This is a genomic window from Curtobacterium sp. HSID17257 (assembly GCF_003989515.1).
GTDB lineage: Bacteria > Actinomycetota > Actinomycetes > Actinomycetales > Microbacteriaceae > Curtobacterium.
Window position 1 is genome coordinate 1 of record NZ_RBLU01000019.1, and the last position, 44,238, is coordinate 44,238.

Sequence of the window (44,238 nt, forward strand, 5' to 3'; positions counted from 1 at the left end):
TCGCGACCGTTGTCGGTGCCGCCGCCCCGGTCGCGGCGACGGTCGGCGGCGCAGCACTCCGCGTCCCGGCGGACGGTGACGGCCACGACGGCCTCCCGTCCGGCCCGGGTGTCTCGGGCACCACCGGCGGTGCCTCCTCCGGGTCCGCGGGCGCTGCGCCCGTCGCACTCGACGGCACGTCCGGCGTCCGGTTCTCCCTCGCCGCGGGGTCGTGCGGCAACCTCGCCGACGACGTGGTCCCCGCGTCCGTCGTCGGCGACCACGACGTCGCTCCTGACTGAGATCGGTGCGCCTGTCCGGCACGGCAGGCAGGCACCACCCGGCCGCCATCGCGGTCGGACGACAGATCGCCGGGCCGTCCGCCGGGCCGAGCCCGCGTCAGGCCTTCCGCATGTACGCGCGGACCGTCAGCGGGGCGAACACCACGACGACCACGGCCGCACCGAGCAGGCTGAGCCAGAGGTCACCGCCGACGACGCCGTGGTTCACCAGGTCGCGGACGGCGGTGATGAGGTGCGAGACCGGGTTGACCTCGGTGAACCAGCGCAGCCAGGCGGGCAGGGTGTCGGTCGGGACGAACGCGTTCGACAGGAACGTCAGCGGGAACAGCACGAGGTTCGCGATGCCGGACACGCTCGACGCGGTCCGGGCGATCACCCCGAAGTAGGCGAAGACCCAGCTGATCGCCCACGCCACCACGATGACGAGGAGCGCCGCGAGCAGCACGGCGCCGAGGCCTCCGGCGGGACGCAGACCCATGACGATGCCCACGACGAACGTGATCGTCGTCGCGATGGCGTACCGGACGGTGTCGGCGAGCAGCGCGCCGGCGAGCGGGGCGATCCGGGCGATCGGGAGCGACCGGAAGCGGTCGAACACGCCCTTGTCCATGTCCTCGCGGAGCTGCACCCCGGTGACGACCGACGACGTGATCGCCGTCTGCACGAGGATGCCGGGGATGATCACCGGCAGGTAGCTCCCGACGTCGCCGGAGATCGCGCCGCCGAAGATGTACGTGAACATCACCGTGAAGACGATCGGCATGAGCGTCACGTCGAACAGTTGCTCCGGCGTCCGGCGGATCTTCACGAGCCCGCGGTACGCCATCGTGAACGACTGGCGGACGGTGGCGGCGAGGCCGGAGCCGCCGACCCCGGGGCGTGGGGTGACGCGCGGCGCCGAGGACGGCGTGGTGGTCGGGGTGAGGGTGGTGGCGGTCATGCGAGGCTCCCTTCGAGCGCGCGGTCGGTCGTGGTGGTGTCGGCGTCGGCCGGTGCGCCGGTGATGGTGAGGAAGACCTCGTCGAGGGTCGGCTTCTGCACGCTCATCTCGGCGAGCGAGATCCCCGCGTCGCGAAACGAGACGAGCAGGTCGGTGACGCGGTCGGGGGCGGTCATCGGGGCGGTCAGCCGAGCGCCCTCCGGGCTGACGACCGCCGGGGTGCCGAGCACGCGTTCGACGAGCGCGGCCGCGGTCGCGAGGGCGTCCGGCTCCGCGTCCGCCAGGCGGAGCTGCAGCGAGGCGGTGCCCACCGAGGACTTCAGGTCGTCGGCGGTGCCCTCGGCGACCACCCGGCCGTGGTCGATGACGGCGATGCGGTCGGCGAGCTGGTCGGCCTCGTCGAGGTACTGCGTCGTGAGCAGGACGGTCGACCCGGTCGCGACGAGCTCGCGGATCGTGTCCCACATCTGCGCACGGGTCCGCGGGTCGAGCCCCGTGGTCGGCTCGTCGAGGAAGATCAGCGGCGGCTGCGCGATGAGGCTCGCCGCCAGGTCCAGCCGACGCCGCATGCCGCCGGAGAACGCCTTGAGCGGGCGCGACGCGGCCTCGGTCAGCCCGAAGCGCTCGAGCAGCTCGCGTGCCTTGCGCTTCGCGTCGCCGCGGGACAGCCCGAGCAGTCGCGCGAAGATGACGAGGTTCTCGGTGGCGCTCAGGGTCTCGTCGACGCTCGCGTACTGCCCGGTCACCCCGATCAGGGAGCGGACGGTCTGCGGCTCGCGGCGGACGTCGTGCCCGAAGACGCGGGCCTCGCCGCCGTCCGGCCGGAGCAGGGTCGCGAGCATCGAGATGGTGGTCGTCTTGCCGGCGCCGTTCGGGCCGAGCACGCCGTAGACCGTGCCGGCCTCGACGCGGAGGTCGACACCGTCCACGGCCCGGTTGCTGCCGAACGTCTTCACGAGGCCGGTCGCCTCGACGGCGAGTGGTGTGGTGGTCATCGCACAGGTCCTTTCGTCGATGTCGGGACGATCGTGCCGCCGGCCGCTCACGCGGCACTGACGTGGCGCTGACACGGTCGGGCGCTCGCCGTCAGCGGGGCGGGCGCGGTCGCCGTCAGCGTGGTCGGACGGGAGGCCCACCCCGGCCCCGGTACGCTCGCTCCCGTGGCAGGGACGGACGACTCGGACCCCGGCGGCGGCGCTGGCGTGCGCCTGCGGTTGGACGTCGCGTACGACGGCACCGCCTTCTCCGGCTGGGCCCGGCAGCCCGGCCTGCGGACGGTGCAGGGTGCGCTCGAGTCCGCGCTCGCCACGGTCTTCACCCGGTGGGGCGAGCCGCCGCAGCTGACGGTCGCCGGTCGGACCGACGCCGGGGTGCACGCCACCGGGCAGGTCGCCCACCTCGACCTGACCGCGGAGCAGTGGGGTGCGCTCACCCGGCCGCGGCGGTCGTCGCCGGACGGACCGCCGCGGACCTCGCTCGACGGGCTCGTCAAGCGCGTGAACGGGCTCGCCGGGGCGACGGGAGACGTCGTCGTCACGCGGGCGTCGATCGCGCCGGACGGGTTCGACGCCCGGTTCTCCCCGCTCTGGCGGCGGTACGAGTACCGGGTGGCGGACGCCGACGCCCCGCGCGACCCGCGTCGTCGGGGGCACACGCTCTGGCACCCGACGCGCCTGGACCCGGCGGCGATGGAGCGCGGTGCGCTGACGTTGCTCGGGCTGCACGACTTCGCGACCTTCTGCAAGCCGCGCGAGGGCGCGACCACGATCCGGACGCTGCAGGAGTTCCGCTGGGACCGCGAGCCGGACGGCGTGCTGGTGGCGCGCCTCCAGGCCGACGCGTTCTGCCACTCCATGGTGCGCGCGATGGTCGGGGCGACCATCGCCGTCGGCGAGGGCCGCTTCGGCCCGGACCGCCTCGAGGAACTGCGGGTCGCGCAGCAGCGCACGAGCGCGTTCAAGGTCGCACCCGCGGCCGGTCTGACCCTCACCGAGGTCGGCTACCCGGGGGACGACGAGCTCGCGGCCCGGGCGGCGCAGACCCGTGCGCGCCGGTCGGACGACGAGCCGGACGCCGGTACCGTCGGGGGATGAGCTCCCGCAGGCCCCGGTCCGTCGTCTCCGTCGCACCCGGGGTGGTGTTCGTCGAGGGGCCGGTGTCGAACTGGGTCGTGCTCGCGGAGGAGGACGGCGTCGCGCTGATCGACGCCGGCTACCCGGCGGACAGCGACCTCGTCCTCGACACCGTGCGCTGGGCCGGCCACGATCCGGAGGACCTGCGCCGCGTCTACGTCACGCACGGGCACGTCGACCACGTCGGCGGCATCCCCGGGATCCTCGAGCGGTACCCGCACGTGCAGGTCCTGGCCCACGCCGACGAGCTCGACAACGTGCGCGGACCGCACCGGCAGCAGGTCCGACCGGCGGAGATCGGCGGGCGCCTGGCCGCACCGCGGACCCTCCGTTGGTTGGCCCGGGCGCTCGGCTCCGACGCCCTGCGACCGGTGACCGTCCCGACCGCCCGGGCATTCACCGCACACGACTTCGAGGGGCACGCGATGACACCGTTCCCCGCCGTCGGGCACACGGCGGGGTCGACGGCCTACCTGCTGCCGGCGGCGAACGCGATCGTCACCGGCGACGCGGTGGTGTCGCACCACGACACGCTCCCCGGGTCGTGGCAGCCGCGGCCGCGCATGATCACGTCGTTCTTCACCGCGGACCAGACGACGGCGCTCGAGTCGGCTCGGGCGCTGCCGATCCCGGAGATCGTGCTCCCCGGGCACGGGCCCGCCGTGCACCGCGTCGGCAGCGGGTGGTTCCCGGTCGCCGACTGAGTGACCCCTGCTCTGGGGTGGACCGGATCGTTCACCTGACCGAAACCTGAGCGACCGATCAGGTGTCTAGCGTGGTGCAGTCCCCCTCCTCCTGCCGAAGGTCAGCATGCCCAACCTCCTGCGGCGCACCGTGTTGTGCGCCACGGTCGCAGCGACGATCGTCGCCGCCCCACTCGTCTCCGTCACCACCGCCGTCGCGAACCCCGCGGGTACCGGTCTCGTCATCTCCGAGGCCTACCTGAAGGGCGGCAGCGCGAACCAGCCCTTCACGAACAAGTTCGTCGAGCTCGAGAACCCCACGGACGCGCCGGTGTCGCTCTCCGGCTGGACGCTCCAGTACCGGTCCGCGACCGGCGCCGCGAGCTTCGCGACGGGCGCCCTCTCGGGCACGGTCCCCGCGAAGGGGTCGTTCCTCGTGCAGATGGGGTCGAACGGCAAGGTCGGTGCAGCGCTGCCCACCCCGGACGCCGTCACCGGGCTGAACCCCTCGGGGACGACCGGCACACTCGTGCTCTCGGACCAGGCGAGTGCGCTCGCGCTGCCCGCCGGCGCCGTCGCGACGGGGACGCCAGGGGTCGTGGACCTGCTCGGCTACGGCACGTCGAACACCTTCGAGACCGCCGTCGCGACCGCCGGTTCGGGCAACACCGTCCCTGACGCGCTCGCTCGCACGGGCGCGGCGGACTCGGACTCGAACGCGGCGGACTTCCGCGTCACCACGTCGATCACGCCGGAGAACGCGGCCGGTCAGACCGGCGGCGGCACCACCGATCCCGGGCCCACCGACCCCGGCACGCCGGCCGGTCCCGCCGAGGCCGTCACCATCGCGCAGCTGCAGGGCACCGGCACCGCGTCGCCGTACGTCGGCAAGCGCGTCGTCACCGACGGCGTCGTGACCGCCGTCTACGCGACGGGTGGTCTGAACGGCTACACGGTCCAGACCGCCGGCACCGGCGGCGCGGTCGACCTCGCCACGCACACCGCGTCGGACGCCGTGTTCGTGTTCTCCGCCGCGACCGCGGGCAGCGTCACCATCGGCGACGCCGTGCGCCTCACGGGCACGGTCGCCGAGTACGACGGTCTCACCGAGCTCGAGGTCGCCTCGACCGCCGACGTCGAGAAGCTCCCCGCCGCGAGCGTCGTGCAGCCGGTCCCCGCCACACTGACGCTGCCGCGCACCGATGCGCAGCGCGAGTCGCTCGAGAGCATGCTCGTCGCACCGCAGGGCGACTACACGGTCGCCGACAACTACACGACGAACCAGTACGGCGAGATCGCGCTCGCCGCGGGGACGGAGCGCCTGATCCAGCCGACCGAGGTCGCCCGCCCGGGCAGCGCCGAGTACGCCGCGGTCGTCGCCGACAACGCCGCGCGCAAGATCGTCCTCGACGACGGTGCGAGCACGAACTTCCTGCCGCGTGACGACCAGAGCCAGGCTGCGCGTGAGATCCCCGTGTCCTGGCTCACCCAGGGCCCGGTCACGGTCGGCGCCGCAGCGACCTTCTCGAAGCCGGTCGTCCTCGACCACCGGAACGACGCGTGGAAGTTCCAGCCGACCACGCCGATCACCGGCGCGACCCCGGCGGCCGACCTGCCCGCGTCGTTCTCGGACGTCCGCACCGCGGCGCCGGAGGACGTCGGTGGCGACCTCCGGCTCGCCGGCTTCAACGTGCTGAACTACTTCCCGACCACGGGTGACCAGCTCACGGGGTGCAAGTACTACGTGGACCGCGCGGGCAACCCGCTCACGGTCAACTCCGGCTGCAACGCCCGCGGTGCCGCGAACGCCGACGACCTCGAGCGGCAGCAGGTGAAGATCGTGAAGGCGATCAACGCCCTCGGTGCCGACGTCGTCTCGCTCGAGGAGATCGAGAACTCCGCCGCCTTCGGCCAGGACCGCGACGCGGCCGTGGCGACCCTCGTGGCGGCGCTCAACCGGGCCACCGGGCAGGACACCTGGGCCTACGCGAAGTCCCCGGCGAAGCTCGCCGCGAACGAGGACGTCATCCGCCTCGCGCTCATCTACAAGAAGGACCGGGTCGCGCCCACCGGCGAGTCCACGATCCTGACGGACTCCGACGTCTTCCAGCGGCAGCCCGTCGCCGACGCCTTCCGCCCGGTCGGCGGGACCGCCGCCGACGACTTCCTCGTGATCGCCAACCACTTCAAGTCCAAGGGCTCGGGCATCGGCGAGAACGCCGACCAGGGAGACGGACAGGGAGCATCGAACGCCGACCGCGTCCGGCAGGCGAAGGCACTCGCGACGTTCTCGACGTCGATGCAGCAGCAGTACGGCACCGACCGCGTGTTCTTGATCGGCGACTTCAACGCCTACAGCGAGGAGGACCCGATGGTCGTCCTGCGCGACGCCGGGTACACCGACCTGGCGCCGGCCGAGGACTCCTCGGAGTACTCCTACGTCTTCAGCGGCCTGAGCGGCTCCCTCGACCACGTGCTCGCGTCCCCGGCTGCGCTCGCCGCCGTCACGGGCGTGGACATCTGGAACATCAACTCGACCGAGTCGGTGGGCCTCGAGTACAGCCGCCACAACGTGAACGTTTCCGACCTGTACCGCGACGACGTGTACCGGGCGAGCGACCACGACCCGATCCTGGTCGGCTTCGACCTGGCGGCCGACGAGACCCCGACCCCGGGTGACGGCGAGACCCCGACCCCGGGTGGCGGCGGGACGCCGGCCCCCGGCACCGGCACCGGCACCGCTCCGGGCACCGGCTCGGGTTCGACCCCGACCGCGGGTGGCACGACGTCGGGTGACGACGGCGTGGGTTCCGGGACGCAGGTCGCCCCGGTCGTGTCCGTCCCGGTCACGATCGGTGGGAACGGCATCGGCATCGTCGGTGACGGCACCAGCACGACGACCCCGGGCACGGGTTCGGGCACGACCCCGACCGCGGGTGGCACGACCTCCGGTGACGGCGGCCTGCTCGGTGGGACGCAGGTCGTCCCGGTGATCAGCGTGCCGATCACGATCGGTGGGAACGGCATCGGCATCGTCGGTGACGGCACCAGCACCACGACCCCGGGCACTGACCCGGGTACCGACCCCGGCACGAACCCGGGTACGGACCCGGGTACCGACCCCGGCACGAACCCGGGTACGGACCCGGGTACCGACCCCGGCACGGACCCGGGAACGAACCCGGGCACGGACCCCGGAACTGACCCGGGCACCGACCCCGGCACGACCGTGCCCGGCGGCACCACTCCCGGCACCTCCCTGCCGGGCGTGACCACCGTCCCGGTCGCGACCACGGACGTCACCGCGGCCGGCGCGGTCATGGCGACCGGTGCCTCCCGGCCGACCGTGTCGGCATCGGCGGGTACGGCGACCGCTCCTGCGGCGGCTGCGCAGCCCGAGCTCGCGTACACCGGGGCCGGCTCGCAGACGGTCCCCGCGGGTATCGCGTTCCTGCTCCTGCTCCTCGGAGCCGGCATGCTCCTGCTCCGCAAGCGCACCGCCTGACACCAGGGGATCGGAGGGGCGTCGTCCGCGGCGCCCCTCCGATCCGTGTCCACCGACCGGGTGCCACTGTGGAGCGACTGGAGCGTCCCTGGGAGTGATCAGTGCCCAACCTGTGTGCAGTGGAAGCGCTTCCGAGGCTGTGCGGCAGCGGTGCGGGGCCACGATGAACCCGTGCTCCACGAACTCCTCCGCGTCCCGATCACCGGCAGCAGCCTGCTCGTCCCGGTGTACGTCATCGCAGCCCTCCTCGCCGGATGGGTGCTGATCGGTCCGCGGCGGGAGCGACACCGACTCCGCCGTGCAGCGGTGCGCATCGGGGGAGCCGCGGTCGGAGCCGCCGTGGGCCTCGCCGCGGTGTGGTGGACCGGCGACGTGCAGGACGACTTCGGCGTGCAGTTCACCCCCGTCACCCGGATGTGGATCGCCTTCGCGTTCGCCGGTGTGGTGCTGCTGCTCGTGGTGGCGGTCCAGGGCGGCTGGCTCGCGCGGGTCCTCGCCGTCGCCGCCGCCGGTGCACTCGTGCTGTCGGCGGGCCTCGGCGTCAACGTGGACTTCGGGTTCTACAAGAACATCGAGCAGGCCGTCGCCACCAACCCCTACCCGACACGGGACCTGCGGACGATGGCGGGTACCGGCTCGCACCTCGAGGTCGACGCAGCGGACTGGCACGCCCCGGCCGGCATGCCGTCGACGGGCGAGACGATCAGCGTGAAGATCCCCGGCACGGTGTCGCACTTCCGGGCACGCAAGGCGGTGGTCTGGCTCCCGCCGGCCGCACAGGTGGCCGACCCGCCACGGCTGCCCGTCATCGTCGCGCTCTCCGGGCAGCCCGGGCAGCCGGCCGACATGTTCCAGACCGGCGACCTCGGGAGCTTCCTCGGCCGCTACGCCGCCGCGCACCACGGCCTCGCACCGATCGTCGTCTCGCCGGACCAGCTGGCGGCGCCGAACCGCAACCCGATGTGCGTCGACTCCCGACGCCTCGGCCGGAGCGCGACCTACGTGATGACCGACACGGTGCACTGGATCGAGCACCACCTGCCGGTCGCCACCGGCCCCGGAGCCTGGGGCGTCCTCGGGTTCTCCCAGGGTGCGACCTGCACGATGCAGTTCTCCACCGAGCACCCCGACGTGTTCGGTTCCGCCCTGGCCATCTCGAGCGAGCTCGCTCCGGTGACGGGCAACGCGCACACGAGCACCGAGCTGGCCTTCGGCGGGTCGACGGCGGCGTACCGCGCCGCGGCACCGGTCGCGATCATGGCGGCACACGGGCAGTACCACGACCACCTCACCGTCTTCGGTTACGGTTCCATGGACGCCCCCTACCGGGCGTCGACCGAGACCCTGCACGCAGCAGCGGTCCGTGCGGGCATGCAGACGCAGGTCATCGTGTCGCCGGGATCGGCCCACGACTGGAACACCGTCCGGTACGTGCTCGCGCACGGACTGCCGGTCGTCCTGGCACACCTCGGTCTCCCGCAACAGGACGGTGCGCTGTGAGCAGGATCGGATCAGGGGCGGCCGCCGTGTGGTCGCGTGTCGTGCGGTCGGTCCGGCGGTACCCGGTCACCGCCGTCGTCTTCGTCCTCGTGCTCCTCACCTCGGTCGCGGGTCTCGTCGTCCGCGTCGTCGGGCGCACCGGGACCCTCGACGCGGTGCCCTTCTGGCCCTTCCGGGTCTTCGCCGTCACCACCGGGGTGCTGGCACTCGTGCTCACCCTCGCCGGGGTCGTCGTGCTCGTCGGGGCGTCGGAGCGACTCATGGGCGGCCGGAGGACGGCGCTCGCGTTCGTCGTGACGACCGTCGTCGGCACGGGCCTCGGCGCCCTGACCGCACTCGTCGACCAGGACGGTCGCCAGGTCGGGAGCCTGCTGCTCGGACGCGCCACGAGCTTCGATCCCTGGACCGCGCTGGTCGGGACGATCGTCACCGCGAGCGCCTTCGCCGGTCCGCTCTGGCGCCGACGGATCCGCGTCAACGCCGTGGCCGTCGTCGCCGCCCTGCTGCTCTACGCCGGACACGCCTCCGACCTCTACGCCGCACTCGCGACCGCGGCGGGCTGGCTGCTCGGTGACCTGCTCCGTCGCGGCCCCGCCCGGCTCGGGTGGACCCGGAGCTCGCACCGCGAGACGCGCGTCCTGCTCGGCACCGTGGTCCTGGTGTCCGCGGTCGGACCGGTCATCGCGCTCGTCTCCCGCGCCCGGGTCGGGCTCCTCGCCCCGCTCGCGGCCGTCGTCGGCACCGGGCCGGTCACCCCGGTCCACGGCTGCCACGCGGACAGTGCGTCGGGCGAGTGCCTCCGGGGACTCCTGGCGTACCGGGCCACCGACCCGTGGACGCTCGTGCTCGCGGTCGCGCCGCTCCTCGTGCTCCTCGTCGCCGGACTCGGGCTGTTCCGGGGGAGCCGGTTCGCGGTCTGGCTCGCGGTGGTCGTCGACGTGGTGCTCGCCGTCGCGGCCGCGGTGACGTACGGGCTCCTGCCCGCCGGGGCCGCGAAGCTGCACGGCGCCGAGAACCGCTTCGTGGTCACCGTCTCCGTGATCGCGTCGGTCGTCGTCCCGCTCGCGACCGCACTCGTGCTCGTGCTGCTCCGCCGGTCCTTCACGGTCCTGCCGGCACGCCGACGCGTCGTGACCTTCGCCGTCGTCGTCCTCGGCGCGCTCGTCGTCGTGACGACCGTCGTGCTCGTCACCGCGGCCTCGACCCGCGAGACGGTCGCGGACCCGCTGCGGCTCGTCGTCGCGGCGCTCGGCCCGCTGTCACCCGTCGTGTTCTGGGACCGGCTGGCCACCCTCGACCCCGCACTGCGCTTCGTGCTCGGGGCCGCGGGACCGGTGCTCTGGCTGGTCGTCGCCGGCGCCGCCGTCCGGCCGACCGGCGCCGTGGAACCCGACGCGGACGCCGACGGGCTGCGCGAGAGCCGGCTCCGCGCCCGGACGCTGCTCGAGGCAGCCGGCGGTGACACCTTCGGGTGGATGACGACCTGGCAGGGCAACGCGTACTGGTTCAGCGACGACGGCCGCGCCGGCGTGGCCTTCCGCCGCAACGGTCGGGTCGCGGTGACGGTCGGTGGTCCGTTCGGGTGGCCGGACGCGCGCGACGCGGCGATGGTCGACTTCGCCCGGTGGTGCGACGACAACGGCTGGACGGCCGTGTTCTACGGGATCGGCGCCGAGGCAGCCGGCACGCTCACGGCGCAGGGCTGGGAGACGCTGCCGGTCGCGGAGGACGCCGACCTCGACCCCCGCACCTGGACCACGAGCGGCAAGAAGAAGCAGGACGTCCGCACCGCTGTGAACAAGGCGGACCGCGAGGGCATCACCGCACTGTGGTCCTCGTGGCAGGACCTGCCGCCGGCGACGGTGCGGCAGATCGAGGCGATCTCCGAGGAGTGGGTCTCCGAGCGGGAGCTGCCCGAGATGGGCTTCACGCTCGGCGGGGTCGACGAGATGCGGGACCCCGCCGTCCGGACGCTCGTCGCACTCGACCCCGAGGGCACCGTCCTCGCCGTCACGAGCTGGCTGCCGAGTCACCGCGCCGGCAGGGTCGTCGGGTGGACGCTCGACGTCATGCGCCGCACGGCCGCCGCGCCGAACGGCACGATGGAGTTCCTCGTCGCCAGCGCCGCTCAGCGCATGCGGGAGGACGGTGTCGAACGGCTCAGCCTGTCGGCGGCACCGCTCGCGCAGTCCGCCGAGGGTGCCCCCGCCGGCGAGGGCGTGCAGGACCTGCTCGACCTGGTCGGCGGCGTGCTCGAGCCGGTCTACGGCTTCCGCTCGCTGCTGCGCTTCAAGGCGAAGTTCGGGCCCGAGCTGCACCCGCTCGTGCTCGCCTACCCGGACCCGGTGGCGCTCCCGGCGATCGGGGTCGCGGTCGTGCGGGCCTACCTGCCGGACCTGTCGCTGCGGCAGGCGGTGGCGCTGGTGCGCGGCCGGAGCTGACGCCCGACATGGTCGAGACGCCAGCGTCCCACGTCGCAGCGCGGGGCGGACGGGAGGCTCGACGCGCCACCGCCACCGCCACCGCCACTCGCCTCCCGTCCGGCCTGTGGTCCGCACCGGGGCCGCACCTCCGTCACCGGGCGCAACGCCCCGGACGGACGTCCGGGGTGTGGGGTATCATTTCAGTCACGCAAGCGCTCCGGGGTCGGTGCAAGTCCGAACCGGTGGTGACAGTCCACGAGCTGACGCAGGGTGCGAACCCCGCCGATGTTGACCCGGCGGAACTCCGGGACCGACGGTGAGAGTCCGGACGGGAGGAAGCGCTGGCGGACAGGACGTGCCCTCGTACGCGGGGTGCCACGGCCCGTCCGTCCATGCCGACGACCGTCGAGCACCCCCGGAGTCCCGTTGAGAGGACACCAGTGTTCACCGGCATCATCGAGGAACTCGGCACCGTCACCGCCGTCGAGCAGCACGGCGACTCCGTCGCGCTCACCGTCCGCGGCCCGAAGGTCGTCGCCGACGCGCGGCACGGCGACTCCATCGCCACGAGCGGCGTGTGCCTGACCGTGGTCGAGCAGACCGACGAGACCTTCACCGCCTTCGTCATGAAGCAGACCCTCGACATGAGCGCGCACGGAGCGCTCGCCGTGGGGGACCGGCTCAACCTGGAGCGCGCAGCCTCGGTCGGCGACCGACTCGGCGGCCACATCGTGCAGGGGCACGTCGACGGCACCGCCACCGTGCTCGAGACCGCCGACGGTGACGGCTGGCGGCGTGTCCGGTTCTCGCTCGCCCCCGACCTCAGCCCGCTCGTCGTCGACAAGGGGTCCGTCGCGATCGACGGCGTCTCGCTCACGGTCAGTGCGGTCTCCGCCGAGGACACCCCGCCCTCCGACGCCTGGTTCGAGGTCAGTCTCATCCCGGAGACGCTCGAGGCCACCACGCTCGGCTCCCGTGTGCCCGGCGACCGGGTCAACATCGAGACCGACGTCCTCGCACGGCACGTCCGCCGGATGCTCCGCCTCGACGCAGCCACCGCGCCCGTCCTGGAGGCCCGGTGAGCGCCGTCGACGTCCCGCACGCCGAGCAGGCGGCCGGGCCGAGCCTGTCGAGCATCGACGACGCGGTCGCGGCGATCGCCGCGGGTCGCCCGGTGATCGTCGCCGACGACGAGCACCGCGAGAACGAGGGCGACGTGATCCTGGCCGCCGAGACGGCCAGCCCGGAGTGGGTCGCGTGGACGGTCGCGCACTCGTCCGGGTTCATCTGCGCCCCGGTCAGCGCCGAGATCGCCGACGCGCTCGACCTCCCACCGATGGTCGCCCACAACGAGGACGTCCGCGGGACCGCCTACACCGTGACCGTCGACGCCGCCGTCGGGATCACGACCGGTATCAGCGCACACGACCGGGCACGCACGCTGCGGGTGCTCGCCGACCCGACCTCGGTCCGTGACGACCTGCACCGCCCGGGACACGTCGTCCCGCTGCGGGCCCGACCCGGCGGCGTCCGTGAACGTGCCGGGCACACCGAAGCCGCGATCGAACTGGTCACCGCAGCCGGGCTCCGGCCCGCGGCGGCGATCTGCGAGATCGTCGGCGAGGACGGCGAGATGATGCGTCTGCCGGGTCTCGTCGAACTCGGGGCGCGCGAGGGCGTGCCCGTCATCACCATCGCCGCACTCGTCGAGTGGCTCGACGCGGCAGACCGGGCGGCGGCGGAGTCCGCACCCCAGGAGGGAACGACACGATGAGCGGAGCAGGAGCCGCCGAGCGCGACCACGTCGACGGATCGGGGGTCCGGGTGGCGATCGTGACCGGGCAGTGGCACGAGACGATCGCCGGGGGTCTCCTTGCCGGAGCCCAGCGCGAGGTGCAGCGCCTCGGTGCCACCGCGCAGGTCGTCCCCGTGCCGGGGAGCTTCGAGCTGCCGGTCGTCGCCAAGGCCGCGCTCGAGAGCGGGTTCGACGCGGTCGTCGCCCTCGGGGTGATCATCCGCGGGGGCACCCCGCACTTCGAGTACGTCTCGAGCGCTGCGACGAACGGCCTGACGACCGTCGCACTCGAGACCGGCAAGCCCGTCGGGTTCGGCGTGCTGACCCTGGACGACGAGCAGCAGGGCATCGACCGCGCCGGTCTGCCCGGCTCGAAGGAGGACAAGGGCGCCGAGGCCGCGCACGCCGCGATCGCCACCGCCGTGTCGATCCGGAGCCTGCGCCAGATGGCCTGACCCGCGACGAATCACGAATCCGACATCGAACCAGCCGAAGCGCGTGGTTCGATGTCGGATTCGTGGTTCGACACAGTTCGACGGAGACACCCCCACGGTGGCGCCCGCACGGACGACGACGGCCCCGCACCTCGTCGTGAGGTGCGGGGCCGTCGTGGTACGGCTGGTGTTACTTCTTGCCGAAGACGTGGATCGGCAGGAAGAACGAGAGGCTCATGAGGACGAGGCCGCCCATGAAGACGAACGCCTGGCCCGACTGCACCTGGAACGCGAACCCGAACAGGTACATCGACACCAGCAGCAGCAGGATCGAGAAGAAAGCGGCGATGACGCGGCCCACGGTGGTACCTCCGGTTCGAGCGGGTGGATCGTGACCAGTCTATCCCCAGGAAGGAGCAGACCGGTTCACGGACGGCCGGGAGACGCCGAGGTCAGGCAGCGGGCCGCGTCGCGATGAGCCGGTCGACGACCGCGAGCAGGGCGTCCATGTCGACGGTGCCGCGGTTCGGGCGGACGTCGGTCGCGATCGCGGCACCGAGGGACGCCTGGTGGTAGAGCCCGTCGCCGAGCAGCTTGACCGCCTGTGCCGTGGGGACGTCGCGGAGGGCGTCGACCAGGGTCTCCAGCCACGCGTTCTCGGTCTCGTCCAGGGTGCGACCGGCCTCCTCGTACCCGGCCTGCTGCAGCCGGCTGGCCGCGAGGAGGGCGAGGTCGAGCTCGCTGCCGACGTAGAGGCAGTTGCGCACGAAGTACCGCGCGGCACCGTCCTCGGCGTCGCGCATGCGGTCCACGTCGATGGCGGACAGGTCGGACAGCCGCTCGCAGAGTCCCTCGACCAGGGCGGCCTTCGACCCGAAGTGGTAGAGCAGTCCGCCCTTCGAGACACCGGCCCGCGCGGCGACGGCGTCGAGGGTCGCCGGACGCTCGCCCTCCTCGCACACGATGGCGACGAAGCTGTCCAGGACACGGTCTCGGGCACTTGCCATGCGGACGAGTCTAGGGAACCGTCCGGACCGTGACGACCGCGGTGTTTCGTGAACGTTCACGAACGGCTTGTCCGGCAGCATCCGCGCGGCTAGCGTCGCCGTGACCGTGAAGGTTCACGACACGAACAGGATCCGCATGTCAGCGCAGACCGCGACCCCCGCCAGCACGCCCGACGACCGCACCGGGACGGACGGCTCGACGACCTCGGCCCCGACCGCAGCGGGTTGGGCCGTCCTCGGCCCGGGCGGCATCGCCCGCCGCTTCCTCTCCCAGCTGCCCGCGAGCACCGGCACCCTCGTGGCCGCCGGGAGCTCGTCGACCGACCGGGCGCAGGCGTTCGCCGACGAGGCCGTCGACCACGGCTTCGCCGACGTCCGTGCAGGGGAGTACGACGCCGTGCTCGCCGACGCCGCCGTCGACGCGGTGTACGTGTCGACCGTGCACACCGGCCACGCCGACCTGGTGCTCCGCGCCCTCGACGCCGGCAAGGCCGTGCTCTGCGAGAAGCCCCTCGCGCCGAACCACGGCACCGCGATGGCCCTGGTCGACTCGGCACGCCAGGCCGGACTGCCGCTGGTCGAGGCGTACATGTACCGCTTCCACCCGCAGACCGCGGCCCTGCTCGACCTCGTGCGCGAGGGCGTCGTGGGTGACGTCGTGCACGTCGACGCGTCCTTCGCGTTCCGCAGCGGGGAGCGCAGCGGTCGGCTGTTCGACGTCGCCACCGCCGGCGGTGGGATCCTCGACGTCGGCGGGTACCCGGTGACCATGGCCGCCGCGGTCGTGCAGGCCGCCACGGGCGTCGCCGTCGCCGAGCCCGTCGAGCTCACCGCCACCGGCACCCTCGGGCCGACCGGCGTCGACGAGTGGACGGTCGCGCACCTGACGTACCGCGACGGCACCACCGCGAGCGTCCGTACCGGCGTCCGCGTGCAGGACGAGAACACCGTCACCGTGCACGGCACCCGCGGGCGCATCGTGCTGACCGACCCGTGGACGCTGTCGGCCGACCCGAGCATCACCGTGCACACCGTCGACGAGGACCCCCGCACGCTGTCCTTCGCCGGCGCGCAGCCCTACGCCCTCGAGGCCGACGCGACCACGGCGGCGCTGGCGTCGGGCGCGGTCGAGGCTGCGCAGATGACCCTCGACGAGACCCTCGCCACCGCCCGCACCCTCGACCGCTGGCGCGCCGCGATCGGCCTGCGCTACCCGTTCGAGGCCGAGACCGCCGACGTCCCGACGGTGAGCGGGCGACCCCTGCGCGTCCGCGACGACGCCCCGATGCGCTACGGCGAGGTCCCCGGCGTCGGCAAGCGCATGTCCCGCCTGGTGATGGGCGTCGACAACCAGCCCGACCTCGCCCACGCGAGCGCGATCTTCGACATGTTCGTCGAGCAGGGCGGCAACGTCTTCGACACCGGGTACATCTACGGCGGCGGGGTGCTCGAGGGGCGGCTCGGCCGGTGGATCCAGAACCGCGGCATCCGCGACGACGTGGTCGTCATCACGAAGGGTGCCCACACCCCGTACTGCGACCCGGAGTCGTTGACCCGGCAGCTGCTGGAGAGCCTGGAGCGCCAGGGCACCGACCACGCGGACATCTACATGATGCACCGCGACAACCCGGACGTCCCCGTCGGGGAGTTCGTCGACGTCGTCGACGAACACCGCCGTGCCGGCCGGATCCGCGTCTTCGGCGGATCGAACTGGACCCCGGCGCGCTTCGACGAGGCGAACGCCTACGCGGCGGCGAACGGCAAGCACGGCTTCGAGGTCCTCAGCAACCACTTCGGCCTGGCCGAGGCGTACGACGTGCCGTGGGACGGCTGCGAGCACGCGACCGACCCGGCGTCGAAGCGCTGGCTCGAGGAGCGCCAGGTCCCGCTGCTGCCGTGGTCGTCGCAGGCCCGCGGGTTCTTCACGGGCCGCGCCGCCCCGGACGACACGAGCGACGCCGAACTCGTGCGCTGCTACTACTCGGACGACAACTTCGAGCGCCTCCGTCGCGCCCGGGAGCTCGGCGAGCAGTACGGCGTCCCGGCGACGGCGATCGCCCTGGCGTACGTGCTGCACCAGCCGTTCCCGACCTTCCCGCTGTTCGGACCGCGCACGATCGCCGAGGCACGGTCCTCGATGACGGGGCTGTCCGTCGAGCTCAGCCCGGAGCAGGTGGCGTGGCTGGACCTGCGCGCCTGAGCCGCACCGTCGGCCCGACCCCGGCCCGCGCCACGATCCACGACGTCGCGGCCGCAGCCGGGGTGTCCCGCCAGACGGTCACCCGGGCCGTGAACGGCCTGTACGGCATCAGCCCGGCGACGAAGGAGCGCGTGCTCGCGGCGGCCGCGGCGCTCGACTACCGTCCGTCGCGCTTCGGCCGGGGTCTCGTCACGGGCGGGGACCGGCAGCTCGGGCTCGTCGTCGACGACCTGCGGAACCCCTACTCGCCGGAGCTCGCGGCCGCGGTGCTCCGGCTCGCCGCCGGGCGCGGGTGGGACGTCATGCTCGCCGACGCCGGGCTCGCCGGCGACTCGGACCGCGCGGTCCGGGCGCTCGGGGTGCAGACGGACGTGGTGATCGGCTACCTCGGTGCCCGGGCGCCCGAGCTCGTCGAGCACCTGGGGTCCGTCCCCGTGGTGGAGCTCGACCCCGCGGGCGAGGTGCTCCGCGGGGCCGTCCGGATCGACCCGACCCAGGCCGTCGAGGACCTCGCCGACCACCTGGTGGAGACGGGGGTCCGGCACCCGGTGATCGTCGACGCGTCGGACACCGGACGACCGAGCGGTCGTGGTCGGCTCATGCTCGAGGCCCTCCGGCGGCGCGGGTACCTGCCCGAGATCGCGATCGCCGAGGCCCCGACCTCGGAGCTCGGCGCGGCGATGACGACGAGGGCGCTCGAGCGGTTCCGTCGCGTCGACGCGGTGCTCGCCTTCAACGACCTCATGGCACTCGGGGTCCTGGGCGCCTGCCGACGCGCCGGGGCCGACGTGCCGGGGGACGTGCGCGTCGTCGGTGTCGACGGCCTCGCGCTCGGCACGCTGGTCGCCCCGACCCTCACGACCCTCGCGGTGGACCTCGACGCCGTCGCGCGCGAGGCCCTCGACCTGGCCACCGGCATGCTCGCCGGCGACCTGCCGCGCTCCGGCCCGGCCGTGCAGCGCACGGTGCGCCACCGGTTGCTGGTGCGCGAGTCCGCCTGAGCGACCCCGGCCCGTCGAGGGGAGCGCAGCCGGACGGGAGGCCCGTGGCGATGCCGCCACGGGCCTCCCGTCCGGCCGTTGGTTGCACTTGCAACCACAACCGTCCAGACGGTACACTCACGGAGTCCTGACGGGGCGCGTGACCACTTCCGCGTCCCGTCTCGTCTGCCCCACCGAAAGTGTCCGCCGTCGACCTGGTCCGGCTCGTTCCCCAGGGAGTCACCGTGTCCGCTCTGCTCACCAGCCCCGTCGCCACCGCCGTCACCGGCAGCCGCGCCCGACGGTTCGCGGCACTCGCCGTGCTGATGCTCCCGGTGCTGCTCATCTCCGTCGACAACACCGTGCTGAGCTTCGCGCTGCCGACCATCGCGCGCGCCCTCGACCCGAGCGCGACGACCCAGCTCTGGATCGTCGACGCCTACCCGCTGGTGCTCGCCGGTCTGCTCGTCGTGATGGGCAGCATCGGCGACCGCATCGGGCGTCGCCGCATCCTCGTCGTCGGTGCGACCGGCTTCGCGCTGCTCTCCGTCGCCGCGGCCTTCGCGACCGAGGCCTGGATGCTCGTGGCCGCCCGCGCCGTGATGGGCGTCTTCGGGGCGATGCTCATGCCCGCCACGCTGTCGATCATCCGGAACGTCTTCGTCGACGCGGGGGAGCGGCGGATGGCGCTCGCCGTGTGGTCGACGATGTTCGCGGCCGGCAACGCCCTCGGTCCGCTCGTCGGCGGCGTGCTGCTCGCGCACTTCCACTGGGGTGCGGTGTTCCTCGTCGCGGTGCCGATCCTCGTCGTCATGCTCGTCGCCGTGCCGTTCACCGTGCCGGAGTCGCGCGACCCGCAGCCCGGCCCGGTGGACGTCCCGAGCATGCTCCTGTCGCTCGGCACCCTCGCTCCGACCGCCTGGGCGATCAAGTCGGTCGTGCACCCGGAGGAACGCGGCTTCGCGATCGCGGCCCTCGCGGTCGGCGTGCTCTGCGGCATCGCCTTCATCCGCCGGCAGCTCCGCTCCCGCACCCCGATGCTCGACCTCCGGCTCTTCCGGAGCACCGCGTTCACGGGCAGCGTGCTCATGAACATGGCGGCGATGTTCTCGCTCACCGGGTTCCTGTTCTTCATCGCGCAGCACCTGCAGCTGGTCGCCGGGCTCGACCCGTTCACGTCCGGCCTGGTGCTCGTGCCCGGATCGGTGCTCACCATCGTCGCCGGACTCGTCGTCGTGCCGATCGTCGCCCGGGTCGCCCCGCGGTGGGTCGTCGCCGTCTCCCTGACGTTCTCGGCCGCCGCGTACGCGATGGTCTCGGTCCTGGGGCACCACGCGTCGATCGTCGCGCTGGCGTTCGCGTTCGTGCTGCTCGGCATCGGCATCGGTGCGTCGGAGACCGTCACCAACGACCTCATCATCTCGACGGCGCCCGCGGACAAGGCCGGTGCGGCATCGGCCGTGTCCGAGACCGCGTACGAGATCGGTGCCGTGCTCGGCACCGCCGTGCTCGGCACGATCCTGGCGACCGCGTACCGGACGCACGTGGTGGTGCCGGACGCCCTCGCCGGCTCGGCGCGGACGGCTGCGCAGGAGACCCTCGGCGGCGCGGTGTCGGCGGCGGCGGACCTCGGTGGCACCGCCGGGCAGGCACTGCTCGACAGCGCCCGTGCCGCGTTCGACTCCGGCGTGACGATCACCGGCGCGGTGGCGGCGGCGCTCATGCTCGTCGCGGCGGCCGCCTCGGTCGTGATGCTCAAGCGCGACTGAGCCGGTCGTCCGGCGCGCCCGGGATCGGACGAACCTGGGAATCGCTGACCGGAACCCCGGTCGAGGTCCTACGTTGGGAGGTGGCCGCGCAGCCGCGGCCGGACCCACCCGGAGGAACACCACGACTGCCATGCCCGACGACACCCCGGCCACCATCGCCGACGCGTACAAGGCCGCCTTCCGCGGACACCCCGCCGGTGTCGCGGTCATCACCGCCGACGGGCCCGACGGTCCGACGGGCCTGACCGCCTCGAGCGTCGCGAGCGTCGCGGTCGACCCGCCCGTCCTCGTCTTCTCGCTCTCGACGAAGTCCGGCTCCGCCGGTGTCGTGCTCGGCGCCGACGTCTTCGTGGTGCACCTCGTCGACTCGCTCAGCGTCGGACTCGCCAAGCGGTTCGCCGCGACCGGCAGCCCCGCCGCCGACGACCCGATGTGGGGCACGCTGCCGACCGGCGAGCGCTACCTGCCCGCCGCCGCGACCGCACTGCGCTGCCGCCCCCGCTCGACGACCGAGATCGGCTCGTCGACGGTCGTCGTGGCCGAGGTGCTCGACATCGCCACCGGGACCGACCGCGGCGAGCCGCTGGTCTACCACAACCGGGAATTCCACTCCCTCTCCGACCGTTCCCGGCTCTCGTGAGCCGCGGAGCACCGTTCCGCCAACCACCGATCGAAAGGACCTCAGATGGCTGAGTACACCCTGCCGGAGCTGCCGTACGACTACGCAGCGCTCGAGCCGCACATCAGCGGCAAGATCATGCAGCTGCACCACGACAAGCACCACCAGACCTACGTCACGGGTGCGAACACCGCGCTCGAGCAGCTCGCCGAGGCCCGCGAGTCGGGCAACCTGGCGAACGTGAACAAGCTCGAGAAGGACCTCGCGTTCAACCTCGGTGGCCACGTCAACCACTCGATCTTCTGGACCAACCTCGGCCCGGACACGAAGGTCCCCGAGGGTGAGCTCGCCGCCGCCATCGACGAGTTCTTCGGCTCGTTCGAGAAGTTCCAGGCCCAGTTCACCGCCGTCGCCACGGGCATCCAGGGCTCCGGCTGGTCGGTGCTCGCGTGGGACCAGGTCGGCCAGAAGCTCACCACGTTCCAGCTCTTCGACCAGCAGGCCAACGTGCCGCTGGGCGTCGTGCCGATCTTCATGCTCGACATGTGGGAGCACGCGTTCTACCTCGACTACCTCAACGTCAAGGCGGACTACGTCAAGGCCGTGTGGAACATCGTCGACTGGGAGAACGTCGCGGCTCGCTTCGCGAACGCCAAGTCGCAGTCGTTCGTCACCCTGTGACGCGGCTGCCGGTCACGTGGTGACCGGCTGACGGACGGGAGGCGCGGTGCCGGCTGGCACCGCGCCTCCCGTCCGTCGTGGCGGGACCGCGGTCAGGCGGCGGCGAGGCGGACGGCCGACGCGAGGTCCTGCGCGACCGCGCGCAACGCGCCGTCGACGTCCGACCGGTCCGGGTCGACGAGGGCACTCCACTGGGCGCCGCGAGCCGCAGCCACCGCGGCGCGTGCGGTCCGGTCCGCGTCCGCCTCGCACCGACCGTGTGCGCGGCACCACGCCGCGAGCTCGTCGACCCGGCGACGGTGCAGCCGCAGCTGACGGTCGCGGCCGTCGAGCCCCTCGACGCACCCGAGCTCGAACGTCAGTCGGGCCGCGAGGCGCCGTTCCGGGGTGTCGAGTCCACCGAAGACGGCGAGCAGGTGCTCGGTGAGTCCGCACGGGTCGGTGGTCGGGTCGAGTGAGCGGTCGTGCGCGGCGGAGAGGTGGTCCACGACGGCGTCGATCAGCGCCTCGCGCGAGCCGAAGTGGTACACGATCGGGTACGCACTCGTGCCGAGCACGCGGCCGAGGCTCCGGACCGAGGCGTCCTCGAGCTTGGTGTCCTGCAGGTGCCGGGCGACCTTCGCGACGATCGCGGGCTTCAGGGTCGGGTCGGGTCTCCTGGGCATGGTGTCTCCGGCGGGGTCGAGTGATCGGTCGGCGACCGTGCGGACACGATCACCTGAAATGTTAGCGGATCACCCGCCTGCGCGCCCGAAGTCACTGCTCGGCGTGCTCCGGTGTGACCGTCAGGGTCTGCACACGGCCCGCCGCGAGCGGGGCGAGCCGGATCTCGACGCGCAGGCGTCCGGCGCTGCCCGGGACCCACCAGCGGAGGTGCGACGGCACCGCGGACAGCTCGTCCACCGGAGCGGCGGCGAGGTCGGCACCGACGGCCCGTGCTCCCTCGACCACAGCGCGGCGCCGGGCGACCCACGGCCGGTCGAGGGGGACGTTCGGCGTGCAGACGGCCGCGCCGAGGTCTGCTGCGGTGTCGTCGTCGACGGCCGGGTCCGCCCACGCCCGCAGCAGCGTGGTGACGGCCTGCCGCGCGGTGTGCGTGGCCGCCGTGGTCCGACGGAGGCCCGGTGCCGCTGCCGTCGCGCTCGTCGCGGTCGCGGTGGTGCTCGTGTCGGTCGCCGTCGCGCTCGTTGCGGTCGCCCGGGCATCGAGTGCCTCGCCGAGCAGCAGGTCGAGCGCCCGTTCGGCCGGCGCCGACACCTTCGCCTGCGTGGCGTTCTCGAACGCGACCACCCCGAGGCCGTGCTCCGTCGACCACCGGACGTGCGCGGAGAACCCCGGGTAGCCGCCGGAGTGCGAGACGATCTCGCCGGCGCGGTCGTCCTGTTCCACGAACAGCCCGAATCCGTACGCCGTCGGTCGCGTCGCCGTGGGCACCACCGCGGGCGGCACGATCCGCATCGCCTGCTGCATCGCGCGGCGGTCGGCGGGGGAGACCGGCCCGTCCTCGGGGGCGGTGGTGGACGCCGAGGCGAGGAACCGCGCCCAGCGCGCCAGGTCACGCACCGTCGAGAAGAGTCCGCCGATCGGCGAGAAGGCACCAGGCCCGGTCATCGGCTGCGGGGTCCACGCCCCGTCGTCGTCGCGCTGACCGGTGACGACGAAGCCGCGCGCCTCGGCGGCGCTGAACACGGTGTCCGTGAGCCCGAGCGGCCGGAGCACGCGGTCCGACACCGCCCGGGTGTACGGCGCGCCGGCGGCGTGTGCGATCGCGCGGCCGAGCAGTGCGTACCCGGTGTTCGAGTAGGCGAAGCGGGTGCCGGGCACGGAGTCGAACAGCAGTCCCGCTCGGAGCACGGCGTCGAACGCGTCGTCGTCGATCGACTCCTGCCGGTCCGCCCACGGGTCGTCGGTCGGCAGCCCGCCGGACATCGTCAGGAGCATCCGGAGGGTCGGCACCGGCGAGTCGGGCGACGGCAGGTCGACCTCGGCGAAGGCCGGGACGGACCTCGTGATCGGGTCGTCGAGGGCGACCCGACCGTCCGCAACCAGGGTCAGCAGCGTCGCGGCCGTCACGCTCTTCGTGCACGAGGCGATCCGGTACACCGTGTCGGCGTCGGGTGCGCGGCCGTCACCACGGTCGCCGTGCCCGCCGGTGGCGACCAGACCGTGCCGGTCGAACACGCCCCACACGCTGCTCGGGGCCACCCCGTCGGCGATGCGCGCGGCGAACAGGGCGTCGACCTCGGCGAGGACCTCGGTCGAGGGCGTCATGCCCGACGCATCCGGTCGTAGGCGTCCAGCGCGCGCTGCCGCGAGGCCTTGAGGTCGACCATCGGATCCGGACGCTCCTCGTCCGCGGGCACCCAGCGGCGCACGTACTCCTTGTGCGGGTCGAAGCGCTCCATCTGCCGGTCGGGGTTGAACACACGGAAGTACGGCGCGGCGTCGAAGCCGGAGCCCGCCACCCACTGCCAGTTGCCCGCGTTGTTCGCCGGGTCGGCGTCCACCAGGGTGTCCCAGAACCACTGCTCGCCGATGCGCCAGTCGACGAGCAGGTTCTTCACGAGGAAGCTCGCCGCCGCCAGCCGGACGCGGTTGTGCATCGCCCCCGAGTGCCAGAGCTCCCGCATGCCGGCGTCGACCAGGTCGAAGCCGGTCCGGCCGTGGCGCCAGCGGTCGAGCTCGTCCTCGTCGACGTCACGCCACGGGAACGCGTCGAACTCCCGACGCACGTTGACGGTGGCGATGTCGTCGCAGTGGAAGTACTCGTTCCAGTTGAACTCCCGCCACGCGAGCTGGCGGAGGAACGCCGGGGCCTGGCGGCGCTGCTCGGGTTCGAGCTCGCCGTGCAGGCGGTGCCACACCTGGTACGGGCTGACCTCACCCCATCGCAGGTGTGGGGACAGGTCACTGGTGGCCGCCATCGCGGGCTCGTCGCGCTGGTCGTAGTCCTCGAGCGCGTCGTGCACGAACTGCTCGAGCTTCCGGTGCGCACCCGCCTCGCCGGGCTCCCACGCGTCGCGGAGCCCACCGGCCCAGTCGGGCTTCGTCGGCAGCAGGGCCCAGTCGTCGAGGTCGTCGGAGTCGACGTCCGCCGGCGCGGGCAGGTCGCGCGGCTCCGGCAGCGGGTGCCGCGGCTCGGGCATCGCCTGCGCCGCACGCCAGAACGGGGTGAAGACCTTGAACGGCTCGCCCTGTCCGGTGAGGACCGTCCAGGGTTCCCAGAGCAGGTTCGCCGCGAAGCTGTGCGCCTCGGTGCCGTCGTCGGTCAGGGCGCTCTTGATGCCCGCGTCGAGGTCGCGCTCGACCCTGCCGTACCGCCGGTTCCAGTAGACCGCGTCGGCGTCGGCCTGCGCGACGAGCTCGGGGATGACCCGCGCAGCACCGCCGCGGCGCAGGACGAGCCGCGAGTCGCGGTCCCGCAGCTCGGCGTCGAGGGCGGCGAGCGAGTGGTGGAGCCACCAGCGGCTGGCGGCGCCGACGGGGCGGATGCCCGGTGACTCCTCGTCGAGCACGACGACGACCGTGACCGGTCCGCCGTGGTCGATCGCCGCACGCAGGGCGGGGTTGTCGGCGAGCCGGAGGTCCTCGCGCAGCCAGACCAGTGCGCCGCTCACGCGGACACCGCCTGGGTCGCGCGGGGACGACGGTCGGTCGCTGCGGCCCCGGCTGCGGTGCGCAGCTTCGTGCAGAGCTCCGTCAGGGTGCGGAGTTCGTCGTCGTCCAGCCCCGCACCGACCTGGTCGGCGATGGTCTGCGCGTGCTGCACGGCGACCGAGCGGTAGACGTCGAAGCCGTGCGCCGTGAGGGCGACGATCACGCCGCGCGCATCGGACGGGTCCGGCTGCTTCTCGACGATGCCCCGCGAGGCCAGGCGGTCGACCAGGCGGCTCACGCTCGGCTGCGTCAGGAGCAGGTGCCCGGTCAGGTCGCGCATGCGGCAGCGTCGTCCGGGCTGCGTCGAGAGGTTGAAGCAGACGTCGTACTCGTTGAAGGAGATCTCACCGCCCGGGAAGTCGGCGTTGAGTGCGCGCATCACGGTCACCTGCGCCCGGAACAGGGCCTCCCATGCCGCGACGGCGGTCGCCTTGTCGCTGCGGCGTGCGTCGTCCACGGTCGTCGTCCCTCCGGTCGTACGGTCAACCCACACTACCGACGGCGTGCGACGCCGGACTCGGGTCGGGGGACGAACGCGCTGCCGGGGGACGAAGGCACTGCCGGGACGTGACGAGGGCCGGTCGCCTTCTGAGCGACCGGCCCTCTCCCTTGCACCAAGAGTGTCCTGCAATCACATTCCGCAGACGGTGCCACAGCAAACACTGCCTGCACCAACGACTGTATAACGGCGAGGTAACGGCGCGCCAGCCTGTCCGGGGCTCGTTCGCTGCGAGTTCACCGAACGTCGCCGGAGTGGATCAGAAGAGGTCGGGGGACGGCGTCGAGGCGTAGCGCACCGCCACGTCGGCGTGCCGGTCGAAGCGGTAGCCGACACCGCGCACGGTCCGCACGATCTCCTCGAACGCGCCGAGCTTCGAGCGCAGCCGTCGCACGTGCACGTCGATGGTGCGCTCGTTCGGGGTCTCGTCCTCGTCGTCGGACCACAGGCCCTCGATGATCGCGGCACGGTCGACGGTCTGGCCCTCGCGCAGCACGAGGAACTGCAGGAGCTCGAACTCCTTGTACGTCAGGGGAGCGGCCTCGCCGTCGAGCGTCACGCGCTTCCGGGAGATGTCGATGACGACGCCGGTCTCCTCGGGCTCGGGCTTCTCGGCCTGCTTGCGGGCGGCCACCGCCGAGCGGTCCTGCAGCGCGAGCCGGACGACGTCGACGTCACGGCCACCGGAGCCCTCGGCGGCGACGGCGACGGCGGCGTAGGTCTCGGACGACGGCACGAGCTGGGCGGTGAGGGCCTTCAGCTGCTCGACCACGGCCGCGAGGGTCGTGCCGGCGGCAGCGGCGGCGGCCTCGTCGATGCCGACGTAGAGCGCGAAGCCGCGTGCCTCGGTGCCCTCCGGCAGCGCACGGTTCCGCTGCGGTGCGACGACCGGGCTGGTCGGGATCCCGCTCGGGACCGGCGGTGCGACGGGCGTGCGGCGCGGGCGGATCGGCGTGACCGTGCCGAGGTCGGTGGGCACGGTGGTGGCGGGGCGGAGGGCGGTTCGGGGCTGGGGGATCGTGAGCGACATGGCGGTTCTCCGGGCGGGGCTGCGGTGCGGTGCACCGTGCGGTGTCGAGTGCGTCGGTCCGGGTACGGCTGATCGCCGTGTCGCCCAGCGGTCCTGCGGTGGACCGGGGCCTCCCGGGAGGTACGGGTGACGGGCGGTTCGACGGAGCCTGCTGCTGCGGCGTCGTCGACGTGCTGTCACCCGGGGATCACACGCGCGCGACCGGGGTGGTGTCGCGGGGGATCCGGCTGGAACGGGTACCGATCAGGCACACATTCGACAACGCATGACCGCCGACGCCGGCAGCATGATGCCGGCGTTCTCCTGGGCCTCGGAGAGGACTCGGGAGGACACGGTTGCAGTCATGGGACGAGTATCGGCGGTATACCAAGGCGCTGTCAACCGTCCGCGCGGACGGTGACGGGAGCGGACAGGCGGTCCTCCGGCGCGACCGGCTGCCGGACGGGAGGCGCGCTGCGGGCCCGCCACGCGCCTCCCGTCCGTCGGCACGTGGACCGGGCGCGGTGCGCGGGACGCCGCTGTGCGCGCGAGACGCCGGCGTGCGCGCCGGACGCCGCATCCCACGCGAGACGCCGTCCGAATCTGCGGCGCCTCGTCGAGTCGGCGGCGTCTCGCGACGACGCCACCGTCTCGTCGCCGCCGCCTTGTCGGTGACGCCGCGGACGCGAGACGCCCCCGTCGGCACGGCCGGAGCCGTGTCGACGGGGGCGTCGTGTCGACGGGGGCGTCGGGGGAACGGGTGCTACTCGGCCAGGCCGTAGAGGCGGTCGCCGGCGTCGCCGAGGCCCGGGACGATGTAGCCGTTCTCGTCGAGCTTCTCGTCGAGCGCGCCGAGGACGATGCTGACGTTGCGGTCGCCGACGGCCCGCTCGACGGCGGCCAGGCCCTCGGGTGCACCGAGGATGCAGACGCACGTGACCTCTTCCGCACCGCGGTCGAACAGGAAGTCGATCGCGGCGGCCAGCGTGCCACCGGTCGCGAGCATCGGGTCGAGCACGAAGCACTGCCGGCCGGACAGGTCGTCGGGCAGACGCTCCGCGTAGGTCTGCGGCTCGAGCGTGTCCTCGTTGCGGGCCATGCCGAGGAAGCCGACCTCGGCGGTGGGGACGAGCTTGACCATGCCCTCGAGCATGCCGAGCCCGGCGCGCAGGATCGGTACGACGAGCGGACGGGGCTTCGCGATGGCGACACCCATCGTGTGCGCCACGGGCGTGTCGATCGGCGTGGCCGTGACCCGGACGTTCCGCGTGGCCTCGTACGCGAGGAGCGTGACGAGCTCCTCGGTCAGCGCGCGGAAGGTCGGGGAGGGTGTGGTCCGGTCGCGGAGCACCGAGAGCTTGTGGGTGATGAGCGGGTGGTCGGCGACGTGGACTCGCATGGTGTCGAGCGTACCGTGCCGATGGGGCAGGATCGACGCGTGGAGCACCCAGCCGGACGACCGTTCACCGCGGCGATGGACCGCGCGCTCGACGAAGCGCGTGCCTGTCTGTCGACGGGGGACGTGCCGGTCGGGGCCGTCGTCCTGGACGCAGCGGGCGAGGTCGTCGCGGTCGGCCGGAACGAGCGCGAGGCCCGGCAGGACCCCACGGCGCACGCCGAGGTGCTCGCGCTGCGGGCGGCGGCCGAGGTGACGGGGGACTGGCACCTGGCCGGGCACACCCTGGTCGTCACGCTCGAGCCGTGCCCGATGTGCGCGGGAGCCGCACTCGCCGCACGGGTGCCGCGGATCGTGTTCGGGGCCTGGGACCCGAAGGCCGGGGCGAGCGGCAGCGTCTACGACATCGCGCGGGACCGGCGGTTGCCGCACCGTGCCGAGGTCGTCGCGGGTGTGCGTGAGCAGGCCTGCGCCGACCTGCTCGACGCGTTCTTCCACGAGCGCCGCTGACGCGGCTGCGCTGACACGGCCGCGCTGACACGGCACCGCAGACGAGCCGGCGCTCAGTCGGCGGCGCGGATGACGATCGCCTCGGTGGGAGGCCGCGGACCGGTCCGGAGGACGTCCGGCTCGACGTAGATGACCCGCGCGATCGGGACCGCGTCGCGGATCCGCTGCTCGACCGTGTCGATGCCGGCGGCGACGTCGCCGAGGCGTCGGTCGCCGTCGACCGCGACCTTCATGCCGACCATGAGCTCGTCCGGCCCGAGGTACAGCGTCTTGAGGTGCACGATCGAGTCGACCTCGGGGCCGTCGAGCACGGCCGCGGTGATGCGCTCGACGTCGGCGGCGCTCGCACCCTCGCCGACGAGCAGGCTCTTCGTCTCGATGCCGAGCACGACCGCGACCGCGATGAGCAGCAGGGCGATGAGGATGGTGCCGATCGCGTCGAACACCCCGTTGCCGGTGACCACGGTGAGCCCGACGCCGAACAGCGCGAACACGAGGCCGGTCAGAGCCGCGGTGTCCTCGAGCATGACGACGGGGAGCTCCGGCGCCTTCGCCCGGCGCACGAACTGCACCCACGACTGCGAGCCCTTGTGCGGACGGGCCTCCCGCAGGGCGGTGCGGAGCGAGAAGCCCTCGAGCCCGATCGCGACGACGAGCACGGCGACGGGGAGCCACCAGTTCGCGATCGGGTGCGGGTCGGCGAGCTTCTCGATGCCCTCGTACAGCGAGAACACGCCGCCGATGGTGAAGAGGATGATCGAGACGACGAACGCGTACACGTACCGCTCGCGGCCGTGGCCGAACGGGTGCTCCTGGTCGGCTGCGCGGCGGGCACGGCGTCCGCCGAGCAGGAGCAGGAGCTGGTTCGCCGAGTCGGCGAGGGAGTGCACGCCCTCCGCGAGCATGGCGGCCGACCCGCTGATCGCGGCCGCGACGAACTTCACGATCGCGATGCCGACGTTGGCGGCCAGCGCGGCGACGATGGCCCTCGTGCCTCCCGAAGCGCTCACGGACGTCCCTTCTCCCTGCGGTGCACCGGGCCCGCACCCCGGGCGGCCCCTGACGGACCGATCCTAGGCGCGGGCGCTGGGTAGGGTCGGGACCATGACGATCGAACTGCCCCGTACCGCCATGCTCGGCGTCGGCTCCATGTCCGGCAGCGTCCTCGAGGGCCTGCTCGCCGCGGGACTCGACCCGACGACCGTCACCCTCACGACGCGGTCCGAGGAGTCGGCGGCGGCGTGGCGGGAGCGGGGCCTCGACGCCACGGCGACCGAGACCGACCCGGACGCGAACCGCGCGGCGGTCCGCGGCGCCGGACTGGTCGTGCTCGGGGTGAAGCCGTACCTGGTCGGCGAGGTCCTCGACGAGGTCGCCGCGTCCCTGCACCCCGGTGCGGTGGTCGTGAGCGTCGCCGTCGGCACCACGCTCGCGTCGATGGAGGCCCGGGTGCCCGCCGGGGTCCGTGTCGTGCGGGCGCTGCCGAACACCCCGATCGGCGTCGGCCACGGGGTCACCGGTGTCAGCGCGGGGACCACGGCGGACGCCGGTGCGGTCGCCCTCGCATCGAGCGTCTTCGCCGCGTCCGGGCAGGTCATCGAGGTCCCCGAGTCGCAGCTCGACGCCCTGTCCGCCGTCTCCGGATCGGGACCCGCGTACGTCTTCCTGCTCGTCGAGCAGTGGCAGCAGGCGGCCGAGGCGCTCGGCTTCACGGCCGAGCAGGCCGCGACGATGGTTCAGGCGACGGTGCGGGGTGCCGTCGAGCTGCTCGCCGCGTCCGGCCGCGAGCCCGCGGACCTGCGCCGTGCGGTCACCAGCCCGAAGGGCACCACCGAGCGCGCCGTCGCCGTCCTGCAGGACGCCGACCTGGCCGGGACGTTCACGCGTGCGTCGCACGCAGCGATCGCGCGGGCCGAGGAGATCGCCGCGTCCTGACCGCGCGTGCCGCACCGGTCGGTCCGACGTGACCGGGAGCCGGACGGGAGGCCCGTGGCGGCGTCGCCACGGGCCTCCCGTCCGCCGCCGGGTCGCTACTCGAGCGCGGCGAACCGCTCCAGGTCCGTCTCGGTCCCCGAGACGATGATCACGTCGTCCTCGCCGATGACGCTGTCCGGCGTCGCCGGCACGAACGCCCTGCCCGGCGACTTGATGCCGAGGACGGTCAGGCCGTGCCGGGTGCGGATCACGGTGGTGGCGAGGTCCTTGCCGCGGACCGCCCGCGGCGGGAACATCTTGACGACGGCGAAGTCGTCGTCGAACTCGATGAAGTCGAGCATCCGGCCGGAGACCAGGTGCGCCGTGCGCTCGCCGGCCTCGCGCTCCGGGTAGACGACGTGGTTGGCGCCGATGCGGGACAGGATCGTGCCGTGCGAGCGGCTGACGGCCTTCGCCCAGATCTGCGGGATGCCGAGGTCGACCAGGTTCGACGTGATGAGCACGCTCGACTCGAGGTGCGAGCCCACGGCGACCACGGCGATCGCGAAGTCCTGCGCGCCGATCTGTCGCAGGGCGTCGATGTCGGTGGCGTCGGCCTGCACGGCGTGCGTGACCCGGTCCGACCACTTCTGCACGAGCGAGGCGTCCGTGTCGACGACGAGCACCTCGCGGTGCTGCCGCTCGAGCTGTCCTGCGGTGGCCGCACCGAAGCGGCCGAGACCGAGGACGAGCACGGGCGCGTCGTGGCTCACGGCACCGGTGACGGGGTGGGGTGCACGGCGCTCGGCGCGTGCGACGCGGCGGTCAGCCAACGATCGGCCTCTCCTCGGGACGGCGGAACAGCTGCCGGCTCTGGCTGGCGGCCAGGGCGGCGGCGATGGTCACTGTACCGACCCGACCCAGGAACATCGTGGCGGCGAGCACGTACTTGCCCGCCTCGGGGAGCTCGGCGGAGATCCCGGAGCTCAGGCCGCACGTGGCGAACGCCGAGATCACCTCGAAGAGCACCCGGTCGAGCGAGTCGCCGGTGATCTGCAGCAGGACGACCGTCATGACGGCGACGATCGTCGCTCCCCACAGCACGACGGCGACCGCGACGCGCAGCACGTCGCTCGGGATGCGCCGACCGAATGCCTCCATGCTGCGACGGCCACGGGCCTCGGCGACGGCGGCCAGGAACAGCACGGCGAGCGTCGTCACCTTGATGCCGCCCGCCGTCGACGCCGACCCACCGCCGATGAACATGAGCATGTCGGTGACGAGCAGGCTCGCGCCGTGCATCTGCTGGACATCGATGGTCGCGAAGCCGCCGGAGCGGGTCATCGTCGAGAAGAAGAGCGCCTGGAACGCCGTGTGTCCCGCCCCGGCGTCCCCGAGCGTCCGGGGGTTCGACGCCTCGAGCGCGGTGTAGACGACGGCGCCGAGCACGAGCAGCACGGCGCTCGTGGTCAGGGTCAGCTTGACGTGGATCGGCCACCGGCGCGGCGTGCGGAACTGCTTCGTCACCGCGCGGATCACCGGGAAGCCGATCGACCCGGCGACGACCGCGACCATGAGCAGGGAGAGGAACCAGTAGTCGTTCGCGAAGGGGGCGAGTCCGTCGGCGTTCGGTGAGAAGCCGGTGTTGGTGAACGCCATGGCCGAGTAGTAGAAGGCGTCGCCGACCGCCGTCCAGAACGGGTACCCCGCGGCGAGGACCGACGGCAGGATCAGCACGCCGATGGCGACCTCGATGGTCAGGGTGCTGACGGCGACCGTCAGGAGCAGCGTGCCGACCTCGCCGAGGCGCACGGCCTGGCCCTCGGGAACCGCACCGGAGTGCGTCCGGAGCGGGTTCGAGTCGCCCGCGGCGATGAGCTTCGCGCGCAGACCGAGCCGCCGCGTCACCACGAGCCCGAGGATCGAGGCGAAGGTGAGCACGCCGACCGCGCCGATCTGCGTGCCGACGACGATGAGCACCTTGCCGAACACCGACCAGTGCGTGGCCATGTCGACGGTGGAGAGCCCGGTGACGCAGACGACCGACGCGGCGGTGAACAGGGCGTCCGCGAAGTGCGTGGGGGATCGGTCCGCCGCCGCCCACGGGGTCATGAACAGGCTCGTGAAGATGAGGATCAGCGCGACGAAGACGAGGATCGCGAGCCGCGACGGGGATGCCCGGAGGACGTCGAGCACGCTGTTCCACCGCCGCCGCACGTCGCTCACCGGCGCGTGCCGGTCGAGCGGCTCGGTGCGGTCGAGCATCGGGCGCCTCCGGAGCCGTGGGGCAGGTCAGCGGACATGGTACATGCGTGGTCGTCCGACTAGCCTTGCCCCATGGCCGACATCTTCACCGTCGTGGCGGACCCCACCCGGCGCGAGCTGCTCGGGGCACTGCTGACGGCCTACGGGTCGGACGCCACCGGTGGCGAGCTCAGCGTCGGTCAGCTCGTCGAGAAGATCGGCGTGAGCCAGCCCACCGTCTCGAAGCACCTCCGCGTCCTGCGTGACCACGGACTGGTGACGAGCCGCGAGGAGGGGCAGCACCGCTTCTACCGGCTCGACCCGGAACCCCTGGTGCGGCTCGAGGACTGGGTGGTGCCGTTCACCGGCGCGGTGGACGCCGACGGGACCCCGGCCACGACGGCGTGGACGCTCGACGGACAGCCGGTGTCGGTGCGGCGCACCGGGACGGCAGGCCGGTCGACGGTCGAGGTCGGCACCGAGCTCGGCCGCGTGATGGCCGAGGCGTCACACCGGGCGACGGCCGCGTTCACGGGCGCGCAGCAGGGGTGGGAGCGGGTCGTCGACCGCGGTCGGAAGCGCTTCAGGGGCCGGGGCGAGGACGACTGAGCGCTCGGTCAAGCGTCCGCTCGGAGTCTCCTGGACACGCGGTCCCACGCGCCCCTACACTCGCCCTTGACCACACAGGTCACACCGACCCCGCGCGATCCGCGGGTACCCGAAGGCGGACCATGACCGGCAGTTTCGACGACGTGCGCTTCCTCACCGTCGCTGAGGTGGCCGAGATGATGCGCGTCTCGAAGATGACCGTGTACCGCATGGTGCACGCGGGGGAGCTCCCCGCGATCCGGTTCGGCCGGTCCTTCCGCGTCCCGGAGTCGGCCGTCGCCGAACTCCTGCGCGGCGGCATCGCCGACGTCGGCTGAGGTCACCCCGGCCCGCGCTCGTTCGACAGGACCGCTGCGCTCCGCTAGACTCGGCCGGGTTGATTTTCCGCGGTCTCTTCGGGCCCGGTGTCCACACATCAGCATCGTTCCGAGCGAGGTCCACTATGGGTTCTGTCATCAAGAAGCGTCGCAAGCGCATGGCGAAGAAGAAGCACCGCAAGCTCCTTCGCAAGACGCGTCACCAGCGTCGCAACAAGAAGTAAGTCCAGTACTTGCACCCGAAGCCCCGGTCCGCCGGGGCTTTCGTGTTCCCGGGAGCCGTGTCGGCTCGGTCTAGGGTGGGGGCATGCCCGCCGTGACGTTCCTGACGAAGCCCGGCTGCCACCTCTGCGACGACGCCCGCCCGGTCGTCGAGCAGGTCGTGGCGGCCCATCCCGGTACGACGCTCGAGGAGCGGTCGATCCTCGACGACGACACGCTGCGCGAGGAGTACGCCGAGGACATCCCCGTCGTGCTCGTCGACGGCCGGGTCCACAGCAACTGGCACGTCGACGCCGACCGGCTGCACGGTGCCCTCGAGAAGGCAGAGCAGGCCGAGGCCAGCGCATGATCCACCACGTCGTCTCCTTCACCGTCCGCGAGGACCTCGACCGCACCGCGACGATCGAGCACGTCCGCGGTCTCCTGACCGGGCTGGTCGGGACCATCGGGTCCATCCGGTCGCTCGAGGTCGTCGAGAACGTGGCGTACCCGGGGAAGAACGAGGACTTCGCGGTCGTGGCGACCTTCGACGACCTCGCCGGTCTCGACGAGTACCAGTTCCACCCGGACCACCAGGCGGCGGCCGCGGAGATCCGCGAGCTCGTCACGGGGCGGGCGGCCATCGACTGGGAGGGCTGAGCCGCGCCTCCCGGCCCGCACGTGACGACGGCCACCCTCCTGTCGGAGGGTGGCCGTCGTCGTCGGTCGTGACTACGGGGTCAGGCGCGTCGGCCCGCGGAACAGGTAGGTGACCTCGCGGATGGACGGCTCGTGCAACGCGAGCATGAGCACGCGGGCCAGGCCCATGCCGAAGCCGCCGTGCGGCGGGACGCCGTAGCGGAAGAAGTCGAGGTACCAGCCGAGCTCCTCGGGGTCGAGGCCCTTCTCGACGGCCTGCGCCTCGAGCACGTCGACGCGGTGCTCGCGCTGGGCGCCGGTCGAGATCTCGGCACCGTTGAACAGCAGGTCGTAGCTGTTCGTGAGCGTCGGGTCGTCGGCGTGACGCATGTGGTAGTACGGGCGGATCGACGCGTCGTAGTCGGTGACGAACACGAACTCCGAGCCGTGCGTCTCCTTCGCCCAGGCGCTCACGCGGCGCTCACCCTCGGGGTCCAGGTCGCCGTCGGCGCGGACCACCTCGTAGCCGCTGTCGGCGACGATCTTCCGGGCCTCGGCCAGGGTGACGCGGGGGAACGGGGCGGTCGGCACGACGAACTCGAAGCCGAAGACCTCCTCGATCTCCTTGCCGTACTTCTCCGCGACCGCGGTGAAGCCCGCGACGAGGAGCTCCTCGTGCATCGCCATGACGTCGGCGTGCGACTCGACCCACGAGATCTCGGCGTCGACGCTGGTGAACTCGGTGGCGTGGCGGCTCGTGAACGACGGGTCCGCACGGAAGGCGTCGGCGATCTCGAACACCGCGCCGAACCCGGCGGGCTGGGCCATCTGCTTGAAGTTCTGCGGCGACTGCGCCAGGTAGGCGGTGGTCTCGAAGTACTCGAGCTGGAAGAGCTCGGCGCGCGACTCGGACGCCGACGCCATCAGCTTGGGGGTGTGGATCTCGATGTAGTCCCGCTCGACCCAGTAGGTGCGGAACGCGTGCTCCAGCGTGGTCTGGATGCGGAAGATCAAATTCTGCTTGCGGTTGCGCAGGTCGAGGAAGCGCCAGTCGAGCCGCTTGTCTAGCGACGAGTCGTCCGCGATGGGCGTCTCCGGCTTCGCGGCGCTGACGACCTCGAGCGAGCCCACCTTGACCTCGAGCCCGCCGAGCTTCACGCGCTCGTCGTGCTTCAGGGTGCCGCGGACGTGCACGAAGGTGCCGTGCGCCAGCCCGGAGATCTCGTTCGTGATGGCGAGTCGGGCCTGGGCGTCGTCGTCGCCGTCCTCGGCCTCGCGCGTGGCGGGGTTCACCAGCTGCGCGGCGCCGGTCTCGTCACGGAGGACGACGAACTGGACCTTCTTCTGGTCGCGGACGGTCTCCACCCAGCCGGCGACGGCAACGGGGCCGTCGGGGAGGGCGGCGAGGTCGGCGATGCGGGTGCGTTCGATCACGGTCGTCGAGTCTACGGCCTCCTCCACAGGAGGGGTCGCGGGCCGTTCTCTCCACAGCTCCGGCCGGGAGGCGCGGCTCGGCCCCGGCGCTTCCGTACCGTCGTCCGCGTGGTCGGGTCGCGAGTCGAGAGGGGTCCCGGATGACGGCATCGGGAGTGGGGCTCGCGGCCTGGCCGCCCGTCGCGGTGGCGGCGGTGGTCGCGGCTGCGGTCGGGTCGGTGCTGACCTTGGTCGGCGCAACGGTGGGCGGCGTCTGGGCGCTGGTGCGGTGGCGGCGGGACGTCGCGCGCGAAGAACGCGACCGGGCCTGGCACGGTTCGTGTGGACGGTCGACCAGGTGTGCGCCGACGACGTCGGCCGGACCGAGGTCGGTCGGTTCAGCGCTCGGGCGATGTCCAGAATGCAGATCCTTCGCGCCGACGACGCCGCGATCGGCAAGATCGTGCTCGACTTCATCACGGAAGGAAACGCAGATGGCAGTGGAGGACCCGGTGGTCGCGCTCATCGAACGCGATCGTGAAGAGTGGCGGCAGTTGATCCGACGGCAGTACCGCTTCCGACCCTGGGAGGCACGACGGATCATCAGGGTCCACGACGACCTGCTCAGGTGGCGCGATGAACTCCGGGCGGCGCACCGCGAGCGGGCGCGGCTCATCGAGGCCGGGGAGCTCCGGGTCAACCGGTGACCGAGCGGTGTCTTCGGCTTGCCGGGTGTGGTCCGGGACTCAGGGGAGCGTGGCGCGCAGCGTGCTGAGCGTGCCGATGAACTCCTCGGCCATCCCGGCCCGTTCGACGAGCTTCGCGTGCCGGGCGCGGGCGTCCTCGAGCGATGCGTCGAGCCGGGCGGCGAGTGCCGGCTGGTCCTCGGGTGCGGCATCGGCCAGGGCGTCGACGACCCGCAGCAGCTCGGCCATCTCGTCGAGCGTGAAGCCGAGCGGCTTCATCCGCCGGATGACGAGCAGTCGCTCGAGGTCCTGCGCGGTGTACACGCGGAAGCCTCCCGTGGTCCGGCCGCTCGGCACGAGGAGGCCGACCTCGTCGTAGTGCCGGATCGTGCGCAGCGACATCCCCGCACGGTCGGCGAGCTCGCCGATGTGCATGGTGTCCGGTGCCGCCTGATCGTCGGGCGCCTGGTCGTCGGACTTGCTTGCGGGAGAGCTCACGGTCGTCATGGTGGCAGACCTCCTTCCGTCGTCGCTCGGTGCCGCGTGCAACCCTACCCTCACGTCAGGGTAGGGTTGCCGGTGATGTCCCTCGCACCCCACGCCCCTGCGGCGCCCAGTGTCCTCAGCGCGCTCCGGTCGCCCCGCCTGCTCACCCGTGAGGTCCTGGCCGGCGTGGTCACGGCCCTCGCCCTGATCCCCGAGGCGATCTCCTTCTCGGTCGTGGCGGGCGTCGACCCCGCGGTCGGGCTCTTCTCGAGCGTCGTGATCGCGGTGGTGATCTCGATCGTCGGCGGTCGACCCGCGATGATCTCGGCCGCCGCGGGCTCGGTCGCGCTCGTGATCGCGCCACTCGTGCGGGACCACGGCATCGCCTACCTCGTCCCCGCGGTGGTGCTCGGGGGTGTGTTCCAGCTGGTGCTCGGGTTCCTCGGCGTGGCCCGGCTGATGCGCTTCATCCCGCGCAGCGTCAACGTGGCCTTCGTCAACGCGCTCGCGATCCTCATCTTCACCGCGCAGCTGCCGAACCTGTTCGGCGACGACGTGCCGCTCGTGGTGTGGCCGTTGACGGCGCTCGGTGTCGGCATCATCGTCGCCTTCCCCTTCCTGACCAAGGCCGTCCCGGCGCCGCTCATCGCGGTCGTCGTGGTGACGGCGATCACGATCGTGTTCGGCGTCGCCGTGCCGACCGTCGGTGACGAGGGCTCGCTGCCCACCGCCCTGCCGGGCTTCGGCGGCATCACGGTCCCGCTGTCGCTCGAGACCCTGCAGATCGTCGCGCCGTACGCGTTCGGCGTCGCGATCGTCGGGCTCATCGAGACGCTCCTGACCGCGCAGCTCGTCGACTCGCTGACCGAGACCCGCTCGAGCGCGTGGCGGGAGTCGTGGGGTCAGGGCATCGCGAACATCGCCTCCGCGTTCTTCGGCGGGACGGGCGGCTGCGCGATGATCGGGCAGACGGTCATCAACGTGAAGACCGCGGGCGCCAGGACCAGGGTGTCGACCTTCGCCGCGGGCGCGTCGGTGCTCGTGCTGACCATCGTCCTGCACGACCTCGTCGCGCAGATCCCGATGGCGGCGCTCACCGCGGTGATGCTCATGGTCTGCGTCGCGACCTTCGACTGGCACAGCATCCGACCGCGCACGCTCGGACGGATGCCGCTCGGCGAGACGGCGGTCATGGTCATCACCGTCGTCGTGGTCGTCGCGACCGACAACCTCGCCACGGGCGTCCTGGTGGGCGTGGTGGTCGCGGCCCTCGTGTTCGCCCGTCGAGCCGCGCACGTCGTCTCCGTGGTCCGCGAACCGGTCGACGAGCGCACCGTCCGGTACCGCGTGCAGGGGGCCCTGTTCTTCGCCTCCTCGAACGACCTCGTCACGCGGTTCTCCTACGCCGAGGACCCGGAGCGGGTGATCGTCGACATGTCGGCCGCACACGTGTTCGACGCGAGCACGGTCGCGGCACTCGACGGGGTGGAGCAGCGGTACGCCCGGCACGGGTCGACCGTCGAGGTGGTGAACCTCAACACCGGATCGGTGGCGCTGCACGGCCGGCTGACCGGTCGACTGGGCTGACCGGGTGGGGCTGACCGGGTGGGGCGGACCGGGTGGAGCCGGCCGGGCGGGGCTGAGTGGTCGCACATCCGGTGAATCCGCTGTGGGGCGGGTGATGACGGTGGAGCGACCTAGACTGGAACCCATGCCCGCGACACGGATCCACCTCGTCCGGCACGGCGAGGTCCACAACCCGGGGCGAGTGCTCTACGGTCGGCTGCCCGGCTTCGGGCTCAGCGAACTCGGCGCCCGGATGGCCGCCGCGTCGGCGACCGCCTGGCACGACGCCGGGGTGGACGTCCGACGGATCGTCGCGTCGCCGCTGCAGCGCACGCAGGAGTCCGCGGCGCCGTGGTCTGCCGCGTACGGACTCGAGGTCTCGCTCGACGAACGGCTGATCGAGCCCACGAACCGCTACGAGGGTCAGCGCCCCGGCTTCACGAAGCGTTCCATCGGGCGCCCTGCCGAGTGGCCGTGGATCGCGAACCCGTTCCGGCCGAGCTGGGGCGAGGCGTACGAGTCCATCGCGAACCGCATGCTGGCCGCCGTCACGTCCGCATGGGAGAGCGTCGACGGCGGTGACGTCGTCCTCGTCAGCCACCAGCTGCCCATCTGGACCGTGCACCGCAAGCTCGCGGGGGAGCCCCTCTGGCACGACCCGCGCAAGCGTCGCTGCGACCTGTCCAGCATCACGACCCTCGAGCGTGTGCCCGCCACCTCGTCCGGTCGCTTCACCGAGGTCGGGTACGCGGACCCCGCGCAGTCCCTGCGTGCGTCTGCGGTCGACGAAGGAGCAGTCTGATGTCCGCACGCAGCCGGATCGTCGCCGTCGCGGCCTCGGCGGTGATCGCAGCCCTGGCGCTCGCCGGGTGCTCGTCGTCGAACGACGACCTGTCCCGCCAGTACGGCAGCGGCACCACCCAGAACTACATCTCGGGGACCGGAGCGGTGACCGAGGTCGCGGCCGACCAGCGCAGTGCCCCGGTCGACTTCACGACGAAGGACACCGACGGCGGCACCGTCTCGGCGAAGGAGCTCCGCGGCAAGGTCGTCGTGCTCAACTTCTGGTACGCGGGCTGCCCGCCGTGCCGTGCCGAGGCGAAGTACCTCAACCAGGTGCACGACCAGTACGCCGACGACGACGTGGTCTTCGTGGGCGTCAACGTCCGTGACGAAGAGGGGACCGCGGCGGCGTTCGAGCGAACCTTCGGCGTCGACTACCCGACCGTGCTGGACGCCCGCGACGGCGCCGTGCAGCTCGCGCTGTCCGGGCAGATCGCGCCGAACGCCGTGCCCGCCACGATCGTCCTCGACAAGCAGGGCCGCGTCGCCGCCCGCGTCCTCGGCGCGATCGACGGCAAGAGCATCCTGCAGACCCTGGTCGGCGACGAGCTCGACGGCAAGGCGTCCTGACCCGTGCCCGGCAACCCCTTCGCCGACGCGATCCTGAGCGGCCAGATGCTGGTGGCGCTGCCCGTCGCCGCCCTGGCCGGTCTCGTGTCGTTCCTGTCCCCGTGCGTGCTCCCGCTCGTCCCCGGGTACCTGGGGTACGTCGGCGGGATCGCCGAGGGCGGGCAGCGTCGGGGTCGCGTCGTCCTCGGTGTCGTGCTCTTCGTGCTCGGCTTCACGGCGGTGTTCGTCGCGTACACGACGGTCTTCGGCGCCCTCGGCTTCTGGCTCGTCCGCTGGCGTGACCTCATCACGCAGGTGCTCGGTGTCGTCGTGATCGTGATGGGCCTGGTGTTCATCGGACGCTTCACCTTCCTGCAGCGCACGATCAAGCCGTCGTGGACGCCCGCGACCGGTCTCGTCGGGGCACCGCTGCTCGGCATCGTGTTCGGGCTCGGCTGGACCCCGTGCCTCGGGCCGACGCTCGCCGCCATCAACCTGCTCAGCGTGCAGTCCGGGAGTGCGTGGCAGGGCATGTGGCTCGGGGTCGCGTACTGCCTCGGGCTCGGCATCCCGTTCGTCCTCGTCGCGCTCGGCGCAGGCTGGGCGACCGGAGCGATCCGTGCCGTCAAGCGCCACATGCGCACCGTCAACATCATCGGAGGAGCGATCCTGATCGTCATCGGTCTGCTCATGGTCACCGGCATCTGGTCGGCCGTCATGTCGAGCGTCGGGGCGGTGATCCAGAGCTTTGTCCCCGCGGTCTGAGCACGACGCCACCCCCGAGCGATCCGGTACCGGGCCCGCTCCGGTGGACGAAGCCTCCTCGGGCGTCGACCCGATGCGCCCGTCCGACCACGTCGACAGCGCCGCACCGACGGCAGGCGGCGACGACGGCCCGACGCAGCCGAAGCTCGGGTTCGTCGGCTCCGTGCGCTTCTTCTGGCGCCAGCTCACGAGCATGCGCACCGCGCTCTTCCTGCTCATGCTCCTGGCGCTGGCCGCGATCCCGGGCTCGCTCGTGCCGCAGCGCACCGCCGACCCGAACGGCGTGGTGCAGTACAAGGCGGACCACCCGCAGCTCTTCCCGGTGCTCGACACCCTGCAGGTCTTCGACACCTACACTTCGGTGTGGTTCTCCGCGATCTACCTGCTGCTGTTCGTCTCGCTCATCGGGTGCATCGTCCCGCGGACGAAGCACCACTGGCAGGCGCTGCGCACGCGACCGCCGAAGACCCCGGTGCGCCTCGGTCGACTGGCCGGCTACCGGTCCGTGCCGGTCGAGGCGGACGCGACCACGAGCCTCCCGTCCGTCGACGACGCCGTGACCCGCGCGGCGTCCCTGCTCAAGCGATCCGGCTACCGGGTCGAGCGGTTCGGCGACTCGGTGAGCGCGGAGCGCGGCTACCTGCGGGAGACCGGCAACCTCGTCTTCCACGCGGCGCTGGTCGGTGTGCTCGTGGCGGTCGGCCTCGGTGGCGGGTTCAGCTACACCGGGCAGCGCCTGCTGGTCGAGGGACAGACGTTCTCGAACGTCCTCGGCTCGTACGACTCCTTCAACCCGGGCCGCTGGTTCCGGCAGACCGACCTGCAGGGCTACAACCTGACGCTCGACAAGTTCACGACGACGTACGAGGAGAAGAACCTCGACGCCCTCGGCCAGGCCCTCGACTACTCCGCGACGGTGACCAGTCGCGAGAAGGGCGAGGAGCCGAAGACCAGTCGCATCGGCGTGAACGACCCGCTCTCGGTCGGGGGGACGAACGTCTACCTGCTCGGGAACGGCTACGCGATGCAGGTGACGATCCGCGACGGCAAGGGGAACGTGGCGTTCCAGGACGTCGTGCCGTTCCTGCCCGAGGACGCGAACTACACGTCCACCGGTGTCATCAAGGTCCCCGACGCCTCGCCGTCGCAGCTCGGACTCGTCGGGTTCTTCTACCCGACGGCGTCGAAGCTGTCGACCGGGGCGTTCGCCAGTGCCTACCCGGACGCGCAGAACCCGCTCCTGACGCTGCAGGTGTACCGCGGCGACCTCGGTCTCGACAGCGGCGTGCCGCAGAGCGTGTACTCGCTCGACACCAGCGGTCTCGAGCAGATCGCCGGACGGCAGTCGAAGACCGCCAGCATCGAGCTCAAGCCCGGCCAGACGAAGACCCTGCCGGACGGCACCGGCTCGATCACCTTCGACGGCGTGAAGCGGTACGTCTCGCTCGACGTGCACCACGACCCGTCGCAGCTGTTCGTCGCCGGCTTCGCGGTGCTCGCGGTGCTCGGGCTGCTCACCTCGCTGTTCGTGCCCCGCCGCCGCGTGTGGGTGAAGGCCGTCCCGCGTCGGGGAGCCGAGCACGGCGAGTACGACCTCGAGTACGCCGGCCTGGCGCGCGGCGAGGACCCCAACCTCGAGCGCGCCGTCGACGACATCGCCAAGAGGCACCTGTCGGACCTCGGAGTTAGGATCCCTGCGTGAACCCGGACATGACGACCAACCTCGCGACCTACTCGGTCGTCCTGACGTACTCCGCGATGGCGGTCTACGTCATCGCGTTCATCTCGTTCGCGCTCGACATGGCGAAGCGGTCCGGCCAGGTGGCGTCGGCCGCCGGTGCCGGTTCGGCTGCGCCCGCCGAACGCACCGTCGCGACGGTGCAGGGCGGCACGGTCGTGCTCGAGAAGGTCGACACCGGCCGGAGCAGTTCCGGCGGCGGTGGCACCAAGTTCGAACGCGTCGGCATGGCGATGACGATCCTCGCGCTCGTGCTGCACGTCGGTGCCACGGTCCTGCGCGGCATCGCGGCCGACCGTGTGCCGTGGGGCAACATGTTCGAGTTCTCGCTCACCGGCACGGCGCTGATCACGCTGATCTTCCTGCTCGTGCAGTTCTGGCAGAACCTGAAGTTCCTCGGTGTCTTCATCACCGGGCTGACGATCATCCTGCTCGGCATCGCGACCGTGAACTACTGGGTGCCCGTCGTCCCGCTGCAGCCCGCGCTGCAGTCGTACTGGCTCGTCCTCCACGTGTTCGTCGCGATCGCGGGCACGGGCTTCTTCGCACTCGGCGCCGGGCTCGCCGTCGCGCAGCTCGTGCAGACCCACCGTCAGGGTCGCCCCGCGTCGAAGCAGCTCCGCTTCATGGAGACCCTGCCCGACGCCGACCGGCTCGAGGTCCTGACCTACCGCGTGCTGCTCGTCGGCTTCGTGCTGTGGACCTTCACGCTGATCGCCGGCGCGATCTGGGCCGAGCGCGCCTGGGGCCGGTACTGGGGGTGGGACACCAAGGAGGTCTGGACCTTCATCATCTGGGTCGTCTACGCCGGGTACATCCACGCCCGTGCGACCCGCGGATGGCGTGGTGCCCGGTCGTCGTGGCTGGCGCTCATCGGCTTCGCCGCGGTGATGTTCAACTTCTCCGTCGTGAACGTCTTCTTCAAGGGCCTGCACAGCTACTCGGGGCTGTGAGCCCCGCCGGGCGTCGCTGAGGCGAGCCCGGGACGGACGGGAGGCGCGGTGCCATCGGGCACCGCGCCTCCCGTCCGTCGTGTCCAGGGCCACCTGGCTCGCGCGAGCGGGCACGATCTGTCACGCTCGGCGGTCGAGGCTGGCGAGTCCCGCCCGTCCGGCGGACGTGAGCGGCATGTCCTGCGCGCTCGTCGCCGCCCGGACACCGTGCTGTCCGGTTGCTCGCTCGTCGTCGCCCGCCGCCGGCGTCTACGCCGCGGCGAGCAGGGCCTGGACCCGCTCGAGCCGCTCGAGCCACCACGACGTGCGCTCCGGTGACGTCGCGTTCCGCTCCAGCAGCTCCCGCGACACCTCCGCGCGACGCACCGGCACCCGACCGTCGACGGGCAGCAGGGGAGGTGCGGCGACGTCCGTCTCGAACATCGCGGCCGTCCCGAGTCCTGCCGCGTAGCCCGGGGACATCGCCGCCGCCGCGAGGAACGCACCGGTCCCGAGCCCGACCGAGGTGTCCAGCGCACTCGAGACCACGCACGGCAGACCGGCCTCGGCCACGATCGCGCGGGTCGCGGTGACCCCGCCGAGGGGCTGCGCCTTCACGACGAGCACGTCGGCCGCTCCGGCCCGGGCCACGGCGAGGGGGTCCGAGGCTCGACGGACGCTCTCGTCGGCGGCCACGGCCACGCCGAGCCCTGCGATCCGGCGCCGGAGCTCGGCGAGCTCCGGCACGGACCGGCACGGCTGCTCGGCGTACTGGAGTCCGTACGGTGCGAGTCGCTCGAGGGCCTCGACGGCGTGGTCGACGGACCAGAGCCCGTTCGCGTCGACCCGGACGGCCGCGTCCGGTCCCATCACGCGCCGGACCTCCGCGACCCGGGCGACGTCGTCCTCGATGCTCGTGCCGGGTTCGGCGACCTTGACCTTCGCGGTCGTGCAGCCCGGGTACCGCGCGAGGAGGTCGGCGACCGCGCCCGGCCCGACGGCGGGCACCGTCGCGTTCACCGGCACGGAGTCGGCTGCGGCGTCGTGCTCGTTCCACCCGAAGTCGACGGCGCTCCGGAGCCACGCGGTCGCCTCGCGGTCGTCGTACTCGACGAAGGGCGAGAACTCCGTCCACCCGGCGGGCCCGCGGAGCACCAGGGCCTCGCGGACGGTGATGCCGCGGAAGCGGACGCGCATCGGGAGCGCGACGACGTGGGCGTCTGCAAGGAGGTCGGCGAGGTCGGGGATCACACCGCAATCCTCGCGCACGTGGCGTGGCAGCGACCGGACCGGCGGCGCGACCGGACCGGCGGCGC

At 72.4% G+C, this 44,238-nt stretch carries 42 protein-coding genes, 2 pseudogenes and 1 riboswitch; of the genes and pseudogenes, 28 read left to right on the forward strand and 16 right to left on the reverse strand.

Going from position 1 to position 44,238, the window contains the following annotated elements; genetic code table 11:
* A pseudogene (locus D8M35_RS16560) lies at positions 1-281 on the forward strand (hypothetical protein); the annotation flags it as partial.
* Between the two features lie 97 nt (positions 282-378).
* Here the strand turns inward: D8M35_RS16560 and D8M35_RS05220 are convergent.
* Together D8M35_RS05220 and D8M35_RS05225 are read right to left on the reverse strand one after the other, a co-directional pair.
* Positions 379-1,221, reverse strand: a complete 843-nt coding sequence (locus D8M35_RS05220) for an ABC transporter permease (RefSeq protein ID WP_126890899.1) — start codon at positions 1,219-1,221, stop codon at positions 379-381.
* Complete coding sequence (locus tag D8M35_RS05225; RefSeq protein ID WP_126890900.1) at positions 1,218-2,216, reverse strand: ATP-binding cassette domain-containing protein; 999 nt, start codon at positions 2,214-2,216, stop codon at positions 1,218-1,220. Before D8M35_RS05225 ends, D8M35_RS05220 begins: the two co-directional genes overlap by 4 nt.
* A gap of 165 nt (positions 2,217-2,381) precedes the next feature.
* Between D8M35_RS05225 and truA the strand changes: the two genes are divergently transcribed.
* The 8 genes and pseudogenes from truA to ribH all read left to right on the forward strand — a co-directional run bounded on the left by truA (position 2,382) and on the right by ribH (position 13,714).
* Entirely contained in the window at positions 2,382-3,314 is a 933-nt protein-coding gene (truA, locus tag D8M35_RS05230) for a tRNA pseudouridine(38-40) synthase TruA (RefSeq protein ID WP_238638105.1), read from the forward strand.
* Positions 3,311-4,057, forward strand: a complete 747-nt coding sequence (locus D8M35_RS05235; RefSeq protein WP_126890901.1) for an MBL fold metallo-hydrolase — start codon at positions 3,311-3,313, stop codon at positions 4,055-4,057. Before truA ends, D8M35_RS05235 begins: the two co-directional genes overlap by 4 nt.
* Before the next feature lie 106 nt (positions 4,058-4,163).
* Positions 4,164-7,541, forward strand: a complete 3,378-nt coding sequence (locus D8M35_RS05240; RefSeq protein ID WP_238638106.1) for an ExeM/NucH family extracellular endonuclease — start codon at positions 4,164-4,166, stop codon at positions 7,539-7,541.
* A gap of 171 nt (positions 7,542-7,712) precedes the next feature.
* Positions 7,713-9,041, forward strand: a complete 1,329-nt coding sequence (locus D8M35_RS05245; protein ID WP_126890902.1) for an esterase family protein — start codon at positions 7,713-7,715, stop codon at positions 9,039-9,041.
* Positions 9,038-11,482: a bifunctional lysylphosphatidylglycerol flippase/synthetase MprF gene (locus D8M35_RS05250; protein WP_126890903.1), complete on the forward strand. Its 2,445-nt coding sequence runs from the start codon at positions 9,038-9,040 to the stop codon at positions 11,480-11,482. The genes D8M35_RS05245 and D8M35_RS05250 overlap by 4 nt, the downstream gene beginning before the upstream one ends.
* Before the next feature lie 192 nt (positions 11,483-11,674).
* Positions 11,675-11,808: riboswitch (FMN riboswitch) on the forward strand.
* 96 nt (positions 11,809-11,904) lie between these two features.
* Complete coding sequence (locus tag D8M35_RS05255; protein ID WP_126890904.1) at positions 11,905-12,546, forward strand: riboflavin synthase; 642 nt, start codon at positions 11,905-11,907, stop codon at positions 12,544-12,546.
* Between the two features lie 44 nt (positions 12,547-12,590).
* Positions 12,591-13,184, forward strand: a pseudogene (gene ribB, locus D8M35_RS05260) (3,4-dihydroxy-2-butanone-4-phosphate synthase); the annotation flags it as partial.
* A gap of 50 nt (positions 13,185-13,234) precedes the next feature.
* Entirely contained in the window at positions 13,235-13,714 is a 480-nt protein-coding gene (gene ribH / locus D8M35_RS05265) for a 6,7-dimethyl-8-ribityllumazine synthase (RefSeq protein ID WP_126890906.1), read from the forward strand.
* Between the two features lie 169 nt (positions 13,715-13,883).
* Here the strand turns inward: ribH and D8M35_RS16350 are convergent, their stop codons facing one another.
* Together D8M35_RS16350 and D8M35_RS05270 are read right to left on the reverse strand one after the other, a co-directional pair.
* Entirely contained in the window at positions 13,884-14,054 is a 171-nt protein-coding gene (locus D8M35_RS16350) for a hypothetical protein (protein WP_153257430.1), read from the reverse strand.
* A gap of 91 nt (positions 14,055-14,145) precedes the next feature.
* Positions 14,146-14,700 carry a TetR/AcrR family transcriptional regulator gene (locus tag D8M35_RS05270; protein ID WP_126890907.1) on the reverse strand — a complete coding sequence of 185 codons (555 nt, stop codon included), beginning with the start codon at positions 14,698-14,700 and terminating at the stop codon, positions 14,146-14,148.
* A 136-nt stretch (positions 14,701-14,836) separates the two neighbouring features.
* Between D8M35_RS05270 and D8M35_RS05275 the strand changes: the two genes are divergently transcribed.
* The 5 genes from D8M35_RS05275 to D8M35_RS05295 all read left to right on the forward strand — a co-directional run bounded on the left by D8M35_RS05275 (position 14,837) and on the right by D8M35_RS05295 (position 20,949).
* Positions 14,837-16,900 (forward strand): aldo/keto reductase, encoded by a 2,064-nt coding sequence (locus D8M35_RS05275; RefSeq protein ID WP_126890908.1) that lies wholly within the window; start codon positions 14,837-14,839, stop codon positions 16,898-16,900.
* The gene (locus tag D8M35_RS05280) at positions 16,879-17,901 is read left to right on the forward strand and encodes a LacI family DNA-binding transcriptional regulator (protein ID WP_238638107.1); all 1,023 of its coding nucleotides are present in this window, start codon (positions 16,879-16,881) and stop codon (positions 17,899-17,901) included. Before D8M35_RS05275 ends, D8M35_RS05280 begins: the two co-directional genes overlap by 22 nt.
* Positions 17,902-18,125: 224 nt before the next feature.
* The gene (locus tag D8M35_RS05285; RefSeq protein ID WP_126890909.1) at positions 18,126-19,649 is read left to right on the forward strand and encodes an MFS transporter; all 1,524 of its coding nucleotides are present in this window, start codon (positions 18,126-18,128) and stop codon (positions 19,647-19,649) included.
* A gap of 130 nt (positions 19,650-19,779) precedes the next feature.
* Positions 19,780-20,289 (forward strand): flavin reductase family protein, encoded by a 510-nt coding sequence (locus D8M35_RS05290; RefSeq protein WP_126890910.1) that lies wholly within the window; start codon positions 19,780-19,782, stop codon positions 20,287-20,289.
* A 45-nt stretch (positions 20,290-20,334) separates the two neighbouring features.
* Positions 20,335-20,949: a superoxide dismutase gene (locus D8M35_RS05295; RefSeq protein WP_058725055.1), complete on the forward strand. Its 615-nt coding sequence runs from the start codon at positions 20,335-20,337 to the stop codon at positions 20,947-20,949.
* Positions 20,950-21,041: 92 nt separating this feature from the next.
* Here D8M35_RS05295 and D8M35_RS05300 read toward each other — a convergent pair whose 3' ends face one another.
* From D8M35_RS05300 to upp, 6 genes are all read right to left on the reverse strand, one after another.
* On the reverse strand, positions 21,042-21,614 hold the full coding sequence (locus D8M35_RS05300; protein WP_126890911.1) for a hypothetical protein: 573 nt from the start codon (positions 21,612-21,614) through the stop codon (positions 21,042-21,044).
* A 91-nt stretch (positions 21,615-21,705) separates the two neighbouring features.
* Positions 21,706-23,220 (reverse strand): serine hydrolase, encoded by a 1,515-nt coding sequence (locus D8M35_RS05305; RefSeq protein WP_126890912.1) that lies wholly within the window; start codon positions 23,218-23,220, stop codon positions 21,706-21,708.
* The gene (locus D8M35_RS05310) at positions 23,217-24,566 is read right to left on the reverse strand and encodes a deoxyribodipyrimidine photo-lyase (RefSeq protein WP_126890913.1); all 1,350 of its coding nucleotides are present in this window, start codon (positions 24,564-24,566) and stop codon (positions 23,217-23,219) included. Before D8M35_RS05310 ends, D8M35_RS05305 begins: the two co-directional genes overlap by 4 nt.
* Positions 24,563-25,063, reverse strand: a complete 501-nt coding sequence (locus D8M35_RS05315) for a MarR family winged helix-turn-helix transcriptional regulator (RefSeq protein WP_126890914.1) — start codon at positions 25,061-25,063, stop codon at positions 24,563-24,565. The genes D8M35_RS05310 and D8M35_RS05315 overlap by 4 nt, the downstream gene beginning before the upstream one ends.
* A 301-nt stretch (positions 25,064-25,364) precedes the next feature.
* Positions 25,365-26,135: a winged helix-turn-helix domain-containing protein gene (locus tag D8M35_RS05320; RefSeq protein ID WP_126890915.1), complete on the reverse strand. Its 771-nt coding sequence runs from the start codon at positions 26,133-26,135 to the stop codon at positions 25,365-25,367.
* 742 nt (positions 26,136-26,877) lie between these two features.
* Entirely contained in the window at positions 26,878-27,513 is a 636-nt protein-coding gene (upp, locus tag D8M35_RS05325; protein ID WP_126890916.1) for a uracil phosphoribosyltransferase, read from the reverse strand.
* Between the two features lie 75 nt (positions 27,514-27,588).
* On the opposite strand from upp, the gene D8M35_RS05330 reads away from it, so the two are divergent.
* Positions 27,589-28,020: a nucleoside deaminase gene (locus D8M35_RS05330; RefSeq protein ID WP_126890931.1), complete on the forward strand. Its 432-nt coding sequence runs from the start codon at positions 27,589-27,591 to the stop codon at positions 28,018-28,020.
* 53 nt (positions 28,021-28,073) lie between these two features.
* On the opposite strand, the gene D8M35_RS05335 is transcribed toward D8M35_RS05330, so the two are convergent.
* Positions 28,074-29,030, reverse strand: a complete 957-nt coding sequence (locus D8M35_RS05335; protein WP_126890917.1) for a cation diffusion facilitator family transporter — start codon at positions 29,028-29,030, stop codon at positions 28,074-28,076.
* Between the two features lie 94 nt (positions 29,031-29,124).
* On the opposite strand from D8M35_RS05335, the gene proC reads away from it, so the two are divergent.
* Positions 29,125-29,955 carry a pyrroline-5-carboxylate reductase gene (proC, locus tag D8M35_RS05340; RefSeq protein WP_126890918.1) on the forward strand — a complete coding sequence of 277 codons (831 nt, stop codon included), beginning with the start codon at positions 29,125-29,127 and terminating at the stop codon, positions 29,953-29,955.
* Positions 29,956-30,050: 95 nt separating this feature from the next.
* On the opposite strand, the gene D8M35_RS05345 is transcribed toward proC, so the two are convergent.
* Both D8M35_RS05345 and D8M35_RS05350 read right to left on the reverse strand, forming a co-directional pair.
* Entirely contained in the window at positions 30,051-30,707 is a 657-nt protein-coding gene (locus D8M35_RS05345) for a TrkA family potassium uptake protein (protein ID WP_174234693.1), read from the reverse strand.
* Positions 30,708-30,759: 52 nt separating this feature from the next.
* Positions 30,760-32,199: a TrkH family potassium uptake protein gene (locus D8M35_RS05350; RefSeq protein WP_126890919.1), complete on the reverse strand. Its 1,440-nt coding sequence runs from the start codon at positions 32,197-32,199 to the stop codon at positions 30,760-30,762.
* 72 nt (positions 32,200-32,271) lie between these two features.
* Between D8M35_RS05350 and D8M35_RS05355 the strand changes: the two genes are divergently transcribed.
* From D8M35_RS05355 to D8M35_RS05375, 5 genes are all read left to right on the forward strand, one after another.
* On the forward strand, positions 32,272-32,787 hold the full coding sequence (locus D8M35_RS05355; RefSeq protein WP_126890920.1) for a helix-turn-helix transcriptional regulator: 516 nt from the start codon (positions 32,272-32,274) through the stop codon (positions 32,785-32,787).
* Between the two features lie 122 nt (positions 32,788-32,909).
* Positions 32,910-33,104: a helix-turn-helix domain-containing protein gene (locus D8M35_RS05360; RefSeq protein ID WP_058729786.1), complete on the forward strand. Its 195-nt coding sequence runs from the start codon at positions 32,910-32,912 to the stop codon at positions 33,102-33,104.
* Between the two features lie 125 nt (positions 33,105-33,229).
* On the forward strand, positions 33,230-33,328 hold the full coding sequence (locus tag D8M35_RS05365; RefSeq protein ID WP_003792170.1) for an AURKAIP1/COX24 domain-containing protein: 99 nt from the start codon (positions 33,230-33,232) through the stop codon (positions 33,326-33,328).
* Between the two features lie 83 nt (positions 33,329-33,411).
* Entirely contained in the window at positions 33,412-33,675 is a 264-nt protein-coding gene (locus D8M35_RS05370) for a glutaredoxin family protein (protein WP_126890921.1), read from the forward strand.
* Positions 33,672-33,965 (forward strand): Dabb family protein, encoded by a 294-nt coding sequence (locus tag D8M35_RS05375; protein WP_126890922.1) that lies wholly within the window; start codon positions 33,672-33,674, stop codon positions 33,963-33,965. Before D8M35_RS05370 ends, D8M35_RS05375 begins: the two co-directional genes overlap by 4 nt.
* Before the next feature lie 72 nt (positions 33,966-34,037).
* On the opposite strand, the gene aspS is transcribed toward D8M35_RS05375, so the two are convergent.
* Positions 34,038-35,378: an aspartate--tRNA(Asn) ligase gene (gene aspS, locus D8M35_RS05380; RefSeq protein ID WP_126890923.1), complete on the reverse strand. Its 1,341-nt coding sequence runs from the start codon at positions 35,376-35,378 to the stop codon at positions 34,038-34,040.
* Between the two features lie 473 nt (positions 35,379-35,851).
* On the opposite strand from aspS, the gene D8M35_RS05385 reads away from it, so the two are divergent.
* Entirely contained in the window at positions 35,852-36,064 is a 213-nt protein-coding gene (locus D8M35_RS05385; protein WP_126890924.1) for a hypothetical protein, read from the forward strand.
* A gap of 39 nt (positions 36,065-36,103) precedes the next feature.
* Here D8M35_RS05385 and D8M35_RS05390 read toward each other — a convergent pair whose 3' ends face one another.
* The gene (locus tag D8M35_RS05390) at positions 36,104-36,478 is read right to left on the reverse strand and encodes a MerR family transcriptional regulator (RefSeq protein ID WP_126890933.1); all 375 of its coding nucleotides are present in this window, start codon (positions 36,476-36,478) and stop codon (positions 36,104-36,106) included.
* Between the two features lie 147 nt (positions 36,479-36,625).
* Between D8M35_RS05390 and D8M35_RS05395 the strand changes: the two genes are divergently transcribed.
* The 6 genes from D8M35_RS05395 (at position 36,626) to ccsB (ending at position 42,943) form a co-directional block, all read left to right on the forward strand.
* Positions 36,626-38,116, forward strand: coding sequence for a SulP family inorganic anion transporter (locus tag D8M35_RS05395; RefSeq protein ID WP_126890925.1), 1,491 nt, complete (start codon positions 36,626-36,628; stop codon positions 38,114-38,116).
* A gap of 124 nt (positions 38,117-38,240) precedes the next feature.
* Positions 38,241-38,897 (forward strand): histidine phosphatase family protein, encoded by a 657-nt coding sequence (locus tag D8M35_RS05400; protein WP_126890926.1) that lies wholly within the window; start codon positions 38,241-38,243, stop codon positions 38,895-38,897.
* Positions 38,897-39,508, forward strand: coding sequence for a TlpA disulfide reductase family protein (locus D8M35_RS05405; protein WP_126890927.1), 612 nt, complete (start codon positions 38,897-38,899; stop codon positions 39,506-39,508). Before D8M35_RS05400 ends, D8M35_RS05405 begins: the two co-directional genes overlap by 1 nt.
* Positions 39,509-39,553: 45 nt before the next feature.
* The gene (locus D8M35_RS05410) at positions 39,554-40,252 is read left to right on the forward strand and encodes a cytochrome c biogenesis CcdA family protein (protein WP_126890934.1); all 699 of its coding nucleotides are present in this window, start codon (positions 39,554-39,556) and stop codon (positions 40,250-40,252) included.
* A 73-nt stretch (positions 40,253-40,325) separates the two neighbouring features.
* Entirely contained in the window at positions 40,326-41,954 is a 1,629-nt protein-coding gene (locus D8M35_RS05415; protein WP_126890935.1) for a cytochrome c biogenesis protein ResB, read from the forward strand.
* Positions 41,955-41,962: 8 nt separating this feature from the next.
* Positions 41,963-42,943 carry a c-type cytochrome biogenesis protein CcsB gene (ccsB, locus tag D8M35_RS05420; protein WP_126890936.1) on the forward strand — a complete coding sequence of 327 codons (981 nt, stop codon included), beginning with the start codon at positions 41,963-41,965 and terminating at the stop codon, positions 42,941-42,943.
* Positions 42,944-43,192: 249 nt separating this feature from the next.
* On the opposite strand, the gene D8M35_RS05425 is transcribed toward ccsB, so the two are convergent.
* Entirely contained in the window at positions 43,193-44,173 is a 981-nt protein-coding gene (locus D8M35_RS05425; RefSeq protein ID WP_126890928.1) for an o-succinylbenzoate synthase, read from the reverse strand.
* Between the last annotated feature and the right edge of the window lie 65 nt (positions 44,174-44,238).

Bases quoted from the DNA above. Each gene is read 5' to 3' on its own strand.
- proC (WP_126890918.1), top strand. From the start codon at position 29,125: ATGACGATCGAACTGCCCCGTACCGCCATGCTCGGCGTCGGCTCCATG.
- ribH (WP_126890906.1), top strand. From the start codon at position 13,235: ATGAGCGGAGCAGGAGCCGCCGAGCGCGACCACGTCGACGGATCGGGG.
- D8M35_RS05290 (WP_126890910.1), top strand. From the start codon at position 19,780: ATGCCCGACGACACCCCGGCCACCATCGCCGACGCGTACAAGGCCGCC.
- D8M35_RS05220 (WP_126890899.1), bottom strand. From the start codon at position 1,221: ATGACCGCCACCACCCTCACCCCGACCACCACGCCGTCCTCGGCGCCG.
- D8M35_RS05330 (WP_126890931.1), top strand. From the start codon at position 27,589: ATGGACCGCGCGCTCGACGAAGCGCGTGCCTGTCTGTCGACGGGGGAC.
- D8M35_RS05385 (WP_126890924.1), top strand. From the start codon at position 35,852: ATGGCAGTGGAGGACCCGGTGGTCGCGCTCATCGAACGCGATCGTGAA.
- D8M35_RS05360 (WP_058729786.1), top strand. From the start codon at position 32,910: ATGACCGGCAGTTTCGACGACGTGCGCTTCCTCACCGTCGCTGAGGTG.
- D8M35_RS05225 (WP_126890900.1), bottom strand. From the start codon at position 2,216: ATGACCACCACACCACTCGCCGTCGAGGCGACCGGCCTCGTGAAGACG.
- ccsB (WP_126890936.1), top strand. From the start codon at position 41,963: ATGACGACCAACCTCGCGACCTACTCGGTCGTCCTGACGTACTCCGCG.
- D8M35_RS05370 (WP_126890921.1), top strand. From the start codon at position 33,412: ATGCCCGCCGTGACGTTCCTGACGAAGCCCGGCTGCCACCTCTGCGAC.
- D8M35_RS05305 (WP_126890912.1), bottom strand. From the start codon at position 23,220: ATGACGCCCTCGACCGAGGTCCTCGCCGAGGTCGACGCCCTGTTCGCC.
- D8M35_RS05415 (WP_126890935.1), top strand. From the start codon at position 40,326: ATGCGCCCGTCCGACCACGTCGACAGCGCCGCACCGACGGCAGGCGGC.
- D8M35_RS05375 (WP_126890922.1), top strand. From the start codon at position 33,672: ATGATCCACCACGTCGTCTCCTTCACCGTCCGCGAGGACCTCGACCGC.
- D8M35_RS05240 (WP_238638106.1), top strand. From the start codon at position 4,164: ATGCCCAACCTCCTGCGGCGCACCGTGTTGTGCGCCACGGTCGCAGCG.
- D8M35_RS05320 (WP_126890915.1), bottom strand. From the start codon at position 26,135: ATGTCGCTCACGATCCCCCAGCCCCGAACCGCCCTCCGCCCCGCCACC.
- D8M35_RS05295 (WP_058725055.1), top strand. From the start codon at position 20,335: ATGGCTGAGTACACCCTGCCGGAGCTGCCGTACGACTACGCAGCGCTC.
- D8M35_RS05350 (WP_126890919.1), bottom strand. From the start codon at position 32,199: ATGCTCGACCGCACCGAGCCGCTCGACCGGCACGCGCCGGTGAGCGAC.
- D8M35_RS05355 (WP_126890920.1), top strand. From the start codon at position 32,272: ATGGCCGACATCTTCACCGTCGTGGCGGACCCCACCCGGCGCGAGCTG.
- upp (WP_126890916.1), bottom strand. From the start codon at position 27,513: ATGCGAGTCCACGTCGCCGACCACCCGCTCATCACCCACAAGCTCTCG.
- D8M35_RS05365 (WP_003792170.1), top strand. From the start codon at position 33,230: ATGGGTTCTGTCATCAAGAAGCGTCGCAAGCGCATGGCGAAGAAGAAG.
- D8M35_RS05270 (WP_126890907.1), bottom strand. From the start codon at position 14,700: ATGGCAAGTGCCCGAGACCGTGTCCTGGACAGCTTCGTCGCCATCGTG.
- D8M35_RS05410 (WP_126890934.1), top strand. From the start codon at position 39,554: ATGCTGGTGGCGCTGCCCGTCGCCGCCCTGGCCGGTCTCGTGTCGTTC.
- D8M35_RS05400 (WP_126890926.1), top strand. From the start codon at position 38,241: ATGCCCGCGACACGGATCCACCTCGTCCGGCACGGCGAGGTCCACAAC.
- D8M35_RS05235 (WP_126890901.1), top strand. From the start codon at position 3,311: ATGAGCTCCCGCAGGCCCCGGTCCGTCGTCTCCGTCGCACCCGGGGTG.
- D8M35_RS05300 (WP_126890911.1), bottom strand. From the start codon at position 21,614: ATGCCCAGGAGACCCGACCCGACCCTGAAGCCCGCGATCGTCGCGAAG.
- D8M35_RS05395 (WP_126890925.1), top strand. From the start codon at position 36,626: ATGTCCCTCGCACCCCACGCCCCTGCGGCGCCCAGTGTCCTCAGCGCG.
- D8M35_RS05390 (WP_126890933.1), bottom strand. From the start codon at position 36,478: ATGCACATCGGCGAGCTCGCCGACCGTGCGGGGATGTCGCTGCGCACG.
- D8M35_RS05405 (WP_126890927.1), top strand. From the start codon at position 38,897: ATGTCCGCACGCAGCCGGATCGTCGCCGTCGCGGCCTCGGCGGTGATC.
- D8M35_RS05275 (WP_126890908.1), top strand. From the start codon at position 14,837: ATGTCAGCGCAGACCGCGACCCCCGCCAGCACGCCCGACGACCGCACC.